Here is a 54,374-nt window from a genome sequence, read left to right as displayed (position 1 = left end):
ACATGGCGAGATGGCGCGACATGATACCCTGCAGGAGGTGCGGATCGATGGAGGGCATCGTCATCTGGAAATTCATGGGTTTCTGACGGATGTGGATTTTGGCGCGCCGATCGCCCAGCGGCTGAGCGCAAAGTTGATCGCCAGCATGCAGATCGACGCAAGCGGCGCCGCGACAGGCATCGCCAGACCTGTCCAGTCGCGCCAGAACCAGGTGAAGATGAACGCCAGCGGAACGTTGGCCGACATCGCCAGCAGATATCTTGCAAAGCCGGGCAGAGCCAAGGGCTGGCGGAACGTGAAAACGCCATGCAGGGCGTAGCCGGTTGCCGCTACAATCCCGAAGGACAACAGGACCGCCAGCCATAAAGGCGATCCAGCACGGTCCGAAAGAATCATCACCGCGTTGTGAAGCGCGAGACACAGCGCCGCCACAACGACGTAAGTGGAAGGCGCACGCATGTTCATGCGATCGCCTTATGTGCCCGAACGAGGAATACGCACCCATTGTCGTCGCGTATCGACGCTGGCGTGATGGCGTCTTCCAGCAGCGCGCGCAGGTTCATGAGCACGGCCAGCAGCGACGCGAAAGCGCCCCCAAAAACAGGGATGCGGCGCAGGAAGAAGGCAAAGCCTGTCAGACGGATCAGCGTGGTCGTGGCCAGCGGGCCGGCGATAGCCTTGACGTCCTCGACAACCAGGCCGCGATCCCCAAGATCGGCAATCAGGCCTGTTCGTGTCCAGCGGCGATGATCTTCCGGGTGAGGATGATACAGCCAGGTGCCATGCGTGGATAACAACAGAACACCGTCATCGCGCAGCAGCCGGCTGATTTCGGCGCAATAAGCGTCGAGGTCGCGTACATGTTCCAGGACCTGGACTGAGAGGACCGCGCCCGCGGCGCCATCGGCAAGCGGCACCCGGCCACGCTCATCGATCCGCAGCGATCCGCCATCGTCGATATCCGCGCCACGATAGTCGATCCGCATCTCCCGCATCATCCGGGCATAGGGCATGTCTCCGCAACCCAGATCGACCATCAGTGTTTCCGGCCTGACATGGGCGCGTGCCTGCTCCTTGAGCAGCCTGGCGAGCCCGCGCAGTATCAGCCAGTCGGTATCCCAGATACGCGGAGAAGCCCTGCTTGCTTTCATGTTGCGAGCTTACCTACGCACAAGCCGGCGAAACTCGGAAAGAAGCGGATCGCCAAGACTATCAAGCAGCAGCTTCAGCACGAAACCGGACAGTGTCATCAGCACGCCGGCCACGCACGCAGTGCTGCTGGTGAATATGAGGTGCACGGACTGCTGCATCGGTTCATCGACAAGCAACCACTGGAGAGCGAGGAGCAGATTTACCGCGAACCCTCCGGCAAAGATCAAGACACCTCCGCCAACCAGCCATTCCAGCGGGCGCCCTCGTTTGAGCCAGGGGACGACGCGTCCTTTCTGAACCGGGTGATAGATGGCGATGGCCACTTTGGCCAACATGCCCAGCAGTGTCGCGGACAGTCCGATGAGCGTTGACATGGACGCAAGCGCGACAAAATGGATGCCGAAATAATGCCCGTTAAACTGAATCGGGCCGGCCGAAAGCAAAGCCAAGCCTACAGTACCCGTCACCAGCAGGGTAAGGCCAGGTATAAGGTATAGCGTGTCCGGTGCATGAGCGATGATGAGCCGCAAATGGCGCCAGCCGTCGCGGAAGGAACGCAGATGCGGCGCGCGGTCGCGCTTGTCGGGATGGAGCTTGATCGGCACTTCTCGAATGTCGAGTCCGGCGCGATGCGCATTGATGATCATTTCCGAGGCGAATTCCATTCCCGTCGAGCGTGCGCCGATTTTCTGAAATGCCTCTCGAGTGAAGCCGCGCATGCCGCAATGGAAGTCGCGGATCGGAGATTTGTGCAGCCAGCGAGCGATGGTGGACAGGACGGGATTGCCCAGGTAGCGATGCAGTAGCGGCATGGCGCCCGGCTCGATACCGCCGGCGAACCGATTGCCCATGACAAAGTCCGCACCCAATTCCAACCCATCGATGAAATCGCCCAATTGGCTCCAGTCGTAGGAATCATCGGCATCGGCCATGATGAGGTATTTGCCTTCGGCCGCTTCAACTGCAGCGCTGATTGCCGCGCCATAGCCCTTTACCGGCTGATGGACGACCCGCGCTCCCAGCTTTTGCGCAATCTCCACCGACTTGTCCGTGGAGCCATTGTCGCCGACGACGACTTCCCCCTTGATACCGCGTCTGGAGAAGGCATCGAGGGCTTTGCGGATGCAGATGCCGATCGTCAATTCTTCGTTCAGGCAAGGAATGATTGCCGAGACGAGGACACGCTCGGTCTCCATGCTGGCCGCGGAAGCAGGCGTGGCGTCGTCGATCCGAATTGTCGTGCTGTGCGCGATGCTCTCCATTGCGTCCTCTATTCAGGCGTTCTGGAAGAACCAGCCCATCCTCACAATTGACCCGCTGGAGTGTTGCGTATCGAAAATTGATTATTTTTGAATTTACGAAATATCAGTCCCCTCTTTCATAAGCGGCACTGGTAAACGCCACACGCTATTTTTTCGCAATGCAGCGCTGTTGCCTGAGTTTACTCTTTCGGGCGAAGCGGTATCGTCTGTGACTTTCATCAAACTCAAGTGTATCAATCATTTCAATGCCTTGGCTTGAGCGGGTGGAGATCCAACGCGACAGATCGTCATTTGGCATTGACCCGAAGGCACCATAAAAGCAAAAAACGCGGTTTCGGCAGTTCAAGGCGAACTGTAGTCACAATCCCAACCCGGAGTTTTGAAAGCATGCTGTTTGCGTTGATTTGCAAGGACAAGCCCGGCAGCCTGCAGGTGCGCGTCGACACGCGGCCCGCCCACGTCGCCTTTCTCGAGGGCCTGAACGCCGACAAGACACTGGCCTTTGCCGGTCCGTTCCTCGATGCCGACGGCAAGCCGAACGGCACCCTCGCCGTGGTCGAGGCGCCGGATCTGGCCGGTGCGCAGGCGCTGTCGGCCGCCGACCCCTATGCCAAGGCCGGGCTGTTTGAAACAGTCGAAATCCGCCAGTGGAACTGGACCTTCAACAAGCCGGCCGCTAGTTAATTCGGGCCACGGTCCACGGAGGAGCAAAGACATGAACTATTGGCTGTTCAAATCCGAACCTTCGGTCTTTTCCTTCGAAGCGCTGAAGGCGAAAGGCAAGGCTGGCACGCAATGGGATGGCGTGCGCAACTATGCGGCGCGCAACAACATGAAGGCGATGCAGATCGGCGATCTCGGCTTCTTCTACCATTCCAATGAGGGGCTGAACGTCGTCGGCATTGCCGAAGTCTGCGCGCTTGCCCATCCCGACTCGACAACCGACGACCCGCGCTGGGAATGTGTCGACATCCGCGCCTTCATGGACGTGCCGAACCCGCCGACGCTGGAACAGGTCAAGGCCAATCCGAAACTCGCCGAGATGGCGCTGGTCAGGCTCGGGCGACTTTCCGTGCAGCCGGTGACTCCGGCCGAATGGAAGGAAGTCTGCCGCATGGGCGGCCTGACGCCCGCTCCGTGACGGTCCTCACGCCGAACAGCGCGAAAAAGTTCATTCTCGACAACACGGCGCTGATGACGCCGCCGCACGTGCCGGAAATTTTTCTGCGCCTTGCCGACGAGGCGCATGACCTCTGGCAGCGAACCGAGGACGAGTTGACCGAAATCGGCTTGCCGCCACCCTTCTGGGCCTTTGCCTGGGCCGGTGGCCAGGGTCTTGCCCGCTATATCCTCGACAACCCGTCTGAAGTGCGCGGCAAACGTGTGCTCGACTTCGCTTCCGGCTCCGGGCTTGTCGCCATCGCCGCCGCCAAGGCCGGTGCTTCACAAGTGATCGCCACCGACATCGACCCGTTCTGCGAAACGGCGATCCGCCTCAATGCCGAGGCCAACGGCGTTGCCATCGAATTTTGCGGCACCGACTGCATCGGCACCGATGCCGGCTGGGATGTGGTGCTGGCCGGCGACGTCTTCTACGACAGATCTTTCGCCGACACGCTGATGCCGTGGTTTTCGACACTGAAGGCGCGCGGCGCCGACATCCTCGTCGGCGATCCCGGCCGCTCCTACATGCCGAAGGCAGGCCTGGAGCCGCTGGCCGTCTACGAAGTGGCGGTGACGCGGGCGCTGGAGGATTCCCTGGTCAAGCGCACCACCGTCTGGCGCTTCGCTTGACGGCGCTGCCGAACAGGCATTCCATCGCGGGATTGATTTGAGAATACGCATGTCGTTATCCCAAGACCGCTCAACACTTTTGGGCGACATGCTTGAGGGAGGACTTTATGGATTTTTCAGCAGTGAACTGGCTGGCGGTCGTTGTCGCGGCCGTGGTGGCGTGGCTGTTCGGCGCCGTCTGGTACATGGCTTTGAGCAAGCCGTGGCTGAAGGCGGCCAAGCTCGATCCGGCGACGATGAGCAAGTCGAAGCTGCCCTTCGTCATCTCCTTCATTGCCGAACTCATCATGGCGCTGGTTGTTGCTCTGGTTGTCGGCGCCATGACCGGCGGCGAGCCGGCCCTTACCGCCGGCCTGGTCTTCGGCTTCGTCCTCTGGCTCGGCTTTGTCGCAACGACGCTGACGGCCAACCACCGCTATGAGAATTTCGGCTGGGACCTGACCCTGATCGACGGCGGCCACTGGCTCGGCGTGCTTTTGATCATCGGCGCGGTGATCGGCTGGTTCGGCGCACCGGTCGTCGCCGGCTGAGACCTTCCAAAGTCGAGGATGACCTATAACTCGTCCCAAGTCCGGCGCGTCGGGTCCGGCTGCGGGTTGTGGACTTCGCCCAGGATCCAGTCCTTGAACGCGATGATCCTGGCATCGTTTGCCGACGCGGCTGGATAAACCAGGAAATAGGCGAACTCGGCCGCGACCTTGAGGCCGAGTTCGAATGGCCGCACCAGCCGTCCCTCCGACAGGTCGTTGGCCACCATGGCGAAATCGGCGAGCGCCACCGCATTGCCGTCGAGCGCCGCCTGCACCGCATCTGACGAAGAGCCGAAAACGATGGTCCGGCTGTCATCAAAATCGTCGATGCCGGCCGCCGCCATCCACATGCGCCAGTTCGGCCAGGTCACGCCCTGGCGCGCCCATACGATATGGGCAAGCGTGTGCCGGAACAGGTCGCGCGGCTCTCGAAGCGGTGGACCGGAGGTCAGCAAAGCCGGGCTGCACACCGGAATGATGATGTTGTCGAACAGACGGTGGCTGACAATGCCCGGATATTTCCCGGTGCCGAAGCGAATGCCGATATCGACGTCGTCGCGATCGAAATCGCGCACTTCATAGGTGATGTCGAAGCGAAGTTCGATCCCGGGTTGATGCTTGCGGAAATCGTCGACACGCCGCATCAGCCATTTGGTCGCAAACTGCGGGTCGAGCGTAATTTTCACGAGCGCCATGCCGCGCGTCATCTTTTGTGCCCGCGACACCGCCCGGTTGAGCAGGTCGAGCGCATCGAGCGAGGCTTCGAACAGCACCGTGCCTGCCTCGGTCAACCGGATGGTCCGGCTGGTGCGGGTAAACAGAACGATGCCGAGCTGATCCTCGATTTCCTTGATCTGGTGGCTGACCGCGGCCGGCGTCAGCCCAAGCTCATCCGCGGCCCGGGTGAAATTGAGGTGTCGGGCCGCCGCTTCCAGCGTCCTCAGTGCGCGGGTTCCGGGCAGCAGGCGGGCCAATTGATCTCCAAATAAAACTTGATGATATGGAGAAAACTACTCGTTTCTCCTTTTTCTTTCAATCCGACATGATGGACGCAATCGAAACACCATCAAACCGGATTTGATATCCGGAGGAATGGATCACACCATGTCCACCGTCGCTTTTCATTCACCGATCGCCCGTCCGTCTTGGTTGCGCGCCGTACTCGACTGGCTTCGTCACGCCAGGGTCGCGATCCACCTCACCCAGCAAAATGTCGTCCACCAGGACGTCGAGGATCTCTCCGACCGCGAGCTGCGCGACATTGGCGGCGAACGCAAGGATGTCGCCCGCGCCATGGACCGGGAGTTGGGCAGGCTGGGACTGCTGGATATCGGCTGGCAGAGGAATAGGCAGTGGTGAATAGGCAGTAGGGAAAAATGAGACGGCACCGACACCCGGCCCTACTGCCTACTGCCTACTGCCTACTGCCTACTGCCTACCTAACCACCCTCACCACCGTCCTGTCCGAAATCAGCGGCAACAGCCGCGCCATCGTCCGCGCGGTTACCGCCACGCAGCCTTGCGTCGGCGTGAAGCCGGGACGCGCCAGGTGGAAGAAGATGGCGCTGCCGCGCCCGCGCCGGCGTGGCGCCATGTTCCAGTCGAGCACCAGGCAGGCGTCATAGAGGCGATCATCGCGCCGCATCCGCTCATGGCTGGCGCCGTAGGGGATTTTCACCGGCCGGTTATAGTTGCGGTCGACCGGCACCTCGCACCAGCCGAGATCTGGGCCGATCGGCGCCATTGCCAGCCGGGTTTTGCGGGCCGCCGGAAAATGATCGCCCCGAAAATATCCCGATAGAATCCGCATCTCGCCAAGCGGCGTCGCGCCATCGCCCTCGCGCTTGTTGGCGGAGATGCCGCCGCGTCCGAGCGCGCACGCGAACACCTTGCTGCCGGCCTGCAAAATCCCCTGGCTTGGGTTGCCGGGCCTCGCCCGTACCACCAGCACCCGCAGCCCTTTAGGCAAAATTGCGCCGGCTGCATTGCGAACGCGTTTTTTCTTGTATGATCGTGTCACGGAACAAATCACTGTGATCGGACTGTTGCGCCGGTCAGCTTCCGCATAAATGGGGGTCGGTCAACTGAAAATTCTTTTCAAAACAACGGATTGATCCATGACATCACGTACCATTCTTATCGTTGACGACGATGACGACCTGCGCGGAACCCTCGTCGAGCAACTCGCCCTTTACGAAGAATTCGACGTCCTGCAGGAAGCGACCGCCGCCAAAGGTGTTGCTGCTGCGCGCGGTGGGCTCATCGACCTGCTCATCATGGATGTCGGCCTGCCCGACATGGATGGCCGCGAGGCAGTGAAGATCCTGCGCAAGGGCGGCTACAAGGCGCCGATCATCATGCTGACCGGCCACGACACCGATTCCGACACGATTCTGGGCCTCGAGGCCGGCGCCAACGACTATGTCACCAAACCGTTCCGCTTCGCCGTGCTGCTTGCCCGTATCCGCGCGCAACTGCGCCAGCACGAGCAGAGCGAGGACGCCACCTTCTCGGTCGGTCCCTATACGTTCAAGCCCAGCCAGAAGCTTCTGATCGACCAACGCGGCGCCAAGGTGCGGCTGACCGAGAAAGAGGCCTCGATCATCAAATATCTCTATCGCGCCGACCAGAAGGTGGTAACGCGCGACGTCTTGCTCGAGGAAGTGTGGGGCTACAATTCCGGCGTCACCACGCACACGCTGGAAACCCACGTCTACCGGCTGCGCCAGAAGATCGAGCGCGATCCTTCCAATGCTGAAATTCTTGTGACAGAAAGCGGCGGCTACAAGCTGGTTCCTTAAACATTTCATTATTCAATAGGCGGTCGGGGCGGGACTGTTTCGGGTACGATCCGGCTGGAGGGGCCTGGATCGACCCGCGCATCGGCCCAAAATCGATTCGGTTTTGGGGAAGAACGCTGCGCAGATTGAAAATGTTGGAGCGTCTTGCGTGACCAGGAGGACGCGTGGCGCTCTAAGGGAGGGATTGGACTGACCGTTCGGGGACGCAGCTAGAGATGGCGCTGGATGACGACATCCGCATCCTGTCTGCCGTGAAGCTCTTTGAGGGTTTCACGCAGGAACAGCTGCGCCTGCTCGCCTTCGGCGCCGAAGCCACGCATCTGCAGGCCGACCACAAGCTTTACCGCGAAGACGACGAGGCCGATTCGGCCTATATCGTGGTCAGCGGCCGCATCGTGCTCTATCGCGAGCAGAATGGCGAACGCGTCCCGATCGGCACCGTCGGCCCCGGCACGATCCTGAGCGAACTGGCATTGATCGCCGACACCAACCGGCTGACCAGCGCATCGGCCGAGACCGATTCGGAAGTGATCCGCCTCAGCCGCAAGATGTTCCGCCGCATCCTCGAGGAGTACCCCGACGTGGCGGTGAAACTGCACCAGCGCATCCTCGACGATTTCCAGGCCATGATCGCCCGCATCGAGAAGCTGGCGCCGCGGTTTGGCGAATAAGTCTAATTACCGTCTCGAACGGGTTTTGGCCTGAACAGGCACCAGAATGGCTTTCCGGGTGCAAGTTCACCTTGGCCGAGGAGTTGAAACCCGCAACGCTCATAGAAAGCCAAATTCTTTCGTTGTGCGGTTTCGAGAAACGTCCCTGCCGAGACAGGATCTCTTTCGGCAAGATCGCAATAGGCCTTGATGAGCGAGCCGCCAGCCCCTTTTCCCTGCATTGAGGGGTGAACGCCCAAGACCCCAAGATAGAAATGCGGTTCCTGCGGCTTGTATTTCTCGCTGATGGCGTCAGCCCTCTCGAAGCGGGAAGCCATCGATGCCTGCCTTTGCTGAAGCAGAGCCCATCTCTCCTGGTGAGCCGGAAGCCATTCATGCCGCTGCGTATCATAGCCCATCACCGCACCCAGGATGCGACCCTCGCTCTTTAGCAACAGCACAGGCATTCCAAGCGCCAAGCGCGCCGCCATCAGGATCGAGAAGAACTCCGTCACCAGGTACTGACGCTGCGGAGGATCGAAGAAAAAACTCATCTGCGGATCATCGGCAAAGGCATCCGCCAGACAGTCGGCCGCCGATGTCACATCCGGCTCTCGCGCTGCCACTATCTCCATTCAACGACCCCTTTGGCTCGCGGACTACTCCAGATCAAACCGCGCAATCACCGGCACATGGTCCGACGGTCGCTCCCAGCCGCGCGCAGCGCGAAGGATCTCGTAGCCGGCAAAATTGGGCACCAGGTTCGGCGACGACCAGATATGGTCGAGCCGCCGGCCACGGTTTGAAGCTTCCCAGTCCTGCGCCCGGTAGCTCCACCAAGTGTAGAGCTTTTCATCAAGCGGCACGTTGAGCCGCATCAGGTCGACCCAGTCGCCGGCCATCCGCATCGCTTCGAAATTTTCCGTCTCGACCGGCGTGTGGCTGACGACGTTGAGCAATTGCTTGTGCGACCAGACATCGTGCTCCAGCGGCGCGATGTTGAGGTCGCCGACCAGGATCGAGGCTGACACCTCATCATGCGCGGCGCGGATGGCGTTCATCTCGGCGACGAAATCCAACTTGTGCCGGAACTTGCGGTTGATCTCGGGATCGGGCTCGTCGCCGCCGGCCGGCACATAGAAATTGTGGATGAGGATCGCCTTGCCGCCGGCCGGCACTTTCACCGACAGATGCCGACTGTCGTCGATCTCGCAGAAGCGCCGCTTTTCGACCACCTCGATCGGCCGCCGCGCCACCGTCGCCACGCCGTGATAGCCCTTCTGGCCATGGAAGGCGATGTGCTCGTAGCCCGCCTTGCGGAAGGCCTTTTCCGGAAACAGCTCGTCGGGAACCTTCGTCTCCTGCAGGCAGAGCACATCAGGCGCCTGCTCCGCCAGCAGCCGCTCGACGATCGGCATGCGCAGGCGCACGGAGTTGATGTTCCAGGTGGCGATGGAAAAGGGCATGCAGGAGTCCGGTCCGAGGCAGCGAAAATCCTGCCGGGACAGCCCGACAGGACATTGTGCCTATGAAATTGGTCCTGGAACTACTGCCAGCCACACGATCTAAAAACAAGCAGGCGTTAACCGCCAACGGCGCAGGAGGAATGCCCGCAGCGGCAGAACACTATCTGGTCTTGGTGTTCAGCTCGCGATTGGCGGTATAGTCGATGGCGAAGGTGTCCGGGGGGAAATTGACGCCTTCCTTGGTGTTGTAGATCATCACCGTGGTGTCCTTGCCCTGCGCGTCGGTGATGGTCCACTGGCGCAGATCATAGGATTTCGGATCGAACATCATGGTGATCTTCGAATTGCCGAACACCGACTTGTCGGCGAGCTGGATGGTGGTGAGGTCGCTCTCTTCCTTGATCGATTTGACGCGCCCGCCGGAGAGGTCGATTTTGGTGTCGAGCAAAAGCTTCAGCGGCGTCTTCGACAGCGGATAGAGATCGGACGTGTTCAGCCGCTTGTTGAGGATGACCACCGACTTGCCGTCGGAAATCACCCGGAAATTCGACTTGCCGTCATAGTTGAAGCGGATCTTGCCCGGCCGCTCGAGGAAGAACTTGCCGCCGGTCTGCTGGTTGTTGGGCCCGAACTGGACGAACTCGCCGCTCATCGATTTGACCGAGGAGAAGTGGTCGGCGATCTTTTGCGCCGTCGGCGGTACCGCCGCCTGCGCAGAGGCCAGAAGCTGGAACCCCGGCATGACATTGACGGCCGCGGCGCCGGCAAGAACCAGGCCAAGGCCGAGCAGCTGGCGGCGGTTTAGAGCGAAATCGCTGAGCGCGGAAGGATCGTTTTTCATGCCGGTCACTCTCGTGTGGTGTGTGTCTCGTTGCAGTCCGTGGACCCCCAGTTAGACTTAAGTTTGGCGGCCGAACGGCACTCTGTCGCTTGAACGCGCCAAAAGGATCAAGGTTGCCGCCGGGCGGTCTTTGCCCCGGCGCTATTGGCCAATCAGAACTTGTCGTCCTCCGTCGGCACCAGGATCTCGCGTTTGCCGGCATGGTTGGCCGGGCCGACAATGCCTTCCTTCTCCATCTTCTCGATGATCGACGCCGCGCGGTTGTAGCCGATGCCGAGCCGGCGCTGGATGTAGCTGGTCGAGGCCTTGCCGTCACGCAGCACCACGGCCACCGCCTGGTCGTAGGGATCGTCGGAATCCTCGAAATTGCCGCCACCACCGCCACCGCCCTTGCCTGACGGCTCGTCGTCATCGTCTTCGCCGTCATCTTCGGTGATGGCGTCGAGATATTCGGGCACGCCCTGCAGCTTCAGATGCGCGACGATCCTCTCGACCTCGTCGTCGGAAACGAACGGGCCGTGCACGCGCTGGATGCGGCCGCCGCCGGCCATGTAGAGCATATCGCCCATGCCGAGCAGCTGCTCGGCGCCCTGCTCGCCCAGAATGGTGCGGCTGTCGATCTTCGACGTCACCTGGAAGGAGATGCGGGTCGGGAAATTGGCCTTGATGGTACCGGTGATGACGTCGACGGACGGGCGCTGGGTGGCCATGATGACATGGATGCCGGCGGCGCGCGCCATCTGCGCCAGGCGCTGCACCGCGCCTTCGATGTCCTTGCCGGCGACCATCATCAAATCGGCCATCTCGTCGATGATAACGACGATATAGGGCATCGGCTCGAGGTCGAGATTCTCGGTTTCGTAGATCGCCTCGCCGGTCTGCCGGTCGAAGCCGGTCTGCACGGTGCGCGAGATCTTTTCGCCCTTCTTCTCGGCCAGTTGCACGCGCGCGTTGAAGCCGTCGATGTTGCGCACGCCGACCTTGGACATCTTGCGGTAGCGGTCTTCCATCTCGCGCACGGTCCACTTCAGCGCCACCACTGCCTTCTTCGGATCGGTGACCACCGGCGTCAGCAGATGCGGGATGCCGTCATAGACCGAGAGTTCGAGCATTTTCGGATCGATCATGATCAGCCGGCAGTCCTGCGGCGTCAGCCGGTAGAGTAGCGACAGGATCATGGTGTTGATGGCGACCGATTTGCCGGAGCCGGTGGTGCCGGCGACCAGCACGTGCGGCATCTTGGCTATGTCGACGATGACCGCCTCGCCATTGATGGTCTTGCCCAGCGCCAGCGCCAGCTTGGCCTTGGTCGTTTCGAAATCGCGGCTGGCCATGATCTCCCTGAGATAGACGGTCTCGCGCTTGGCATTCGGCAGTTCGATGCCGATGGCGTTGCGGCCGGGCACCACGGCGACGCGGCAGGCGATGGCGCTCATCGAACGCGCGATGTCGTCGGACAGGCCGATGACACGCGACGATTTGATGCCGGGGGCCGGTTCCAACTCATAGAGCGTGACCACCGGGCCGGGCCGGACGGCGATGATCTCGCCCTTGACGCCGAAATCCTCCAGCACACCTTCGAGCAGGCGCGCATTCTGCTCCAGCGCGTCCTTGGACAGGCTGGCGTCGCGCACCACATTCTTCGGTTCGGACAGGAAATGCAGCGACGGCATTTCGAACGTTTCCGAGCCAATCAGCGAGGTCTGCGCCTCGCGCTGGACGCGGGCGCCAGGAGCGGGACGCGGCGCAGGTGCTGCAACACGGGTCGCAGCATCGGAGCGGAAGTTCTGCACCTTGGCATTCGGCGCGGCACGGCGTTGGACCGGTTCGTCGTCGAGATCGACCTCTTCGTCACCATTGTCGAACCCGGCATCGAGGACGTCGTCATCGTCCGGATCGACCGAAACGCTGCGGTCATTGACCATGGCGGCGAAGAATTCCGGCTCGACGCGGGCTCGGCCATCCGGGCTCATCCGCGCTTCGGCGAATTCCGCCGATTCGACCCGTTCGGCGGCGCGGCGCCATGCGGTGGAGCGCTGCTCCATCTCCGGTTCGTACTCGTCGCGCTCCTGCTGGCGACGGACGGCGCGGCGGTGCATCCAGGCACGGAACGACAGCCACCAGTGCGTAATTGCGCCGAGCGCCAATATGCCTTCGTCGCCCTCATCCTCGTCTTCGTCGAAGAGCAGGTCGTCCTCTCGGGGATCGGGCTCGGCAGTGCGCTCCATGACGGCAAAGCCGTTCTTGCGCGCAATCAGCGCCGAGCCATAGGCAAACAGCCACAGCGCCGGCGCGATGAGCAGGATCGCAATGATGCTGGCAACGAGGCCGGTCGGGTAGCCGCCAATGAGCAGGCCCGGGACGTTGAGCACCATGTCGCCGAACACGCCGCCGAGGCCGGTCGGCAGCGGCCAGGTCTTGGGCGGCACCACGCAGCCGGCCATCGCCGCTGCAAGCAGCGCGAAGCCGAACCAGGCGAGGCCGCGCTTCGGCAACCTGTCGACGCCACGCGCCGAAAACAAGAGAAAGCCCCAGATCACCGCCGGCACCAGCGCGGCAACGGCGGCGAGGCCGAAGAACTGCATGGCGAGGTCGGAGAACACCGCGCCCGCATAGCCCATGGCGTTGGTGACGATGTTGTCGGTGGCATGCGAGAAGCTTGGATCGGCAACGTTCCAGGTGGCCAGCGCCGCGACCCCAAAGGCGACCAGCACAAACAGGCCGGCGCCCACCAGCCGCCCGACCTGGCGCCGCGCGAATGCCTGGATGCCGTGCCCCGTATCGGTCAGCGCGAGCGGTGCTGAAGCCCCTGAACGCATGCTCTTCCCCGTCTGTTTTTGCCTGGCCGGGCGCATGACGCACTCCGGCAGATTCGAACGCCAGACTATCGGGGGGAAGGTTAAGGCCGCATTAACTATAAGGCCGTGGGCAACGATCTTGCACAGAGCGCGCCACGGCCGTTTCGACTCATGCCTGCTGCGATAAAGGGATGCCAGCGGTGACACGGGACAGTTTTTCACGCTTTGACAGCGTCGGCTTCTCATAGGCTTTTTTCATGGTGAGACGTCCTGTTCGAGTGAGGTCGCGAATCTCGCGATCTTCCACGAGGTGTCACACCGGTCCGGCGCTTGCATCCCCCGCGCGGGGGACGCTGGGGCCATCACTTGCGTCGATCATCAGTTGGCGCCGCCGAGCGCCCGGATGACGGTATTGCAAAAAAAGAGGCCCGGAATGACCCGGGCCTCAAAGCGTGAGCCCTTTTCGGGAGCGTCACGACGGGATGGGAGAATGCGGGGGCGGCCGAGGCCGCCCCCGGAAAGCTTACGAGTGATAGGCCGCTTCGCCATGCGCGGTCAGGTCGAGGCCTTCGCGCTCGGCGTCGGCCGTCGGCCGCAGACCGATGATCAGGTCGACGATCTTGTAGAGGATGGCGCTGCCGATGCCCGACCACAGCAGGGTCACTAGGACGCCCTTGCCTTGCGCCAGAAGCTGTGTGGCCGTGCCGGCATAGCCGGCGGCGAAGTCGGCGGTCGAATAATCGACGATGCCGGCGCCGCCGAGCGCGGGATTGACCAGTATGCCTGTGCCGAGCGCACCGATGATGCCACCGATGCAATGGACACCGAAGACATCGAGGCTGTCGTCGTAGTCGAACGTGTTCTTCACCACCGAGACGAAGAAGTAGCAGACGAAGGTGGCGACGATGCCAAGCACGATGGCACCCATCGGGCCGGCAAAACCGGCCGCCGGCGTGACCGCGACGAGGCCGGTGACCGCGCCCGAAACAGCGCCGAGCATGGAGGCTTTGCCGCGCAGCAGCGATTCAAGCACGATCCAGGTCACTGCCGCCGCCGCCGTGGCGACGAAGGTGTTGATCATGGCCAGCACCGCATAGGCGTTCGCTTCGAGGTTCGAACCGGCGTTGAAGCCGAACCAGCCGACCCACAGCAGCGAGGCGCCGACCATGGTCAGCGTCATCGAGTGCGGCGCCATGATGTCCTTCTTGTAGCCGATGCGCTTGCCGATCATCAGCGCGCCGACGAGGCCGGCAATGCCCGCATTGATGTGAACGACCGTGCCGCCGGCGAAATCGATGGCGCCGAAGCTGAAGATCAGGCCGGACGGGTCGGCATAGGCGCTCGGGCCCCCCCAGAACCAGACCATGTGCGCGATCGGGAAGTAGATGACCGTCACCCAGAGGATAACGAAAAGGATCAAGGCGGAGAATTTGACGCGTTCGGCGAAGGCGCCAACGATCAGGGCCGGCGTGATGCAGGCGAAAGTCATCTGGAAGACGACGAACACCAGTTCAGGAATGGCGACGCCCTTGCTGAAGGTTTCCGACAGCGTCGACACATTGACGCCGGAGAGAAACATCTTGGAGAGGCCGCCGACGAAGGCGTTGCCCGGGGTGAAAGCGAGGCTGTAGCCGTAGAAAACCCAGATGATCATGACCACGCTGGTGATGGTGAAGACCTGCATCAGCACCGACAGCATGTTCTTGGTACGAACCAGGCCGCCGTAGAAAAGCGCAAGGCCGGGAATGGTCATCAACAGCACCAGCACGGTGGAGATCATCATCCACGTGGTGTCGCCCTTGTCGACGGTAAAGGCCGGCGCTGCTGGCGCTGCCGCGGCGACGGCGGGTGCCGCTTCCTGCGCCAAGGCAGCAACCGTGCCCAATGCTCCGAGCGCGAACGAGCCCAGCAGCGCGGAGCGCGCCACTGTCTTCAAGGTGGAAGGAATATTCATTGAACTCTCCATTGGAATACGTGTTCGCCGCTTAGAGCGCGTCGGTGTCTGTTTCGCCGGTACGGATGCGTACCGCCTGATCGATGCCGAAGACGAAGATCTTGCCGTCGCCGATCTGACCGGTCTTGGCCGCCGCAGTGATGGCTTCGACGGCCTTGTCGACCAGGTCGGTGCTGACCGCGACTTCGATCTTGATTTTCGGCAGGAAACTGACCGCGTATTCCGCACCGCGATAGATTTCCGTGTGTCCCTTCTGACGCCCGTAGCCTTTGACTTCGGTGACGGTCAGGCCCTGGATGCCGACGGCGGTGAGCGCTTCGCGCACCTCGTCGAGCTTGAACGGCTTGATGATTGCCATCACGATTTTCATAAGGTTTCACCCTTTGCTGTTGCGGTCCCCCGCGTTTTACACCTTCACCGATCCCAAAGAGCCCGGAGAGTGCCCAACAGGATTCAAGCTCCGTGCCAATTGCCGAAGCAGTGTGTTAACTCATTGTAAACAAACGGATAGCTCGGGCCGCAGCAGAGCGGTGCACATTGTCACCGGATAGTCACTGATTAAAAAATGGGCAATTTTTTGAAAATGCCTATTCGGCAGGCGGACGCTTCAGGCGGATCAGGCCTTCCTGGGCAACCGAGGCGATCAGCGTGCCGTCGCGGGCAAACAGCGAGCCGCGGGTGAAGCCGCGCGACCCTTGCGTCGACGGGCTGTCCTGTGTGTACAAGATCCAGTCGTCGAGCGGATGGCTGCGGTGGAACCACATGGCGTGGTCGAGGCTCGCCGCCTGGATGTCGCGATCGAAAATGGCGCGGCCGTGCGCAAAGGTCGAGGTGTCGAGCAACGTCATGTCGGAGAGGTAGGCAAGCACCGCAGCCTGTATGCCGCGGTCGGCCGGCACCGGGCCGGTGGTGCGGATCCAGATGTTCTGCTGCGGCTCCAGCTTTTCGCGGCTGGTGTAGTGTTTCAGCATCACCGGCTTCATCTCGATCGGCCGGTCGCGCTCCCAGTAGCGCCTGATGCCTTCCGGCACCGCCTCGCCGAATTTCCCTAGCAATTCGCGCTGCGACAACAGGCTGTCGGGCGCCGGCACGTCGCGCGGCATCGGCAGCTGATGCTCCAGTCCCACCTCGTCCTGCTGGAACGAGGCCTCCAGCGAAAAGATCGCCTGGCCATGCTGGATCGCCACCACGCGACGCGTGGTGAAGGAGCCGCCGTCGCGAATGCGGTCGACCTCGTAGACGATCGGCACCTTGGTGTCGCCCGGCCGCATGAAATAGCCGTGCAGCGAATGCACATGGCGCTCGGGCTCGACCGTGCGCTGCGCGGCGACCAGCGCCTGGGCGATGGTCTGGCCGCCGAAGACGCGCTGCCAGTCGAGCTTTGGGCTGCGACCACGGTACAGATTGTGTTCCAGCTGCTCGAGGTCGAGAATGCTGAGAAGCTCGTCCATGGCCGCTGTCATGCTTCGTGACCTCGCCTTAAAGATGCTATGGCGGTTTCGGACAGGAATGGCGGGCAGTCAAGGCCGCAATGTCCCCGTGGGGCAGGACGGTCATGGCTTCGAAAGGAATTGACATGGCAGACCGCAAGACGGACGCAAAAAACTCGCTCGATGTGCTGATCGCCGGCGCCGGCTATGTTGGCCTCGCCGCCGCCGTGTCGCTGAAACAGGCGCGGCCGAACCTGGCCGTTGCCGTCGTCGATGCAGCCCCAGCCGGCGTCTGGCAGAAGGACGGCCGCGCCTCGGCGATCGCCGCCGCCGCTTGCCGCATGCTCGACCAGCTCGGCGTCTGGCAGGAAATCGTCGGCCACTCGCAAGCCATCACCGAAATGATCGTCACCGATTCGCGTACCGCCGATCCGGTGCGCCCGGTGTTCCTCACCTTCGACGGCGAGGTCGCGCCGGGCGAACCGTTCGCCCACATGGTCGCCAACCGGGATCTGAACGGCGCCTTGCGCCGCCGCGCGCAAAAGCTTGGCATCGATATCATCGAAGGTGTCGCGGTCAGCGCCTTCGACACGAACGGCGCCGGCGTCACCGTGCATCTAGCCGACGGCGCGACGCTCAAGGTGCGGCTGCTTGTCGCCGCCGACGGCGTCAATTCGAAATTGCGCGACATGGCTGGCATCAAGACGGTGAAATGGGAATATGGCCAGTCCGGCATCGTCTGCACGGTGGCGCATGAGCGCCCGCACAATGGCCGCGCCGAGGAGCATTTCCTGCCCGCCGGCCCGTTTGCCACTTTGCCGCTGAAGCCGACCGAGGACGGCACCAACCGTTCATCGCTGGTCTGGGTCGAACGCTCCGAGGATGCCGAGAAACTGGTTTCGGGCGACGACCTTGTCTTCGAGCATGAGCTGGAACTGCGCTTCGGCCTCAAGCTCGGCGAGATCCGCGTCACCGACAAGCCGCGCGCCTGGCCGCTCGGCCTGACCATCGCGCGCGCCTTCGTCGCCCCGCGCATCGCGCTTGCCGGCGACGCCGCCCACGGCATCCACCCGATTGCCGGCCAGGGCCTCAATCTCGGCTTCAAGGATGTGGCGGCGCTGGCCGAAGTGATTGTCGAGGCCGATCGCCTTGGGCAGGACATCGGCGCGCTCGACGTGCTCGAGCGCTACCAGCAATGGCGCCGCTTCGACACCGTGCAGATGGGCGTCACCACCGATGTGCTGAACCGGCTGTTTTCCAACGACATCGGCCCGCTGCGCCAGCTCCGCGACATCGGCCTCGGCCTCGTCGAACGCATGCCCCGGCTGAAGGAGTTCTTCATCCGCCAGGCGTCGGGGCTGTCGGGCGACACGCCAAAGCTGCTCAAGGGTGAGGCGATTTAGTCGGCAGCGTTTGAGTGACAAGTTGTCGAAAGTCAGCGCCGCTCCTCATTGCCCTGCCGGGCATTTCTCCCCGTATAGTGACGGGAGAAAGGGCTGTCCGCAGCCTCGGCGCCATTCCTACAACGCTGGTGATTGGCGAAATCATCGATGAGAGCGACCCCTCTCCCCGTCACTATACGGGGAGAGGATGCCGGCAGGCAGGTGAGGGGCAGCGCCAACGATTGCAGGTGGATTGAACCCCCAAGCAACCGACCTGAATATCAGGCACACCCTCAATTGACCTCGAAACCCAGCTTCTGCCGCAGCCGCAGCATGCGCTGGTCGGTGACCTTGAACTTCTGCTCGCCGCCTTGCGCGACGCGGTTCAGCATCTGCAGCAGATCTTCCCGCTCGTGCGGATCGAGGCGCTCGCGCAGGAAAGGCGCCAGCTTGTCGATGACGATGGTCGTGTCGTCGATCTGGGCCGAGGCCCACTTGGCGTAGACGACGGCCTCGTCGGTCTTCTTCTGGTTCTCGGCAATCTGCGAAATCACTTCGCGGATGATGGTTTCGCGCTTCGGCAGGATCGGGCCGTGCTCCGCAGCCATGGCAGTGATCAGCGTTGCCGCCGCCACGACCGGGTCGTCGATCGCCGTCAGCGGCGACAGCGCCGCCTGCTTGCGCAGCTTCTTGCGGCGGATGTTGCCCTGGACGCGCCCGACGACATCGGCGACCTCGCGCGCGGCGTCGTTCATGGCCTTCATGCGGTACCACCAGAACGCCGCCGCTCCCAGCACGCCGAGAAGAGCAATCAGAAAAGGCATGTCGAAATTCCCCCAAAACCCCGGCGACGATAAGAGAACTCCGACGTTGCTTCAACACGCAAGAATTGCGGCTGGTTAAGAAAACAGAGGGTTTCCCCTTGGAGCACCGACACCGGGCCGAACATCTTGTTTTCAGGTCGCCGGCCGCAATCAGACGATGCCCCTTTTGCGATAACGCCATTATCCGGCTCAGCACCCCTCATGCAAGAAATTTCAGCGGATGATTTTTAATGCATGCTTATTGACACGCAAAAAATCCCGGCCTATTCAAGCGTGCCAGAGATTTCACACAATGAAATTTCTTGCAAAGCTGACGCGACGAGGCTTTCATCGTCGGGGAACCCGGAGGAGAGAATGAACAGGATTGGGCTGGCGGGCGTATTGAGCGCCGCCGTGATGACGCTGACCCTGGCGATGCCAGGCGCAGCGTCGGCAGAGAGCAAGTTTCAGTGCAAGCCGGATGAGACCTATGTGATGAACGTCATGGTCTCCGCGCATCCTTATTGGGTGCCGGTCTATCAGGGCTTCAAGCAGGCAGCAGCGGCGATGGGCTGCAAGACCGTGTTTTCGGGCACGCCGGACTATGACATCGCCAAGCAGATCGCTTCCTTCGAACAGGATCTGATCAAGAAGCCGGCCGGCGTGCTACTGCACCCGATGCAGGCCGATCCGTTCATCGAGCCGATCAACCGCGCCATCGAAAACGGCACCACCGTCGTCACCTTCGCCGCCGACTCGCCGAAGTCCAAGCGCGTGTCCTACATCACCTCGGACAATCTGGCGGAAGCCAAGTTTGCCGCCGAGGAGATCGTCAAGCAGGTCGGCGACGATGCCGAATACGGCGTGCTGGAGAACCCCGGCCAGAGCAACCACGATCTGCGCGTCACCGCCTTCATCGACTACCTCGCCAAGAACTATCCGAAGATGAAGCTGGTGGGACGCCAGGCCTCCAACCAGGACGCCAATGTCGCCAACAAGGCGGTTGCCTCGATGCTGCAGGCCAACCCGAACCTGAAGGCGCTGTGGATTCCGGAAGCCGGTTCGGCAGAAGGCGCGGTCGCTGCCGTTCTCGAAGCCAAGGCCAAAGTGCTGATCATGCACGCCGACATCACCCCGGCGACGCTGGAACAGATCAAGGCCGGCAACATCCACATGGCGTTGAGCCCGAACCAGGGCATGCAGGGCTATCTCGGCTTCGTCGCCACCTTCATGGCGGCGCATCCGGAACTGATCGACCCGTTCAACGACTACAAGACGTCGGGCCACAACCCGATGAGCATCCCCTTCGCCGATAACGGCTTTGCCGTCATCACCAAGGAGAATGCCGACTCGTTCGACCTCAACAAATACATGCAAGGCCGCGATCCCAGCTGATCCGTCCTAATTGAGCAGCCGCGCCGCCCGGCGCGGTTGCCTCACCCTTCCCAGGCGAGCGCACAAGTGGAAACTCCGGCCCTTCTGACAATATCCGGCCTCAGCAAATCGTTCGGCCTTGTCCGGGCGTTGCGTGATGTCTCCTTCGAGCTGCGCGCCGGCGAAATCCACGCCATCGCCGGCGAGAACGGCGCCGGCAAGTCGACGCTGATGAAGGTCATCGACGGTATCCTGCCGCCGGACAGCGGCGACATCCAGATCGACGGCCGCTCCGTGTCGATCCCCTCGCCGCTGGCAGCGCAAAAGCTCGGCATCGGCTTCGTGCACCAGGAAATCGCACTGTGCCCCGATGTCTCGGTGGCCGAAAACATCTTCATGTCGATCACCAACGCCAGCGAGGCGCTGCTGATGAACTACCGCGACCTCGAGAAACGCGCAGCGGCAATCCTGGCGCGGCTCGGCAACATCGATCCGACCGCGATGGTGCGCAGCCTGTCGATTTCCCAGCAGCAGCTGGTCGAGATCGCCAAGGCGCTGACGCTCGACTGCCGCATCCTCATCTTCGACGAACCGACCGCAGCGCTGACCGAGCGCGAGGCCCAAAAACTGTTCGAGATCATCCACCAGCTTGCCGGCGAAGGCATCGGCATCATTTACATCTCGCATCGCATGGCCGAGATCTTCGACAATTGCGACCGCGTCACGGTGCTGCGCGACGGCCAGTACATCACCACGCTCGACATCCCAGCGACGACGCCCGAACAGGTGGTGGCGTCCATGGTCGGCCGCGTCATCGACAGCCTCTATCCCGAGAAGCTGCGCGACGACGAAAGGTCCGAAGACATCCTGCTCGAGGTCAGCAACCTCTGCGAGGCTCGCACCTTTCGCGACATCAGCTTCCAGCTGCGCAAGGGCGAAATCCTCGGCATTGGCGGCCTGATCGGCGCTGGCCGCAGCGAGATCGTCAAGGGCATCTGCCGGCTGGAGGGTCAGGTCACCGGCGATGTCAGCCTGCACGGCAAGCCGCTGTCGCTGACCCACTATGGCGACAGCATCGCCGCAGGGATCGTCTACCTCTCGGAGGACCGCAAGGGCGACGGGCTGTTCCTCGACATGTCGATCGCCGCCAACATCTCAGCACTCGCGGTCGACCGCATCGCCACCCGCTTCGGCCTCATCAACGAGCGGCGCGAGAAGCATCGGGCCGAGACGATCGGCAGGCAGCTGTCGCTGAAATGCGGCCATGTCGGCCAGCCGGTTTCGACGCTGTCGGGCGGCAACCAGCAGAAGGTGGCGATCGCCAAGATGCTGTCGGTCGATCCCAAGGTGATCTTCCTCGATGAGCCGACGCGCGGCGTCGATGTCGGCGCCAAGGCCGAAATACACCGCATCCTACGCAAGCTGGCGCGCGACGGCGTCGGCATCGTGGTCATCTCGTCCGAGCTGCCGGAACTGATCGGCGTCTGCGACCGGGTGCTGATCGTGCGCGAGGGCCGTATCACCGGCGAGGTCACCGACGACGCGATGACGGAAGAAAACATCATGGTCCTGGCATCGCTTGCCGATGAAGACCGGGAACGGAGCGCCGCATGAGCATCGTGGGGGAAAGCATGGACAGCTCGACGCGAGCCGCCCGGATGGGGCTCGGCGAAAGGCTTGGCGGCTTGATCCGAATGCGCGAGATCGGCCTGATCCTGATCATCGCCGTGCTGTTTGCCGTCATGTCGTTCGCTTCACCCTATTTCCTGACCTGGGACAATATGCGGGCGATGGCGATGGCCTTCGCGGTCGAAGGCATTGTCGTCGTCGGCATGACCATCCTACTGATTTCCGGCGGCATCGACCTTTCGGTCGGCTCGGTCACCGCACTCGCCATGGTGATCGCCGGCCTGCTGTTCCTCGGCGGTGTCGACCCCTGGCTGGCGTCACTGGCAGCGATTGCAGCCTGCGCCGGCATCGGCACCTTCATGGGGTTCTTCGTCACCAGAGTGGGGCTGCACCACTTCATCGTCTCGCTGGCGGTGATGGTGATTGCGCGCGGGCTCTGCCTGCTCGGCACCGGCGGCCGGCCGCTCGGGCTCTATACGCTGCCGCCCGAGTTCAAATTCATCGGCCAGGGCGCCATTGGCGGCATTCCGGTCGTCATCATCATCTTCATCGTCTTCACCGTCCTGTCCGACTTCATGCTGCGCCGCACGACGATGTTCCGCAAAGTCTTCTACACCGGCAGCAATGAGAAGGCGGCCGCCTATTCCGGCATCCGCACCAAGAAGGTCGTGTTCCTGACGACAACGCTCTGCTCGACGCTGTGCGGCTTTGCCGGGGTCATCTACATGGCCCGCTTCGGCTCGGCCCAGCCGACATTCGGCGCCGGCATGGAGCTGAACGTCATTGCCGCGGCGGTGATCGGCGGCGCCAGCCTGACCGGCGGCTCCGGCACCATTCTCGGCGCCATCCTCGGCACCATCCTGCTCTCCGTCGTTTCAAGCTCGCTAGCCCTGCTCGACGTGTCCGTCTATTGGCAGGACATCATCCGCGGGTCCATTCTGCTGACGGCGGTCACCGCCGATTACTACTTCAACAAGCGGCGGGGCTGAGATGGCGGACGGCAGGGAAGATTTCGAGGCGATCCGGCAGATCCACACGGTGCTGGTGCTGCACTTCGTCGACGGCATGAAGCAGAACGATATTGCGGCGGCGCTCAATCTGTCGGCGTCCAAGGTCAATCGCCTGATTGCCCAGGGGCGCAAGCTCGGCATGCTGAGGATCGCGGTCGAGAGCCCGTTCCAGCGTTTGGTCGATATCGAAAAGCAATTGATCGAAGTCGCCCAATTGGCGGGCGCGATCGTGACGCCAACCGTGGCCGGCAGTCCCGACAGCACGCTGCAGCAGGTGGGACGCGCGGCGGCCAACCAGTTGCTCGAGACCTTGCGCGACGGCGACGTCATTTCGATCACCGGCGGCAAGGCAATCAGCGCCCTGGTCGAGAACCTGCAGCCGGAGCGCGCCTTCGACGTCACCGTCGTGCCGCTGACCGGCGGCGTCCAGGGCAAGCACTATACCGACGTCAACCATCTGGCGACGCGGCTGGCCGAACGACTCGGCGGCACCAGCATGCTCTTACATGCGCCGCTGTTCGCCGAGAGCCGCGAGCAGCGTGACCTTTTGCTGAAGATGGCCTCGGTGCGCGAAATCTTCGACCTGGCGCGCAAGGCCGCGATCGCGCTGGTCGGCGTCGGATCGATCCAGACGCCGGGTTCGAGCTATTACGACCTTCACCCGGGTCTCGACCCCGACCGCGAAAAACTCGCTGCCAGCGGTGCGGTCGGTGAGTTCCTTGCGCATCTCATCCGCGACGACGGTACGCTGGCCGACTACCCACCCAATGACCGCCTTGTGGCGCTGGCGCCTTCGGAGCTCGGCCGCTGCCGGTCGGTGATGGGCGTGGCCAGCGGCGCCGAAAAAGTCTGGCCGATCCGCGCCGCCCTGCGCGGCGCCTATCTGAAATCACTGGTCGTCGACGAAGAGACGGCCAACGCAGTCCTGAGCAATGCGGGGAGCATACGCAATGTCGCCTGAAATGTTGACGCGCACCATTGGCGCGTCGGGAATCTCCGCCTCCGCGATTGGCCTCGGCACCTGGGCCATCGGCGGCTGGATGTGGGGCGGCACCGACGAGGCGCAGTCCATCGACACCATCCGCGCCTCGATCGACGAGGGTGTTTCGCTGATCGATACCGCCCCGGCCTATGGGCAAGGCCTGTCAGAGGAAATCGTCGGCAAGGCGATCAAGGGCCGCCGCGACAAGGTCGTGCTCGCCACCAAACTTGGGCTGGTCTGGCACACGAAGAAGGGCAACCACTTCTTCGACTATGACGGGGCGCCGGTGCATCGCTATCTTGGCACCGACTCTGTCGTCTACGAAGTCGAGCAGAGCCTGCGCCGCCTCGGCACCGACCATATCGACCACTACATCACCCACTGGCAGGATCCGACGACGCCGGTCGCCGAGACGATGGAAGCGCTCGACCGGCTCAAGACCCAGGGCAAGATCCGCTCCATCGGCGCCAGCAATGTCACCGTAGCCGACGTGAGGGCCTATCTCGCGGCTGGCCAGCTCGACGCCGTCCAACAGGAATACAGCATGGTGGTGCGCGACATGGAGCGCGACCTGTTGCCCTTCTGCGCGGCAAATAACGTGTCGGTGCTCAGCTATTCCTCGCTGGCGCTCGGCCTTCTCTCGGGCAAGATCGGTCCGGACCGCGTCTTTACCGGCGACGATCAGCGCAAGGACAATCCGCGCTTCTCGCTGGCCAACCGCCGCAAGGTGGCAGGGCTGATGGAGGCGATCCGGCCGATTGCCGAGGCGCACGGCGCCAGCGAGGCACAGGTGGTCATTGCCTGGACGCTGCAGCAGCCGGGCATCACCTTCTCGCTGTGCGGCGCGCGCAGCCCGCAGCAGGCCAGGGAAAACGCGCAAGCCGGCCGCATTAGATTGTCAGGACAGGAGATCAACCAGATCAGCGAGGCCGCCAGCCGCCATCTGACCAATCTCGCCGCCTGACGCCATCCATAACCGAAACTCAGTTGAGCTGCCGTCCACCGGACGGCAGAACGGCCCAACCTTGCCCGGCAGAGCCATGCCTGATCAGAGAACCGTCATCCTCGACAAGATCCGCCGCAACGGCGCGTTCGATGTGGTCGTCGTTGGCGGCGGCATCAACGGCATCGGCGTTTTCCGCGAACTGGCGCTGCAGGGGCTCAGGGTGCTGCTGGTCGAGCGCAACGATTTCTGCTCCGGCTGCAGCGCGGCTCCCTCGCGCATGATCCATGGCGGCCTGCGCTATCTCGAAAATGGCGAGTTCGGCCTGGTGCAGGAATCATTGCGAGAACGCGACGCGCTGCTGGCCAATGCACCGCATATGGTGCGGCCGCTGCCGACGACAATTCCGATCCGCTCTATCTTCTCCGGCCTGATGAATGGCGCGGCGGGCTTTCTCGGGCTGTCGGAAACGCCCTCCAGCCGCGGCGCGCTGGCGATCAAGGCCGGGCTCGCGCTCTACGACTGGACGACACGCGAGCGCCGGTTACTGCCGCGCCACACTTTTCGCGGCGCCAAGGCGACACTCGCGCAATGGCCGGCGCTCGACCCAAAGCTGCGCTTTTCCGCCACCTATTACGACGCCTGGATCAGCTATCCGGAACGACTCGGCATCGAACTGCTGCGCGACACCGCACGGCTGGCGCCGGACAGCCTCGCGCTCAACCGCGCCGATATCGCGCGGGGCGGGTCGGCTTTCGAACTCACCGACACTGCGGGTGGAGAACGCCTCACCGTGAGTACCAAGGCAATCGTCAACGCGACGGGCGCATGGCTGGATTCGGCGATCGCCCGGCTCGACGCATCGGAAAAGCTGGCGGCACCGCTTGTCGAAGGCACCAAGGGCTCGCATCTGATCCTCGACAACGAGCCGCTCTACCAGGCTCTCGGCGGCCATATGATCTTCTTCGAGAACGCCGATGGCCGGGTCTGCATCATGTTTCCCTATCTCGGCAAGGTGCTGGTCGGCTCAACGGATATCCGCGTCAGCGAGGCCGGGCGCGTGCGCTGCGAACCGGCTGAGACCGACTACATACTGGCGGCGGCGCGGCTGGTGTTTCCGTCCATTCCCGTCCACGCCGACGATGTCGTCTTCACCTATAGCGGCATCCGGCCATTGCCGAAGAGCGACCATGCCTTCACCGGCCGGATCTCGCGTGGCCATTCCGTGCATCGCATCGCCGGCGACATCCCGCAATTCTGCATGATCGGCGGCAAGTGGACGACCTTCCGCGCCTTCGCCGAACAGGCGGCCGACGAGGTGCTGGCCGAGCTTGGCCGCGAACGCCTTTGCGGCACGCTGACCCTGCCGATCGGTGGCGGCCTCGGATTCCCCGCCGACCCGGCGTCGCTGGCTGCCGATCTGGCGGGTGAGTTTGCGATCAGCGGCGAACGCGCCGCCTATCTCGTCGATCGCTATGGCAGCGGCGCGCCCGACATCATCCTGTTCTGTCTCGGACGTCCCGACGATATCAGGCTCGACGACCGGACCGAAACCACGGCGGCCGAGATCGTCTACCTCGTCCGGCATGAATTCGTGACCTGTCTGTCGGACCTTGTCCTGCGCCGCACCTCGCTTGCCATTGCCGGCGACATCTCGATCGTGTCGATCGAGCGCATCGCCGATGCTCTGGCCGCCGAGCGCGGCTGGAACCACCAGCATCGCGACGACGAGATAAAAAACCTGATCGCCGAACTCGACACCTATCACGGCGTCTCGCAAGAGAAGCTCGACCAACGCACGATCTCAGGAGCATAAAATGAAACTCAGCGCCAAAGCCCGGATGAACCGGATGTTCACCAACGGCAATTGCCTCGACGTGGCGCTCGATCACGGCGTCTGCAATGAGCCCGGTTTCCTCGTCGGCCTGGAGGACATGCCCAGGGTCATCGACACGCTGATCGCGGCTGGCCCCGACGCGCTACAGCTCGCTTACGGCCAGGCCGATCTCCTGCAATCACGGCCAGACAAGGACAAGCCAGCGCTGGTCATGCGCATCGACATGGGCAATCCCTACAATGCCCAGCGCCACCGCGTGATGTGGTCGATGCTGCAGAACCATGATGAGCCGATCATCGGCGCGCTGGAGATGGACGCGGCCTGCGTTGTCGTCAACCTGTTCATGCTGCCCGACGAGCCGGAGCTGTTGCGCCAATGCGTCGAAAACATCAGCAAGGTCCGCGCTGCCTGCCACCGCTACGGCATGCCCCTGATGATCGAGCCGCTGGTCATGCTGCCCAACGATATCAGGGGTGGCTACCAGGTCGATGGCGACGCCGAGAAGATCGTGACCCTGGTGCGGCTCGCCGCCGAAATGGGCGCCGACATCATCAAGGCCGACCCGACTGACCGGCCGGAGGATTTCCACCGCGTCGTCGAGGCAGCGCGCGTGCCGGTCCTGGTTCGTGGCGGTGGCAAGGGCGACCTGAAGACGGTGCTGGCAAAATCGTCGGCTCTGCTCAGACAAGGCGCCAAAGGGCTGGTCTATGGCCGCAACATCTATCAGCATGCCAACCCGAAGGCGGTGGTGAATGCGCTGATGGCGATGATCCACAACGACGCCGGCGGCGAAGAGGCCTGGGACATCTACAACAATGGCTGATCAAGCCGCATATCTGCTCGGCCTCGACGCCGGCAACACCATCATCAAGGCGGTGCTGTTCGACCAAACCGGTCGGCAGCTCGCCATGCATGCCGTCGCCGGCCGCTCGCACACGCCGCAACCCGGTTATGTCGAGCGCGACCTCGGCGGCATGTGGGCTGATGCGCGTGACGCCATCCGCGCCTGCATTGCGCAGGCCGGCATCGACGCGCGCGAAATTGCCGCCATCGGCTGCGCCGGCCATGGCAACGGGCTCTACCTCATCGACCGCGCCGGCGCGCCGCTGATCGGCATCCAGTCGCTCGACACACGCGCCGCCGGCACGGCGGCAACGTTGGCTTCGCGCAACGCCGAGGCACTGCACGCCATCTGCCTGCAAAAGCCGTGGCCGGCGCAGACCCCGACCTTGCTGGCCTGGGTCAAACAGCACGCACCGGACCTCTATGCCGCGACCGGCACGGCGATGCTGTGCAAGGATTTCATCACATTTCGCCTGACGGGTGAGCGGGTGAGCGATGTCTCCGACATGTCCGGTTGTGGCCTCGTCCGCATGCCCGAAGGCGTCTACGATGCCGAGCTGCTCGCGCTCTACGGCATCGAGGATGCGCAGGCAAAACTGCCGCGATTGTTGGACAGCGCCGACATTGCCGGTGCGGTGACCGCGAAGGCAGCTGAAGAGACCGGGCTGGCTGAAGGCACGCCGGTCATTGCGGGCTATTTCGACGTTGTCGCCAGCGCCATGGGCGCCGGCGTCGTGCGCCCCGGCGAAGCCTCTGTCATCGCCGGCACCTGGTCGGTCAATCAGGTTTTCTCCACCGAACCGGTGGTCGATCCGAATGTTTTCATGGTGGCACGCTTCGGCCCCGGCCGCTTCGTTAACATCGAATCCAGCGCGACATCGGCCGCCAATCTCGAATGGTATGTGCGCGAATTCATCGAGCGCAGCAATCACCATCACGATCCGTTCGGCCACTGCAACGCCGCGGTCGGCGCGGTAACGCCGGCCTGGGACGATCCGATTTTCCATCCGTTTCTCTACGGCTCGGGGCAAGGCGCGGAATTCCGCGCCGGCTTCTACGGCCTCGCCGGCTGGCACAAAGAAGGCCATTTGCTGCGTGCGCTGTTCGAAGGCGTGATGTTCGAGCACAGGCGCCACATCGACGTGTTGAAGAACGCCGGCGTCGGCTTCGACAAGGCTGTACTGTCGGGCGGCGGCTCGCGCAGCGAACACTGGCCGCAAATCTTCGCCGACGGGCTTGGCGTGCCGATCACCGTACCCGAGGCGCGCGAGACCGGCGCGCTCGGCGCGGCCATCGGCGCCGGCATCGCGGCCGGCCTGTTCGCCGACTATGAGGCCGGCGTCGACGCCATGACCAGGTCAAGCGCCGCCTATCGTCCGGACCCAGCGATGCGGAATCACTACGACAGGCGCTATCGCGCCTATTGCGGCCTCGCCGATACGCTGCGATCGTTCTGGGCCGAACAGGCCGCAGGACCGAGTAGAACACCGCAATGACCCAACGGCTCGATGGCGACTTCAACTACATCATCGTCGGCGCGGGCACCGCCGGCTGCGTGCTGGCCAACCGCCTGAGCGAAAACCCGGCGACACGCGTGCTTTTGCTCGAGGCCGGCGGCAGCGACAACTACCACTGGGTGCATATCCCCGTCGGCTATCTCTATTGCATCGGCAATCCGCGCACCGACTGGATGATGAAGACAGCGCCCGAAGCCGGCCTGAACGGCCGCTCGCTGGTCTATCCCCGAGGCAAGGTGCTGGGCGGCTGCACCTCGGTCAACGGCATGATCTACATGCGCGGCCAGGCGGCCGACTATGATGGCTGGCGGCAGATGGGCAATGTCGGCTGGGGTTGGGACGACGTGCTGCCCTACTTCCTCAAATCCGAGGACCACCATGGCGGCAAGACCAGGCTGCATGGCGCCGGCGGCGAATGGAAAGTGGCGCGGCAACGCCTGTCCTGGCCGATCCTCAACACGGTGCAGGAAGCCGCGAAGGAATTCGGCATCATGCCGCGCGAGGACTTCAACGACGGCGACAATGAGGGCTCCGGCTTCTTCGAAGTGAACCAGAGCAAGGGCGTGCGCTGGAACACGACCAAGGCGTTCCTGCGCCCGGTGCTGCGGCGGCCCAACCTTCGGCTGGTTGTCAACGCCCATGTCGAGAAGGTGCTGTTTGACGGCAAGCGCGCAATCGGCGTCTGCTATCTCGCCGGCGGCGAAGCCATCGAGGCAAAGGCCGGAAGTGAGGTGCTGCTGACGGCAGGCTCGATCAACACGCCGAAACTGCTCGAGCTTTCCGGCGTCGGCCAGCAGGATCGCCTCGCCGCACTCGGCGTCGACGTGGTGCACGCCAGCCCCGATGTAGGCGAAAACCTGCAGGACCACCTGCAGATCCGCACCGTCTACAAAGTGTCGTCGGCGCTGACCCTCAACACCCTTGCCAACAGTCTGACCGGCAAGGCGCGCATCGCGCTGCAATATGCCTTTGCCCGCTCGGGGCCGATGTCGATGGCGCCGAGCCAGTTCGGCATGTTCTCGAAATCCGATCCGTCGATGGCGACGCCGGACCTGGAATACCACGTCCAGCCGCTATCGACGGACCGGTTGGGCGACCCGCTGCACCCGTTCCCGGCGATCACCATGTCGGTCTGCAATCTGCGGCCCGACAGCGTCGGCTCCGTGCACGCCACGACGCGCGAACTGGCCGTGCAGCCGGAAATCCGGTTGAACTATCTGTCCACCGTCCGCGACCGCGAGATCGCGCTGCGCTCGGTACGCCAGGCACGCTCGATCATGACCGCCAAGGCGCTTGAAGCCTTCCATCCGGAAGAAATCCTGCCCGGTCTCGCGCACCAGTCCGACGATGATTTGCTGCACCAGATCGGCTCGATCGCGACGACGATCTTCCATCCGGTCGGGACCTGCCGGATGGGCGTCGACGACCGCGCCGTGGTCAGCCCGGACCTGCGCGTGACCGGCCTCGAAAGCCTGCGCGTCATCGACGCCTCGATCATGCCGCGCATCGTTTCCGGCAACACCGCCTCGCCGGTGGTGATGATCGCCGAAAAGGCCGCCGACATGATCCGCCGACCAGCGTGAGTCTGCCCACGCGCGGCCGACGAAGCGCTCCGTCCTTCTTATGACCCGGGCACGTCGTAGATCGCCCGCACCTCGATGGTACCGATTTCGGCCAGGGGAATCTCGCCGGCGATCTCCAGCGCCGCGTCGAGATTATCGGCCTCGATCATGACGAACCCAAGCAATTGCTCCTTGGTTTCGGCGAAGGGGCCGTCGGTGATCAGCCGCTTGCCCTGGCGCCGCCGGACCGTCTTCGACGTCTTCACCGACTGCAGTGCCTGCGCGATGATCAGCTTGCCTTGCTGATCCAATGACCGATCATAGGCCATCGAATCGGCGTCGAGCTTGGCCAGACGCTGTGGCGTCATGGCATGGAGGTCTTTTTCCTCGCCGTAGACCAGACAGACATATTTCATTTCGAGCTCCCTTGCTCGGACGGACCATAGGCGATCAGCGTGCCGGTTGCAGCCTTGCCGGCGGAGACGTGATCGAGCACGCAGACCGCAAGACCGACGATGGCGATCGCCAAAAGCAGCCGGCCGAAGCCGGAAGGTCGCGAGCAATCGATGTCTTGCGGCCTTCCTCCGGGGCCATTCCAATGGGCAGAAAACAGATTGTTCATGGGTACCTCCATCCGCCACGAGAATCCGTGGCCGCCCGCAGGACGGTCGGCGCAGATGCAAGTCGACATTTTTGCACGCAGATTTTTTCAAAAAGATTCGGCAGGGCTCGGCGGCGCCGCAGTCACGCCAAAACAGCGCGGTGGTCTTCCCCTGCCGCCGCGCTATAGTTGAAGGGAACGCCGCCAGGCCGGCGCTATCGCTGCAATCAAGGAGGATTTTATGGACCGTACCGCAAACGCCGTCTGGAAAGGCAATCTGAAAGAGGGCAACGGCACGCTCGACACGCAGAGCGGCGCCTTAAAGGGCACGCCCTATTCGTTCAAGGCACGTTTCGAGGACGAGAGCGGCAAATCCGGCACCAATCCCGAAGAGTTGATCGCCGCCGCGCACGCCGGCTGCTACGCCATGCAGCTATCGCATTTCCTGGCCGAGAACGGCACGCCGGCCACCGAACTCGACGCTAAGGCGGTGGTGACCCTGGTGCCTGGCACCGGCATCACCGGCAGCGCCATCACTTTGGTCGGCAAGGTGCCCGGCATCGATGCCGCAAAGTTCAAGGAATTGGCCGAGAAGGCCAAGGCAGAGTGCCCGGTGTCGAAGGCGCTCGGCGCCATCAAGGTGTCACTCGACGCGAAATTGGGGTGAAGGGCCGGCAGGGTCTGCACCGTACTTTCGCCGTCAGCGCCGCCCCTCACCTGGCTGCCGCCATCCTCTCCCCGTAAACGGGGCGAGGGATGCTGTTATCGACGGTTTCGCCAACCGCCAACGTTGCAAGAATCGCGGTTGCGGCCGGCCTCCTTCTCCCCGTCACTATACGGGGAGAAGTGCTCGGCAGGGCGATGAGGGGCAGCGCTAACTTCGGAAATCTTACCCGCCCAGCGCTTCGAGCCGGGCGCGCAGCGCGGCAACATCTTCTTCCAGCACCCTCACGCGCTCTTCCAGGTCGGAAGCAGGCATGGCTTGCGCGCTGCGCTGTACCGACAATGCTGCGACGTCCACCGCTCCAGCGAGCAGATGCACGTAGCGGTCCTCGCGCTGGCCCGGACCGCGTGGGATTTCCTGGATCAGCGGCGGCCGGCGACCGATCAGCATGTCGAGTTCGGCGCGCAGATTCTCGATTGAAGAAAAACGCGCCATGCGCTCAGCTCGCGCCAGGAGCTCATGCGCCGTCTGCGGTCCACGCAACAGCAGCAGCCCGAGCAAGGCGGTCTGCGGTGTGGTCAGCGAGAAGCGCTGCGCCATCTGATGCTCATAGCGCTCGACGCGCGAACCGAACATCTGCCGCACCAGCCCCTTCTGCTCGAGCAGCTTTAGCCCGCGGTGCACCTCCGTCTGCTCCAGCGCCATGACAGGCTCGCGCGCCGTCTTCTGATTGGCTGCGGCAAGTGCCGCATTCAGCGTCAGCGGATAGACGTCAGGCGTCAGCTCCTTCTTTTCGATCAGGCAGCCGAGCACGCGAGCTTCGACGGGATTAAGGATGGGAAGGTCTTCGCTCATTGGGTTGCAATCCTTTCTGAGGCTGGCGGGACAGCCCCTCTGTCCTGCCGGACATCTCCCCTACATGGGGGGAAATCGCCAGCTTCGCCGACAGCGCGCCATCCTTCAACCTTGGAGATTGGCGAACGACGGGATGACAGCCAACCTCCCCACCTGTGGGAGAGATGTCCGGCAGGACAGAGGGGCGCGAAGGATCGCTGCGTTCGAGATCGCCGCGAGCGGCCTCGCCGGGCCTAAACCCTTCTCTCCACCATCATCTTCTTGATTTCGGCAATCGCCTTGGCCGGGTTCAACCCCTTCGGACAGGTCTGCGCGCAGTTCATAATGGTGTGGCAGCGATAGAGCCGGAACGGGTCTTCCAGATTGTCGAGCCGCTCGCCCTTGGCTTCGTCGCGGGAATCGATCAGCCAGCGATAGGCCTGCAGCAACGTTGCCGGGCCGAGATAGCGGTCGCCATTCCACCAGTAGCTCGGGCACGAGGTCGAGCAGCAGGCGCACAGGATACATTCGTAGAGCCCGTCGAGCTTCTCGCGGTCCTCATGGCTCTGCAGCCACTCCTTGGCCGGCATCGGCGAAACCGTCTGCAGCCAAGGTTGGATAGAAGCATGCTGGGCGTAGAAATTGGTGAGGTCGGGCACCAGATCCTTGACCACCTGCATATGCGGCAGCGGATAGACTTTGACGGCGCCGGAAATGTCGTCGCAGCCCTTGGTGCAGGCCAGCGTGTTGGAGCCGTCTATGTTCATGGCGCAGGAGCCGCAAATGCCTTCGCGGCAGGAGCGGCGCAAGGCCAGCGTCGGGTCGATCTTGTTCTTGATGTAGAGCAGCGCGTCGAGCACCATCGGTCCGCAATCGTCCATGTCGACGAAATAGGTGTCGATGCGCGGGTTCTCGTCATCGTCAGGCGACCAGCGGTAGATCCGATATTCCCGCAGGTTGGTGGCGCCCTCCGGCTTCCGCCAGGTCTTGCCCGGCTGCACCTTCGAGTTCTTGGGAAGCGTGAGTTCGACCATTACCGCAGGTCCTTTCGGATGACGAGCTTCAGCCCGGACCAGATTTCGTTGACGGCAGCGACCTTGACGTCGACCAGGTCGCGCTTCAGCGCTTCAGCGCGAACGACGCTTTCGGTGACATCGGTCGGCACTTTCGATGCCTTTTTCGGCCAGGACACCCAGACCATGCCATCGCGCTTGATCGCCGCTTCGACATCGCCGAGACGATCCTCGATCTCGGTGCGCTGCCGGGTGAAGGCGTGGACGGCATCGTATTTCAGGGACGTTCCCGAAATCGCCGACCAGTCGCCCAGCCGGTCGACCAGGGCGAAATCGGCGGCCTCCGTGAGATCGCTGAGATCGTCGGGCAGCGCGATGAACGCCGCGACCATCCCGTCCTTCAGGCCAAGCTTGGCCTGAAGCGGCGTGCTCGAATATCCCGAGGCCGCCAGCGCCATGGTCAGTACACCCTGGCCTTGGGCGCGATCTTGGCGAGACTGATGCCGCCGTCCTTTTCCGCCTGCAGCGGCTCGGTGTGCACGGGGCGGTAGCTTAGGCTTACCTTGCCGTCCTCATTGAGCCGCGCCAGCGTGTGCTTGCGCCAGACCTTGTCGTCGCGGGCCGAGAAATCCTCTCGCGCATGCGCGCCACGGCTCTCCTTGCGGGCTTCGGCGCCGTAGACCGTGGTGATGGCATTGGCCATCAGGTTTTCCAGCTCCAGCGTCTCGACCAGGTCCGAGTTCCAGATCATCGAACGGTCGAAGACCTTGATGTCCTTGAGCTCGGTCCAGATCTCCGAAATGCGCTTGCAGCCGTTCTCCAGCGATTCCTGGGTGCGGAACACGGCGGCATCTTCCTGCATCGCCTTTTGCATCTTTTCGCGCAGCACGGCCGTCGGCGTCGAGCCGTTGGCATGACGCAGCCGGTCGAAGCGGTCCATGATCCTTTCGACCGAGGCTTCGTTGGGCGCGGGGATCGCCGAGTTGCGGTCGATGACCTGGCCGGCGCGGATCGCCGCGGCGCGGCCGAACACCACCAGATCGATCAGCGAGTTCGAACCCAGCCGGTTGGCGCCATGCACGGAGGCGCAGCCGGCCTCGCCCACCGCCATCAGCCCAGGCGACACCTGGTCGGGATTCTCGGCCGTCGGGTTGAGCACCTCGCCCCAGTAATTGGTCGGCACGCCGCCCATATTGTAGTGCACCGTCGGCAGCACCGGGATCGGCTCCTTGGTCAGGTCGACGCCGGCAAAGATCTTGGCCGATTCCGAAATGCCGGGCAGCCGCTCATGCAGCACCGCCGGATCGAGATGGTCGAGATGCAGGAAGATATGATCCTTCTTCTTGCCGACGCCGCGGCCTTCGCGGATCTCCAGCGTCATGCAGCGCGAGACGACGTCGCGCGAGGCAAGGTCCTTGGCCGACGGCGCGTAGCGCTCCATGAAGCGCTCGCCCTCGGAATTGACGAGATAGCCGCCCTCGCCGCGCGCGCCTTCGGTGATCAGGCAGCCGGCGCCGTAGATGCCGGTCGGGTGGAACTGCACGAATTCCATGTCCTGCAGCGGGAAGCCCGCGCGTGCGGCCATACCGCCACCATCGCCAGTGCAGGTGTGCGCCGAGGTCGCGGAAAAATAGGCGCGTCCGTAGCCGCCGGTCGCCAGCACCACCATCTTGGCCGAGAAGCGGTGAATGGTGCCGTCGTCGAGGTTCCAGGCGACGACGCCGGTGCAGGTGCCATCCGGCTCCATGATCAGGTCGAGCGCGAAATACTCGATGAAGAACTGCGCATTGTTCTTCAGCGACTGGCCGTAGAGCGTGTGCAGGATGGCATGCCCGGTACGGTCGGCTGCCGCGCAGGTGCGCTGCACCGGCGGGCCATCGCCATAGTTCATCATGTGGCCGCCGAACGGCCGCTGGTAGATCTTGCCCTCTTCGGTGCGCGAGAACGGCACGCCATAGTGCTCAAGTTCGTAGACTGCGGCCGGTGCTTCGCGCACCATATATTCCATGGCGTCGACATCGCCCAGCCAGTCCGATCCCTTGACGGTGTCATACATGTGCCACTGCCAGGAATCCGGACCCATATTGGACAGCGAGGCGGCAATGCCGCCTTGCGCCGCCACCGTGTGCGAGCGGGTCGGGAACACCTTGGTGATGCAGGCGGTGCGCAGGCCTTGCTCGGCCATGCCGAGCGTGGCGCGCAAGCCGGCGCCGCCGGCGCCGACGATCACGACATCGAATTTGTGGTCGACATAGGTGTAAGCCGGGTTGGCTGATTTTGCGTCCTTGGCCAACTCAGCCTCCGAATGCGAGCTTGAGCAGGGCGAAGATCGAGGCGACGCCGACCGCTATGGTGAAAAATGTGCTGAGCGCGATCGTCAGCAGCTTCAGGCCTTCGCTGATCACATAGTCCTCGATGATCACCTGCATGCCGAGCCGCATATGGTAAAGCCCGGAAATCAGGAAAAGGATCATAACCAGCGCCACGAACGGATTGGCGAGCGCTGCCCGCACCTCGGTATAGCCGGCGCCGTTGAGTGCGATGAGGAAGCCGACGAAGAACAGTGTCAGTGGAATGTTGGCGAGCGCCGTCAGCCGCTGGCGCCAGAAATGCTGTGTCCCCTCGTGGGACGAGCCGAGACCACGGACTTTCGCCAGCGGCGTGCGCATGTCGTTGTTGCTGCCGCTCATCACAGGGATCCCCGCGCCATATAGCCGGCGACCCAGATCAGCAGCGTGAGCGCAACCGAGCCGGCGAGCGTCGCCCAGGCGATCTTCGATGCCGTGTGTTTCTCGAGCCCGGCGCCGGTGTCCCAGACGAGGTGGCGCACGCCGCCCAGCATATGGTGCATCAGCGCCCAGGTGTAGCCGAACAGGATGAGGCGGCCGAGCCAGGTGCCGAAGGCCCAATTGACCCAATCGAAAGTCGCTTGCGAACCCGCCGCCGCCATCAGCCAGGCCGCGACCAGGAGCGTGCCGAAATACAGCGCGCCGCCGGTGATGCGATGGACGATCGACATCGTCATGGTGATCGGCGGGCGATAGATCGTCAGATGCGGCGAGAGCGGCCGTTCACGTCTGGCGGTTCGGGTGGCTGGTGATTTGCTCATGGCTGCCCCAGTTCGAAGTCCGGAGCCGCAATGGAATGCGGCGTTTGCCGCCTTCATGTGTGACTTCAGACAGCCGGTTTCTAATGCTCTTTTTGCACCGCGTCAAAGCCAGAAAATCGTTTTGGAAACGTCATTTAGTCTGACAAAAAGGCTGGCGATTGCTTCAATCGATTAGGGGCCGGCCCGAAGCCGGCGCAACGTTCGCTGCAGTGCGGAATAATCGTTCCGCGACGGCGGTTCTGGATGAACATGCAGGCGAGCTAGGACCTCGCCGTCGAGAGCAAGGCCAGGAAGGCCGAGATCGACAGAGCAGCTCCAAGCGGCCTGACCAGGCCGACACCGGGGAGAAGGCGGCCGCCGGATGGGGACCGCCTTCGGGGGCTCAATCAGCGCACAACATACATGATGCGCCGAGTCTGCGGGTCGACCAGCGCAGGCTGGCCGTTCACATAGACATAGCGGTAGCGGTAATCGGGGATTTCGCGCAGTTCGACGGTGTCAGGCAAGGTCGCGCCTGTCACCACCTCGCCGTCGAGATAGACCGGGTCGAGCCGGTGCGTGCTGACATAGGTGCCGACTTCCGCCGGCGGCCTGTCGATGGCGTCGATGGGGCCGTCGTCGGAAAGGATCGCGCCGGTATAGGTGTCGGGATAATCATCCTGCGGCGGTGCAACGACGGTGATGGCGGCGTCGGCAGGGCGGCGCGTCAGCACGACCCGGCTGCCGCCGAAATCGGCCGTCACGTAGTCGGAATAGACCCAGCCCTGGCCGCCGGCTTCGGCGATGGTGCACCATTTGCTGTTTTCGATGCAGCCATTGAGCGTCGCCGACTGGCCGGCGGCAAGCACGCCGATCACCGGATATTGCGGGCCGGGGCCGGCACGCACGTTAAGATCGGTGACGGCCGAGACGGCAGTATCGGCGAGTGCCGCACCCGACATGGCGACAAGCGCCCCGGCGACGGCCGGAAACAGTATGCGTCTCATGATTTCGCTCCGTTTTCGTTGGTCCCTCGCGAGCCGAAACGAAACCGGGCCTTATGCGTTCCGGCTAAAATGCCTGTGCCGGCTCACGATTTATTCCGGTTTCTTTCGGCAAACCCGTCAGAAGCTCATGTACGAAGGCGAGTTTCTGCGCCGTCACGTCCGAAATGACGAAGGGATAGAGGTCGGGCAGGCCCATGCAGCGGTTGATCGAGTTGGAGGCTTCCGACAGCACCAGCCAGCGGGCGAGGATCTTTTCGAACGGCTCGGGCACGGCGTGAGGCTCGGCTGGGGCGGGCTGCAGGCGGCCACCGGTGTCGCCCTGCGGCAACACATTGGCCTCCATCGTCTCCAGCTGGCCGAGCGGAAAGTTCAACGCGTGCACCATCTCGAGCGTGTCGGTGATGTGCAGATGGTGCGCCCAGGTCTCCGCCCAGTCCTCCCACGGATGCGATGTCGCATAGGCAGAGATGTGGTTCTGCTGCCAGTCGGGCGCCGCACCATTGGCGTAGTAGGTCTGCAGCGCCTGTTCGTAATCGGCGCGCTCGTCGCCGAACAGCGCCCGGAAGGCGTCAAGCCGTTGCGGGTCGTCGCGGATCAGCCGGTCCCAATAATAGTGGCCGAGCTCGTGGCGGAAATGGCCGAGCAGTGTGCGGTAGTTCTCGCCCATCTCAACGCGCCGTCGCTCGCGTTCGGCCGAGTCCGCCTCGGCGACATTGAGCGTGATCAGGCCGTTGTCATGACCGGTCAGGATGCGTTCGCCGCCGGGGCCACCGCCGATCGGGTCGGCCAGGAAGTCGAAGGCAAGGCCGATCTCGTCGCCGGGGTTCTGCTTGGGCGCCACCGGCAGGCCGAAGGCGAGCAGCGAATAGATGGCGCGCTTCTTGGCCGCCTCGACGCGGATCCAGCGGCGGCGGTTGCCGTCGACGGAGAGGTCGGGGATCAGCTGATTCAGCGCGCAGGCGCGGCAGAAGGGGTGGTCCGGCTCGGCCATCCAGTTGCAGGCGCATTCATCGGCGTTGGTGCAGTGGAAGATGCCGTCGATATCAGACAGGGCGAAGCGCGCATGCTCGGGGTCGTAGAGCACGAGGTTCGAGCAGCTCAGGCACTGCGCGTTCTCGAAATAGAGCCGGTGGCCGCAATGCGGACAGTCGAACAGTTTCATCTCGGCCTCAAATCGTCACGGCAGTTATATGGTACGCGCGGCGCGCGGCCCAAAACGCCAGTGACCGGCGGGCGTTCCGCTTTTCCGACGCTATTTCACGGCCAACCGTGCGGCGACCTGCCGCGCCACGTTCTCGCCCGACAGGCGCGCGCCGCCGCAGGTCTGGATCAGCGGTCCGGCCAGATGCTCGCCGGCGAAGAATATCTTGTCCGCCACCGGCTGCATCAGCGTCGCGCGGGCCTCCGAGCGTCCGGGACGGGCCGCGGCATAGGCGCCGCGCACAAAGCGCTCGCCACCCCAGTTGGTCATCATGGCGCGCGCCACATGCTTTCTGGTGTCGCTGCCGAAAATGCCGCACAGCCGGTCGACGACGAAGTCGATGCCGGCCGCCTCGCCCGCCGCCGACATTTCCCAGGCGAAGTCGCCGCCGACGAAACCGACCATCAGGTCGAGGTCGAAGGGGAAGCACAGGAAATAGATGTCGTGCCGGGCCATGCGTTCGATCAACAGATCGTCGAATGGCTCCAGGCCGAGCCTGGTGCCGCGGATCTCCACCGGCAGCTTCGTCAGCATGCCCATAGGCAGGTCGAAGAAGGCGCCAAAATGCGCGTCGGGAAGTGCAGGCGAGAACTCGATCTCCTCAAAGGCGAGCACGGCCGGCGAGGCGGTGACGATCACCGCCTTGGCGCGCACGGTGCCGCGATCGGTGACGCAGGCGACGCCCGGCACATCCCACAGGATCTTGCGCACCGGCGTTGACAGTTCGACCGGCAGGTCGGCGCCGAAGCGGGCGACCAGCGCGCCGAAGCCTTCTTTGCTGAAATAGTTCGGGTCGAGATCGGCGGCGGCCTGGAAGTCGCGGATCGAGATCTCGTCCTCGTCGGCGCCGAAATCCATCGGTCCGGCGAACGTGGCGGCGGCGCGCGGCGCCTGGCCCTTGGCCAGAAGCGTCGACAGCCGGTCGTCGTCGCCCTCTTCGACCTGATGCGTGGCCAGCAGCTCGAACAGCCGCGCATCGGCGGCCTTCATCTCAGCCTCCTCCTGCTCGCTCGCCTTGCGCTGGCGGTAATAGAGATGGTCGACATTCATGTCATGGTGATGCAGCGTCCAGCCGGCAGCCTGCGCTTCGGGAAAATAGGGATTGCGGTCGGCGGCGTGCAGCCAGGCGCAGCCGATGTCGAACGGGATGCCGAAATGCTGGTCGCTGGTCCAGGCGCGGCCGCCGATGCGGCCCATGGCTTCGAGCAGCTTGAAGGAAAGGCCTGCGGCACGAATGGTCCTGGCGGCAGCTAAGCCAGCTGAGCCGGCGCCGATGATGACGACATCAACGTCTTCCATGGTTTCCCCGCCACAATAAGCACTTGATCGTAGGCAAATTCCGCTGCATTGGCCAGCGTGGCGCCGAGGCTACGGTGACAATGGCGCGTTTCACTGGCAAGTTCACAACCGGGACGTGATTCAGGCAATCAGGAGAGAAGCATGGCATTGTTTGCCAAGGGAAAGATTTTTGCGGCCACGGTGGTGGCGGTGCTTGCGCTGGCGACGGGCGCGCAGGCGGCGGCCAGTTGCGGCAAGACCGGCGCCGGTTTCGAGGCGTGGAAGCCTGAGTTCGCTGCAGAGGCCAAGGCCGAAGGTGTTGGCCCCAAGGGCCTGGCCGCTCTGGCCGGCGCCAGCTACGCGACCAAGACGATCTCCGTCGACCGCGCCATCCACAAGGCGTTCAGCGGCTCGGTGGATGCTTTCATGAAGCGCCGTGGCGGGGCTGCGATCATTTCCAAGGGCCGTGCGCTGAAGAAGTCGAACGCGGCAATGTTCGAGAGGATCGAGAGCAATTACGGCGTTTCGCCGGGCGTGCTGCTCGCCATCTGGGGCATGGAGACGGGCTTCGGTGCCTCCCTGGGCAACCAGAACACGGTCTCCGCCATCCTGACGCTGGCCTATGATTGCCGCCGTCCGGGGTTCTTCTACCCGCACGCCATTGCGGCGCTGAAGCTGGTCGATCGCGGCGCGCTGAGCGCCTCGTCGGTCGGCGCCGCGCATGGCGAGATCGGCCATACCCAATTCCTGCCCGGAAACGTCCTGAAGTACGGCGTCGGCAACGGAAATCTGCGCGACAAGGCAACCGCGCTGGCGTCCACCGCCAACTTCCTCAAGGCTCATGGCTGGCGGGCGGGCGCGAGCGCGAGCGCGAATATAGGCGCAATTGCCGGCTGGAATTCCGCCAGCGTCTACCAGCAGGCCATCGCCCAGATCGCCGATGCAATCGACGGCAACTGATAGAAATCTCTATTCGATGGAGAGGCCCGGCCATGCGCCGGGCTTCTATTTTACGTCCAACGTGTAGGAGCAGCCGGCAAGCGTCTTGCGGGATGTAACTCGACGGTCGAGCCAAGCCGGAGAGGAAACCGATTTCGAAACTGGCCCGGCGCTCAGGAATATCTCTCTCAATTATAGCCGCCGCCCAAGGGGCATTTCTCGGAAGCGGGAACCTCGAAGGAGCCGCCGTAGAGATCCGCCTTTGGCCTGCCCTTCATCTCGATTTTGGTCGGTTGGTCGGCCTGCGCGTAGCCGCTCAACGGGCATTTCTGGGAAGCGGGAAGCTGGAAGGTGCCGGTAATACCTTTGCAGCTGCGGAAGTTGGGGTTCGGCGGCGGCGGCGTGGCCATAGCAGCCGCTTTTGACTTACCCTTGATGACCAGCCAGATTTCGGTCGATTGGTCGAGCTGCAGCCGGTTCAAGTCGGAGTAGCTGATTCGCCCGCTGCGTATCCCTTCGCCAAGGCGCTGGCAGAACAGGGCCGGCATGCGCTCTTGTGAAACGCCCATGAAAGAGGCGATTTCGTGCTTGAACGTGATGCTCCATAAATGGACAGCGGAGATGCACCGTCTGGATTCTGCTCGCGTTTCGCGGCTGCCTGCGAGGACTGGCATCCGGTGAAGACGACGGCCGCCGCAAGCAAGAGAAAAATGGCGTTTTTCACGATCAGAACCCCTCCGTCCCGCGAGGGAATTTAGATGAAGCTTTTAGAAGGTCAACAGGAGTCGCCTGGCTGGTTTGACTTTCTTATATTAGAGATGCCAAATAAAAACCCGGCGTCTCCGCCGGTCTGTGCCTGTAATAGTAGTTGGGCTCAACCCTTGCGGTTGCGTGCTGCAAGTGTCCTCAGCCGCAGCGCGTTGAGGCGGATGAAACCGGCGGCGTCCTTCTGGTCGTAGGCGCCGCGGTCGTCCTCGAAGGTGACCAATGCGTCGGAATAGAGCGTCTTCTTCGACTTGCGGCCGGTGACCATGACATTGCCCTTGTAGAGCTTCAGGCGCACCGTGCCTTCCACATCTTCCTGGCTCTTGTCGATCATAGCCTGCAGCATCAGCCGCTCGGGCGAGAACCAGAAGCCGTTGTAAATCAGCTCGGCATAGCGGGGCATGAACTCGTCCTTGAGGTGGCCTGCACCCCTGTCGAGCGTGATCGACTCGATCGCGCGGTGGGCCACGATCAGGATCGTGCCGCCGGGTGTTTCGTAGACGCCGCGCGACTTCATGCCGACGAAGCGGTTCTCGACCAGGTCGAGCCGGCCAATGCCGTTGTCGCGACCGAGATCGTTAAGGGCCGTCAGCATCTCGGCCGGCGACAGCTTCTTGCCGTTGAGCGCAATCGGATCGCCCTTCAAAAATTCGATTTCGATCTCGGTGACCTTGTCGGGCGCATCCATCGGCGAGACGGTGCGCTGGTGGACGAATTCCGGCGGTTCGCTCCACGGGTCTTCCAGCACCTTGCCCTCGGAAGAGGAGTGCAAGAGGTTGGCGTCGACCGAGAAGGGCGCCTCGCCTCTTTTGTCCTTCGCCACCGGGATCTGGTGCTGCTCGGCGAAGTTGATCAGGTCGGTGCGCGACTTGAACGACCAATCGCGCCACGGCGCGATGACCTTGATGTCGGGGTTCAGCGCATAGGCCGAAAGCTCGAAACGGACCTGGTCATTGCCCTTGCCGGTGGCGCCGTGGGCAATCGCATCGGCGCCGGTCTCCCTGGCGATCTCGACCAGGTGTTTCGAGATCAGCGGACGGGCGATCGAGGTGCCGAGCAGGTAGGTGCCTTCATAGACGGCGTTGGCGCGAAACATCGGGAAGACGAAGTCTGAGACGAACTCCTCGCGCACGTCGACGACACGGATATCCTTGATGCCCATCATCTCGGCCTTCTTGCGCGCCGGTTCCAGCTCGCCGCCCTGGCCGAGATCGGCGGTGAAGGTGACGACTTCGGCGCCGAGTTCGGTCTGCAGCCATTTCAGGATGATGGAGGTGTCGAGGCCGCCGGAATAGGCGAGCACGACCTTCTTGACGTCTTTGGTCTTCGACATTGTTGGCGGTTCCGCGACAAGGGTTCTTCGCGGGCGAGGTATCACGGGCTTTCCGGCCAGCGCAAGGGACGAACGCCGATCAAGGCTGGACCAGATGCTGCGGTCGTCAGCGGCTGGAACGGGCCAAGCGCCTGCGCTATAGGCTGCGCTTCCTTTTGTTTAAGCATCGGATTCTCCCAAAACCGGCTTCCACTTTTGGGTCCGACGCTCTGCCAGGGGCCGCCAATGTCTTTCATTCCCGACACCACGACGCTGATCCAGTTCGCCGTCGCCACCATGATCCTGGCGATAACGCCGGGGCCAGACATGACGCTGTTCGTCTCACGCACGCTGAGCCAGGGCCGCGCTACCGGCTTGGCCTCGCTGGCCGGGGCGCTGTGCGGCACGCTGATCCACACCACTTTGGTGGCGGTCGGCATCTCGGCGCTGATCGTCGCCTCGCCAATGGCCTTCCTCGTGCTGAAGATCTTCGGCGCCGCCTATCTCGTCTTCCTGGCCTGGCAGGCGCTCACCAAGGGCTCGGCATTCTCGCCGCAGAAGAAGAGCGGCCCTGAGATTTCGCTGTTCCGCAGTTGGGTCGCCGGACTTGGCGTCAATCTGCTCAACCCGAAGATCATCCTGTTTTTCATGACGTTTCTGCCGCAGTTCGTCTCGGCACATGACCCGAACGCACCGGGAAAACTGTTCTTCCTCGGCGTCATGTTCATCGTGCTGTCGATCCCGGTGACGGCGCCGATGGTGTTTGCCGCGGAAAAGTTCTCGGCGGCGATGAAGGCCAGCCCGCGCGTCACGCGGGTGGTCGACTATCTCTTTGCCGGGGTGTTTTCGGCCTTCGCGCTCAAGATCCTGACCGCTCAGGCGAAGTAGCGGCCTGCCACCAGCTTCCGGCCCAGCGGCCGGCGCTTAGCCAGTAGAAGATGCCGCCGACCATGCCGCAGCCGATCACGGCGGCGATGGCGCGCGGATCGGTGACGTCGAAATTGATGTCGGCATTCTGGTGGACGAAGCCGAGGAACACCGCGGCCACGATGCCGCCCGCAAGGGCATAGAACAGCCAGTCTCTGCGGCTGAGTATCTCCGAGATCAAGATGACGATGGCCGCCGGCATGAAGGCGAAATAAGCGATGAACAGCGCCACGAAGGGGATCGAAAAATACAGCGATGCGGTCGCCGTCGGGTGGGCATGTTCCGGCGCGTAGCCGAGCGAGGCCAGGAACAGGACGTTGAGAAAGGCGCTCGCCGCCAGCGAGGCGACGATATAGCCGAACAGGATGACGGCGAAGCGGACGAGATAGGCGATGACGCGGCTCACGCCTCGCCGTGTCCCGCAATCATCATGGCTTCCAGTGCCAGTCGGTCGGCCTTGCGCATGCGTTCGGAGTCCGACTTGAGCTGGCCGCAGGCGGCGAGGATGTCGCGGCCGCGCGGGGTGCGGATCGGCGAAGCATAGCCGGCATTGTTTATATAGTCGGCAAACTTCTCGATCGTCTCCCAGTCCGAGCACTGGTAGTTGGTGCCCGGCCACGGGTTGAACGGGATCAGGTTGATCTTGGCCGGAATGCCCTTGAGCAGTTTGATCAGCCCCTTGGCGTCCTCGATGGAATCGTTGACATCCTTCAGCATCACATATTCGAAGGTGATGCGCTTGGCGTTGGACAGGCCCGGATAGGCGCGGCACGCCGCGATCAGTTCCTTCAGCGGATACTTCTTGTTGATCGGCACCAGGAGGTCGCGCAGATCGTCATTGGTGGCGTGCAGCGAGATCGCCAGCATGACGCCGATCTCCTCGCCTGTGCGGAAGATCTCGGGCACCACGCCGGACGTCGAGAGCGTGATGCGACGCTTGGACAGGGAAAGCCCGTCGCCGTCGGAGGCGATCAGCAGCGCCTTCTTCACCGCCTCGAAATTGTAGAGCGGCTCGCCCATGCCCATCATGACGATGTTGGAGACTTTGCGGCCCTCGGCCGGCACGATGGCGCCGTCGGGCGTGTCGCGGTCAGGGAAATCGCCGAGCCGGTCGCGGGCGGTGAGCAATTGCGCCAGGATTTCCTCGGCAGTCAGGTTGCGCACCAGCTTCTGCGTGCCGGTGTGGCAGAACGAGCAAGTCAGCGTGCAGCCTACCTGCGAGGAGATGCACAGCGTGCCGCGGCCTTCCTCGGGGATGTAGACGGTCTCGATCTCGACCGGACGGCCGGCGCCGCGCGGCGGAAAGCGAAACAGCCATTTGCGCGTGCCGTCGGAGGAAATCTGTTCCTCGACGATCTCGGGCCGGGCGACGGTGAAATGCTTGTCGAGCTCGGCGCGCAGATCCTTGGAGATGTTGAACATGCCGGCGAAGTCGGACACGCCGCGCACATACATCCAGTGCCACAGCTGCTGGGCGCGCATTTTTGCCTGGCGCTCGGGCACGATGCCGGCGCCGATGAGGGCTTCGCCGAGCTCGGCCCGGGTCAGGCCGATCAGCGACGGCTTCTCGGCCGATGTGGCACGGGCGCGCAACGCATCGCGTGCGCCTTCAGTGGTGAGATCGAAGGAAAGGGTCATATCAGCGCCAATATAAGCGAATTGCGGCCGATTTCATCCATCGTGCCAAAGAAGCGCGGCGCATAGCACAGGTTGGAGTGAGAGTCATGCGGGGCGACTTTTCGGTAGTGTCTCAGTTTGAAATCACAGAAGCGTCGGACCAAGAAATTCTAGTGCAACCGAACCCAAGATGCCGACACCGGCCAACAGCCCCATTCCCCAAGCGGGCCTCGTTGTAACGAATGGTGTGAGTATCGCTATGGCCAAGATGGCCATCCGAGCAATGTCGGATCGCAAGTAGACGGTCTGGCTCCGATAGTTCCAAGCCATACCAACCGGGCCTTCGGACACGCCCCAGACGCTGCACCAAGACGACGCTGGCGTAATATCGCAGCGAACGCTTGCTGCATCGATAAAGTCGAGTAGGAGAAGAAATGCCAAGCCAGCTAAAGCGATTTGGCATGTTGCTTCAAGGAAGGTCGGTCGCCTTATGAGCATCTGTATCCGCTGAAGGAGGTCGCGTTACGTTAGCCTATTTGCACTTGGCGATCGACGACAGCGCGGCCGAGATGCCTTTCAGCGAGAACACATAGGTTGTGGTGTTGCCGCGGCCGGACTTGGCCGACACCTTCATGTCGGTGCCGGTCTTCATGGCGGCGATCAGCACCGGCTCTTCGGCGGCGTTCTCCACCCAGGCCGACTTGCCGCGGGTGAACATCGAGAACGACTTCTTGTCGATGGTGACGGTGGCCTTGGAGCCTTCCTGGAAGGTGTAGCCGGCGATGAATTGCGGCTCGTAGGACACCTGCTGGCCCGGCCGCTGGCTGACGAAGAAGAACATGTCACCATGGTCGAGCGTCGGCGGCTGCTTGTCGGTCGGCACGGTCAGGACGTAGCAGACCTTGCCGCCCTGCGCCTGATAGCTGTAGGTGCCCCAGGCGTTGTGCTGGCCGATCTTGGTCGCCTGCTGCGCCAGCGCCGGCGCTGCAGAGGCCACCAGGACCAGGCTCGAGACTAGTGCAATCAATCCGCGCATCGCTTTTCCCGTATTCCAAATGGTGCGGGGGCAGGCCGGCTTGGCGTCCTGCCCGTCGCTTCATTTTGATTTAATCTGGGTTACCAAACGGTGAATTTCCCTTGGAAAAGGACATTCACGTATGGAAACCACCGCCATTTCCGCGCCGCTTGTTGAAAAAACGGCTTTCGCAATGTCCCTGCGGCGACTTGGAGGCCACGAAAGCGGCAAGAGTTTGACTTTTTCAACGGCCACAGCGGAACCCGAAGCCAAGCCGCTATCGCCCTGTTTGAACGCAGGATTTCTGGAAAACAAGTTCGTTGATGGGACGGCCGCCGGTTCAGCTCTTGTCGGCGATCGCTTCCTTGGCGGCCTTGCGGTGGGCAGGCGTGATATGGGCGCTGACGGCAGTGATCGCTGCGGTCAGCACAGCGATGTCGTCGGTGAAGCCGAGGCCGAGGACGAAATCGGGGATGACGTCGACCGGCAGTACGAAATAGCCGAGCGCGGCGAGCAATATGCCCTTGGCACGCAAAGGCGTCTTCTTGTCGAGCGCGCAGTAATAGGCGGCGACCACCTCTTCCATGAAGGGTATCTGCCGCGCCGCCTTCTTGGCCGTGCGCCAGAATTTGGCGCGCACTTCGCTTTCATCGCCCAGCTTGCTGCCGAAGCCGAAGAAGTCAAAACCCGGTTGCTCCGCCATCAATGTCTCCTCTTCTGGCCGTCGCGCACCGTGTTGCGCGCGGCGGCACGGGAAAATGTGGTGAAAGCCGAACCCCGCTGCAAGAGGATGGTGCCGATTTGCCGTTGCCGGCGCGTCGTGGCGCCGGACGTTCAGCCGCCGAAATAACCGTTCATCTTCTTGGCCAGCGCGATGTCGAGCCCAGTGACGCCGCCGGCATCATGGGTGTTCAGCGTCACGTCCACCGTCTTGTAGACATTCGACCAGTCGGGGTGATGGTCCATCTTCTCCGCAGCCAGAGCGACGCGGGTCATGAAGGCGAAGGCTTCGGAAAAATTCTTGAAGACGAAGCTGCGTTTGATGGAAGCGCCGTCCGCGGCCAGCGACCAGCCGCCCAGTTCGGCCAGTGCAGCTGTAATGGCGTCCTTGCTGAGTTTCTCTCTCGTCATGATGATGTCCTGTGCTATCCCGATCTTGACCCTCACCATAGTGCAAGTCGCCCAAACGTGCCTTGCGTTTTGGCGTCCCAAATGCACAAACGGCGCATATCGAATGAGCATAAAGCCGATAAATTCCATTCTGTTCGTCTGCCTCGGCAACATCTGCCGCTCGCCACTCGCCGAAGGCGTGTTTCGCGCCGTGCTGGCCGAGCGGGGCCGCGACATGATGCTGGACTCAGCCGCGACCGGCGGCTGGAATCTCGGCGAAGCACCCGACCCGCGCTCGGTCGCGGTCGCTGCCCGCCACGGCATCGACATTTCCGGGCAGCGGGCGCGCAAGGTTCGGCCGGAGGATTTTGCCCGCTTCGACCTGATCCTCGGTATGGACCGGCAGAATGTCCGAGACCTGAAGGTGATGGCGCCGGCCGGTGCCGGCGAACGCATCCATCTGCTTGCGGAGTTCGCGCAGGGAAAAGCCCGCGACGTGCCGGATCCCTATTACGACGGGGCGGAAGCCTTCGCTTCAGTCTACCGCATGATCCGCGAAGCGTCGGAGGCGCTGGCAAAGCTGCTCGAGGAGCGCGCATCGGCGCCGGACAGCGGCCAGGCTTCCTCGACGATGTAGGGGCCGCCGCCGACCGAATCGCGCGACGACATCAAGACGAAGCGGCCGACGCGAAACGGTAGTGTCGAGAAATTGCCGCGCGCCGACAGATATTGCGCGACGTCGAGCGGGCTCGAATTGCGCAGCCGCGCCAGCGTCACATGCGGTGTGAATTTGCGCGGGTCTGCCGGCAGACCGAGCCGCTGGCAGATACGGTCGATCTCGCCTTGCAGTGCGGAAAGGTCGGGCGAGGCGAAAACGCCGGCCCAGACGGCGTGCGGCTTTTTCTGGCCGAAGGCGCCGACCCCGGACAGCGTCAGCGAGAAGGATGGGCGGTGAACCCGGTCGAGCGCGTTGGCGATCTCGTCAGCGACATGGCCTTCGACATCGCCGATGAAGCGCAGCGTCATGTGATAGTTTTCGACATCGATCCAGCGGGCCCCGGGCAGGCCACCCCGCAAAAGGGACAGCGAAAGCGCGGCATCACGCGGTATTTCGAGGGCGGTGAAAAGACGCGGCATGGTGAGCCTCCCTTCCTCGAATCGAACTATGCCCCTACCGAATCATCGATATCCAAGCAGGGCAAGTGGTTTGTTGGTCGCAGGCTTTCCCTAATGTTTCCCTTACGGAAGGCCGCGCCAGGAGCGAATGTCCGGCCTCAGGCGCCGCCCTCGACCGCTGCAATTGCCTTTTCCACGGTGGGCAGGATGCGCTCGACCATCGCATCGACGCCTTTCGGGTTGGGGTGCAAGCCGTCCTCCAGCTGCAGGCCGGACTGTCCGGCAACGCCGTCGAGAAAGAACGGATAGAGCGGCACATCGTATTTCGCGGCCAGCTTCGGATAGATCGCATCGAAGGCGGTCTGGTAGTCGGCGCCGAGATTGGGGGCGGCGCGCATGCCGGCCAAAAGCACCGCGATCTTGCGCGCTTTCAACTTCGCCAGCATGTCGTCCAGGTTCTTTTCAGTAATGCTGGGCGAGACGCCGCGCAGCATGTCGTTCGCGCCGAGTTCCAGGATGACAAGCTTGGTGCCGTCCGGCACCGACCAGTCGAGCCGCGACAGGCCGCCGCTCGACGTATCGCCGGAAACACCGGCATTGGCGACGCTCACATCAAGGCCCTTGGCGCGAAGGGCTGCCTGCAATTTGTCGGTGAAGCCTTCGCCGGGCCCGAGGCCAAAGCCCGCCATCAGGCTGTCGCCGAAGCCCACGACGGTGAATGTCTCGGCCCGCGCCGACGAAATGGCGCCGCAAAGGGTGAGGAAAAGGATGAGCCCTGCGGCAATCGAGCGTTTGAAAGACATGCGGCAGGCCCCATATGACCAAGAATTCTTCCGGCGACGGCTTCCGGCAGGCAGAGCCTTCATCTCCATATAGGACGCTTTAATTGTGACAGAAGCCGTCATCGAGCTGAAAGACATATCCCTGACCCTCGGCCAAGGCGCGTCGTCCGTGCATGTCCTGAAAGGCGTCAGCCTCGACGTGACGCGCGGCGAGGCGACCGGCATTGTCGGTCCCTCAGGATCCGGCAAGTCGACCTTGCTGATGGTTCTGGCCGGACTGGAGCGGGTCGATTCGGGCACGGTGCGCATCGCCGGCGAATCGCTTAACGGCAAAAGCGAGGACCAGATCGCATCGTTTCGGGGCCGAAACATCGGCATCGTCTTCCAGTCCTTCCATCTCATTCCCAATATGACGGCGCTGGAAAATGTCGCGGTGCCGCTGGAACTGGCCGGCCATGCCGATCCGTTCGGCGTGGCCGCGCGTGAACTGGCAGCCGTAGGCCTCAGCGACCGCGTCACCCACTATCCCGGCGAACTTTCCGGCGGCGAACAGCAGCGCGTGGCGATTGCTCGGGCGCTGGCACCCGCGCCGCGCATTCTCATCGCCGACGAACCGACCGGCAATCTCGACCAGGCGACGGGGCGGCAGGTCGCTGACCTTTTGTTCGCCAAGGCGGCCGAGCGCGGCATGACGCTGGTGCTGGTCACTCATGATCCGGCCCTTGCGGCGCGCTGCTCGCGCCAGGTGTCGATGCGCTCGGGCCGCATCGAGGATGCGCCTCTGCTCAAAGTGACGGCGTAGCCGTGGTGGAAAAGACCCCCTGGCTCCGCACCCTGAAACTCGCGTTCCGCTTTTCGCTGCGCGAGATGCGCGGTGGGCTGTCCGGCTTCATGATTTTCCTGGCCTGTATCGCACTTGGCGTCGCGGCGATCGGCGGCGTCAATTCGGTGGCGCAGGCGATCACCGCCGGTGTTGCCGACCAGGGCCAGACGCTGCTCGGCGGCGATCTGCGCTTCCAGATCAACCAGCGCGATACGACGCCGGCCGAAAGCGCCTTCCTCGATGGCCTGGGTGCTGTGTCGCACAGCGCCAACATGCGCTCGATGGCGCGGCTCGAGGACGGCTCCGACCAGGCGCTGGTCGAGGCCAAGGCAGTCGACGACGCCTATCCGCTCTATGGCGCGCTGGAGACCGAGCCGCAGCTTGGCAGACAGGATCTGTTCGGTGAGAAATCCGGAATCTTCGGCGCCGCGGCGCCCGACCTGCTGTTCGATCGGCTCAATGTGAAGATCGGCGATCGGTTGAAACTCGGCAGCGCGACATTCGAATTGCGCGCCAGGCTGGTGAGCGAGCCGGACGCGGTGTCGGATGGATTCGGCTTCGCGCCCCGGCTGATGGTCTCGACCGCGGGGCTTGCCGCGTCGGGGCTGATCCAGCCGGGCAGCCTGGTCGAGAATGCCTACAAGGTTCGCCTACCGGCCGGCGCTAGCGAGGCCGATCTCAAAAGCATCCAGAAACGGGCCGCGAGCGATTTCCCCGAAGCCGGCTGGTCGATCCGCACGCGCTCCAACGCCGCACCCGCACTGTCCTCCAACATCGAACGCTTCTCGCAGTTCCTGACGCTGGTCGGGCTGACGGCGCTGGTGGTCGGCGGCGTCGGCGTCGCCAATGCGGTGCGCGCCTATCTCGACGGCAAGCGCGGCGTCATCGCCACCTTCAAGAGCCTCGGCGCTTCGGGCGGTTTCGTCTTCACCGTCTATCTCGTACAGATCCTGATGATTGCCGGCCTCGGCATCGTGCTTGGTCTTATCCTCGGCGCCGCCATGCCGTTCGCGGCGAGTGCGGCCCTGAAATCGGTCATTCCGGTGCCGGCGGAAGGCGGCTTCTATCCCGGTGCACTCGCCATGGCGGCGCTCTTCGGGCTGCTGGTGACGCTGGCTTTCGCGCTGCTGCCGCTCGGCCGCGCCCGCGACGTGCCGGCAACGGCGCTATTTCGCGAAATGGGGTTTGAGGGCCGCGGTTTTCCGCGCCTGCCCTACCTTGCGGCGGCGGTCGGCATCGCGCTCGCTTTGGCCGCCTTGGCGATCCTGTTTTCCGGTGACCAGCGTATCGCCTCGATCTTCGTCGGCGCGACAATCTTTGCGTTTCTGGTACTGCGCCTGGTCGGCGCGCTGGTGCAGTGGGTGGCGCGCAAAAGCCCGCGCGTGTGCTCGGTCGCGCTCAGACTCGCCATCGGCAACATCCACCGGCCCGGCGCGCTGACGCCTTCCGTCGTGCTGTCGCTGGGGCTCGGGCTGACGCTCTTGGTGACGTTGGCGCTGATCGACGGCAATCTCAGGCAGCAGATCTCAGGCAGCCTGCTGGAGCGGGCGCCGAATTTCTTCTTCGTCGACATCCAGAACGGCGATGTCGACGCCTTCTCGGCGCTGGTCGGCAAAGAGGCGCCCAAGGGCACGCTGGTCAAGGTGCCGATGCTGCGCGGCCGGGTGATGGCGCTGAACGGCGTCGATGTAGACAAGGCCAATGTGCCGGCTGAAGGCGCTTGGGTGCTGCGCGGCGATCGCGGCCTGACTTATGACGCCAAGCAGCCCGCCAATGCGACATTGACCGAAGGCAGTTGGTGGCCGGACAGCTATACCGGCGAGCCGTTGGTTTCGTTTTCCAACGATGAAGGCAAGGCGCTCGGGCTGAAACTCGGTGACACCGTCACCGTCAATGTGCTGGGCCGCAACGTGACGGCCAGGATCGCCAATTTCCGCGAGGTGCAATGGGAGACAATGGGCATCAATTTCGTCATGGTGTTCTCACCCAACGCTTTTGCTGGCGCCCCGCATGGCTGGCTGGCGACGCTGACCGAGAAGGACGCGTCGGTAGCGGATGATGCGCGCCTGCTCAACGCCATCACCCGTGCCTTTCCGGCGGTGACGACGGTCCGTGTCAAGGACGCGCTCGATATCGTCAACCGACTGGTCGGTCAGCTCGGCACGGCGATCCGGGCTGCGGCCGGCGTGGCGCTGATCGCTTCGGTGCTGGTGCTGGCCGGCGCGCTCGCCGCCGGCAACCGCGCCCGCATCCACGATGCCGTGGTGCTGAAGACGCTGGGGGCCACGAGGCGGACGCTGATCACGGCGTTTTCGCTCGAATATATGCTGATCGGGTTGGCCACCGCGGTGTTCGCGCTTGCCGCCGGCGGCATCGCGGCCTGGTACATCGTCGCCCGCATCATGACGCTGCCATCGCATTTCATGCCGGAGGTGGCGGTGGCGACTTTGGTGTTTGCGCTGGCGATCACCGTCGGCATCGGCCTTGCCGGCACCTGGCGGGTGCTCGGCCACAAGGCGGCGCCGGTGCTGCGCGACCTCTAGGTCTCAACCGGCAAAGCCGGCCGAATCCGGCCATTTCCGATTAAATCTTGGTAATGCAGCGGCCGCGAAAGCCCGGAACACCGGCTTCCGGCGATTCACCACGCGTTGCAGCCCGTAACGGTCTTGTTCTTGACGTCAAGAACCATCATATTTCGCCACAGGCATGCTGGAGCCCCGCCAGCGGCGCCCAGGTCCGGAAAGGCCTGACACCGTACGGGGCAGAAGCAACAGAGGATTCCAATGGCTGAGCCCATTCGCAATTACCAGACTTCGGCCGTGCCGGGCGCACGCGCCGACATTGACCAGGGCCTGCGCAGCTACATGCTGAAGGTCTACAATCTGATGGGGCTTGGTCTCCTCATCACCGGCATCGCCGCCTGGGGCGCTTTCCAGCTCGCCGTCACCGGCGACGGACAGCTGACCGCTTTCGGCACGCTGATCTACGCCAGCGCCTTCCGCTGGGTGGTCATCCTGGCCCCGCTCGCCGCAGTTTTCTTCCTGTCGTTCAGGATCCAGTCGATGAGCGTGGCCGCGGCGCAGACAACCTTCTGGGTCTATTCGGGCCTGGTCGGCCTGTCGCTGTCGACCATCTTCCTGGTCTACACCGGTGCCTCGATCACCCAGACCTTCTTCGCCACGGCGGCCGCCTTCGGCGGACTGTCGCTCTATGGCTACACGACCAAGCGTGATCTTTCGGCGTTCGGCTCGTTCCTGGTCATGGGCGTCGTCGGCCTGGTGATCGCCATGTTGATCAACATCTTCCTGCAGTCGTCGGCGCTCGGCTTCGCCATCTCGGCGATCGGCGTGCTGATCTTCGCCGGCCTCACCGCCTATGACACGCAGACCATCAAGGAAATGTACTACGAAGGCGACCAGGCCGACGTCGCCGGTCGCAAGGCGATCATGGGCGCGTTGAGGCTCTATCTCGACTTCATCAACCTGTTCATGTTCCTGCTGCAGTTCATGGGCGATCGCCGCTAAGCGGTCTCCATCCAGGCAACTGGACCAGCTGATATCGAAAGGGCGGCCTAACGGCCGCCCTCAGACCGCTGACAAACCCCGTCGATTTTCGGCGGGGTTTTGTTTTGCGATTGATTTGGCTCAGCAAATTGATGTCAGGAGGAAATGTCAGGAGACAGCCGACGGCGATGGGCCTCACGCGAGACTTGGTTTGAGCCT

General features: G+C 63.1%; 59 protein-coding genes (1 of these 59 running past the window's edge). 25 read left to right on the top strand and 34 right to left on the bottom strand.

All coding sequences use genetic code 11. The features are described from left to right. The 4 genes in view from JQK88_RS25110 to JQK88_RS25095 are tightly spaced (at most 9 nt apart) and all read right to left on the bottom strand, a layout consistent with a single transcriptional unit that may run on beyond the window. Nucleotides 1-76 carry the 5' end (the start) of a methyltransferase domain-containing protein gene (locus JQK88_RS25110; protein ID WP_203279736.1) on the bottom strand. The gene continues 593 nt to the left of window position 1, outside the view, so 76 of the gene's 669 nt are visible here — the first part of the coding sequence; its start codon is at nt 74-76; its stop codon lies beyond the left edge, outside the window. Next, nucleotides 73-465, bottom strand: coding sequence for a GtrA family protein (locus JQK88_RS25105; protein WP_142867275.1), 393 nt, complete (start codon nt 463-465; stop codon nt 73-75). Before JQK88_RS25105 ends, JQK88_RS25110 begins: the two co-directional genes overlap by 4 nt. Beyond that, nucleotides 462-1,151, bottom strand: coding sequence for a class I SAM-dependent methyltransferase (locus tag JQK88_RS25100; RefSeq protein WP_376740451.1), 690 nt, complete (start codon nt 1,149-1,151; stop codon nt 462-464). Before JQK88_RS25100 ends, JQK88_RS25105 begins: the two co-directional genes overlap by 4 nt. Nucleotides 1,152-1,160: 9 nt before the next feature. After that, nucleotides 1,161-2,414 carry a glycosyltransferase family 2 protein gene (locus JQK88_RS25095; RefSeq protein WP_246750030.1) on the bottom strand — a complete coding sequence of 418 codons (1,254 nt, stop codon included), beginning with the start codon at nt 2,412-2,414 and terminating at the stop codon, nt 1,161-1,163. A gap of 387 nt (nt 2,415-2,801) precedes the next feature. Between JQK88_RS25095 and JQK88_RS25090 the strand changes: the two genes are divergently transcribed. The 4 genes from JQK88_RS25090 (at nt 2,802) to JQK88_RS25075 (ending at nt 4,738) form a co-directional block, all read left to right on the top strand. Then, on the top strand, nt 2,802-3,098 hold the full coding sequence (locus JQK88_RS25090; RefSeq protein ID WP_192254767.1) for a YciI-like protein: 297 nt from the start codon (nt 2,802-2,804) through the stop codon (nt 3,096-3,098). Between the two features lie 31 nt (nt 3,099-3,129). Then, nucleotides 3,130-3,555, top strand: a complete 426-nt coding sequence (locus tag JQK88_RS25085) for an EVE domain-containing protein (RefSeq protein ID WP_203279734.1) — start codon at nt 3,130-3,132, stop codon at nt 3,553-3,555. Continuing rightward, nucleotides 3,510-4,208, top strand: a complete 699-nt coding sequence (locus JQK88_RS25080) for a class I SAM-dependent methyltransferase (RefSeq protein ID WP_192254765.1) — start codon at nt 3,510-3,512, stop codon at nt 4,206-4,208. Before JQK88_RS25085 ends, JQK88_RS25080 begins: the two co-directional genes overlap by 46 nt. A 107-nt stretch (nt 4,209-4,315) precedes the next feature. Then, nucleotides 4,316-4,738, top strand: a complete 423-nt coding sequence (locus JQK88_RS25075) for a DUF1761 domain-containing protein (protein WP_112561236.1) — start codon at nt 4,316-4,318, stop codon at nt 4,736-4,738. A 23-nt stretch (nt 4,739-4,761) separates the two neighbouring features. Here JQK88_RS25075 and gcvA read toward each other — a convergent pair whose 3' ends face one another. Beyond that, nucleotides 4,762-5,712, bottom strand: coding sequence for a transcriptional regulator GcvA (gene gcvA, locus JQK88_RS25070; RefSeq protein ID WP_203279730.1), 951 nt, complete (start codon nt 5,710-5,712; stop codon nt 4,762-4,764). A 130-nt stretch (nt 5,713-5,842) separates the two neighbouring features. Between gcvA and JQK88_RS25065 the strand changes: the two genes are divergently transcribed. Beyond that, the gene (locus JQK88_RS25065) at nt 5,843-6,097 is read left to right on the top strand and encodes a hypothetical protein (RefSeq protein ID WP_112561234.1); all 255 of its coding nucleotides are present in this window, start codon (nt 5,843-5,845) and stop codon (nt 6,095-6,097) included. A 76-nt stretch (nt 6,098-6,173) separates the two neighbouring features. Here JQK88_RS25065 and JQK88_RS25060 read toward each other — a convergent pair whose 3' ends face one another. Next, nucleotides 6,174-6,710: a L,D-transpeptidase family protein gene (locus JQK88_RS25060; RefSeq protein ID WP_312037322.1), complete on the bottom strand. Its 537-nt coding sequence runs from the start codon at nt 6,708-6,710 to the stop codon at nt 6,174-6,176. Between the two features lie 145 nt (nt 6,711-6,855). On the opposite strand from JQK88_RS25060, the gene JQK88_RS25055 reads away from it, so the two are divergent. Further along, nucleotides 6,856-7,539, top strand: coding sequence for a response regulator transcription factor (locus tag JQK88_RS25055; RefSeq protein ID WP_112561232.1), 684 nt, complete (start codon nt 6,856-6,858; stop codon nt 7,537-7,539). Nucleotides 7,540-7,754: 215 nt separating this feature from the next. Continuing rightward, nucleotides 7,755-8,210, top strand: a complete 456-nt coding sequence (locus JQK88_RS25050) for a cyclic nucleotide-binding domain-containing protein (protein WP_192254757.1) — start codon at nt 7,755-7,757, stop codon at nt 8,208-8,210. 2 nt (nt 8,211-8,212) lie between these two features. On the opposite strand, the gene JQK88_RS25045 is transcribed toward JQK88_RS25050, so the two are convergent. The 7 genes from JQK88_RS25045 to tesB form a co-directional block, all read right to left on the bottom strand. Continuing rightward, a complete protein-coding gene (locus tag JQK88_RS25045) occupies nt 8,213-8,824 on the bottom strand; it encodes a GNAT family N-acetyltransferase (protein ID WP_192254755.1) in 612 nt (203 codons plus the stop codon). Nucleotides 8,825-8,848: 24 nt separating this feature from the next. Continuing rightward, entirely contained in the window at nt 8,849-9,655 is an 807-nt protein-coding gene (locus JQK88_RS25040) for an exodeoxyribonuclease III (RefSeq protein WP_203279729.1), read from the bottom strand. 160 nt (nt 9,656-9,815) lie between these two features. Then, complete coding sequence (locus tag JQK88_RS25035) at nt 9,816-10,496, bottom strand: outer-membrane lipoprotein carrier protein LolA (RefSeq protein WP_192254751.1); 681 nt, start codon at nt 10,494-10,496, stop codon at nt 9,816-9,818. A 152-nt stretch (nt 10,497-10,648) separates the two neighbouring features. Then, entirely contained in the window at nt 10,649-13,315 is a 2,667-nt protein-coding gene (locus tag JQK88_RS25030) for a DNA translocase FtsK (protein ID WP_192254749.1), read from the bottom strand. A 502-nt stretch (nt 13,316-13,817) separates the two neighbouring features. Next, the gene (locus tag JQK88_RS25025) at nt 13,818-15,266 is read right to left on the bottom strand and encodes an ammonium transporter (RefSeq protein ID WP_376740452.1); all 1,449 of its coding nucleotides are present in this window, start codon (nt 15,264-15,266) and stop codon (nt 13,818-13,820) included. Nucleotides 15,267-15,279: 13 nt separating this feature from the next. Then, nucleotides 15,280-15,618, bottom strand: a complete 339-nt coding sequence (locus JQK88_RS25020; RefSeq protein ID WP_023670499.1) for a P-II family nitrogen regulator — start codon at nt 15,616-15,618, stop codon at nt 15,280-15,282. A gap of 217 nt (nt 15,619-15,835) precedes the next feature. Then, nucleotides 15,836-16,711: an acyl-CoA thioesterase II gene (gene tesB / locus JQK88_RS25015; RefSeq protein ID WP_192254745.1), complete on the bottom strand. Its 876-nt coding sequence runs from the start codon at nt 16,709-16,711 to the stop codon at nt 15,836-15,838. A 113-nt stretch (nt 16,712-16,824) separates the two neighbouring features. On the opposite strand from tesB, the gene JQK88_RS25010 reads away from it, so the two are divergent. Next, a complete protein-coding gene (locus JQK88_RS25010; RefSeq protein ID WP_192254743.1) occupies nt 16,825-18,081 on the top strand; it encodes a ubiquinone biosynthesis hydroxylase in 1,257 nt (418 codons plus the stop codon). Nucleotides 18,082-18,353: 272 nt separating this feature from the next. Here the strand turns inward: JQK88_RS25010 and JQK88_RS25005 are convergent, their stop codons facing one another. Further along, entirely contained in the window at nt 18,354-18,884 is a 531-nt protein-coding gene (locus tag JQK88_RS25005) for a hypothetical protein (protein ID WP_192254741.1), read from the bottom strand. Between the two features lie 354 nt (nt 18,885-19,238). On the opposite strand from JQK88_RS25005, the gene JQK88_RS25000 reads away from it, so the two are divergent. From JQK88_RS25000 to JQK88_RS24960, 9 genes are all read left to right on the top strand, one after another. Then, nucleotides 19,239-20,258 carry a substrate-binding domain-containing protein gene (locus tag JQK88_RS25000; protein ID WP_192254739.1) on the top strand — a complete coding sequence of 340 codons (1,020 nt, stop codon included), beginning with the start codon at nt 19,239-19,241 and terminating at the stop codon, nt 20,256-20,258. A gap of 66 nt (nt 20,259-20,324) precedes the next feature. Then, nucleotides 20,325-21,851 carry a sugar ABC transporter ATP-binding protein gene (locus JQK88_RS24995; RefSeq protein ID WP_192254737.1) on the top strand — a complete coding sequence of 509 codons (1,527 nt, stop codon included), beginning with the start codon at nt 20,325-20,327 and terminating at the stop codon, nt 21,849-21,851. Between the two features lie 17 nt (nt 21,852-21,868). Beyond that, complete coding sequence (locus tag JQK88_RS24990) at nt 21,869-22,855, top strand: ABC transporter permease (RefSeq protein WP_192254980.1); 987 nt, start codon at nt 21,869-21,871, stop codon at nt 22,853-22,855. Between the two features lies 1 nt (nt 22,856). Continuing rightward, complete coding sequence (locus tag JQK88_RS24985) at nt 22,857-23,837, top strand: sugar-binding transcriptional regulator (RefSeq protein ID WP_192254735.1); 981 nt, start codon at nt 22,857-22,859, stop codon at nt 23,835-23,837. Next, on the top strand, nt 23,827-24,822 hold the full coding sequence (locus tag JQK88_RS24980) for an aldo/keto reductase (protein WP_203279728.1): 996 nt from the start codon (nt 23,827-23,829) through the stop codon (nt 24,820-24,822). Before JQK88_RS24985 ends, JQK88_RS24980 begins: the two co-directional genes overlap by 11 nt. A gap of 76 nt (nt 24,823-24,898) precedes the next feature. Beyond that, on the top strand, nt 24,899-26,617 hold the full coding sequence (locus JQK88_RS24975; RefSeq protein WP_203279727.1) for a glycerol-3-phosphate dehydrogenase/oxidase: 1,719 nt from the start codon (nt 24,899-24,901) through the stop codon (nt 26,615-26,617). 1 nt (nt 26,618) lies between these two features. Beyond that, complete coding sequence (locus tag JQK88_RS24970; protein ID WP_192254729.1) at nt 26,619-27,461, top strand: class I fructose-bisphosphate aldolase; 843 nt, start codon at nt 26,619-26,621, stop codon at nt 27,459-27,461. Then, on the top strand, nt 27,454-28,977 hold the full coding sequence (locus JQK88_RS24965; protein WP_192254727.1) for an FGGY-family carbohydrate kinase: 1,524 nt from the start codon (nt 27,454-27,456) through the stop codon (nt 28,975-28,977). Before JQK88_RS24970 ends, JQK88_RS24965 begins: the two co-directional genes overlap by 8 nt. Beyond that, the gene (locus tag JQK88_RS24960; protein WP_203279726.1) at nt 28,974-30,581 is read left to right on the top strand and encodes a GMC family oxidoreductase; all 1,608 of its coding nucleotides are present in this window, start codon (nt 28,974-28,976) and stop codon (nt 30,579-30,581) included. Before JQK88_RS24965 ends, JQK88_RS24960 begins: the two co-directional genes overlap by 4 nt. 38 nt (nt 30,582-30,619) lie before the next feature. Here the strand turns inward: JQK88_RS24960 and JQK88_RS24955 are convergent, their stop codons facing one another. Both JQK88_RS24955 and JQK88_RS24950 read right to left on the bottom strand, forming a co-directional pair. Continuing rightward, on the bottom strand, nt 30,620-30,976 hold the full coding sequence (locus JQK88_RS24955) for a YciI family protein (protein ID WP_192254723.1): 357 nt from the start codon (nt 30,974-30,976) through the stop codon (nt 30,620-30,622). Then, complete coding sequence (locus tag JQK88_RS24950; protein WP_192254721.1) at nt 30,973-31,182, bottom strand: hypothetical protein; 210 nt, start codon at nt 31,180-31,182, stop codon at nt 30,973-30,975. Before JQK88_RS24950 ends, JQK88_RS24955 begins: the two co-directional genes overlap by 4 nt. A 220-nt stretch (nt 31,183-31,402) precedes the next feature. On the opposite strand from JQK88_RS24950, the gene JQK88_RS24945 reads away from it, so the two are divergent. Further along, nucleotides 31,403-31,828: an OsmC family protein gene (locus tag JQK88_RS24945; RefSeq protein WP_112560053.1), complete on the top strand. Its 426-nt coding sequence runs from the start codon at nt 31,403-31,405 to the stop codon at nt 31,826-31,828. A gap of 222 nt (nt 31,829-32,050) precedes the next feature. Here JQK88_RS24945 and JQK88_RS24940 read toward each other — a convergent pair whose 3' ends face one another. The 6 genes from JQK88_RS24940 to sdhC all read right to left on the bottom strand — a co-directional run bounded on the left by JQK88_RS24940 (nt 32,051) and on the right by sdhC (nt 36,781). Next, entirely contained in the window at nt 32,051-32,680 is a 630-nt protein-coding gene (locus JQK88_RS24940; RefSeq protein ID WP_192254717.1) for a YceH family protein, read from the bottom strand. A 233-nt stretch (nt 32,681-32,913) separates the two neighbouring features. Beyond that, nucleotides 32,914-33,693, bottom strand: a complete 780-nt coding sequence (locus JQK88_RS24935; RefSeq protein WP_203279725.1) for a succinate dehydrogenase iron-sulfur subunit — start codon at nt 33,691-33,693, stop codon at nt 32,914-32,916. Further along, the gene (locus JQK88_RS24930; RefSeq protein ID WP_192254715.1) at nt 33,693-34,130 is read right to left on the bottom strand and encodes a DUF3052 family protein; all 438 of its coding nucleotides are present in this window, start codon (nt 34,128-34,130) and stop codon (nt 33,693-33,695) included. The genes JQK88_RS24935 and JQK88_RS24930 overlap by 1 nt, the downstream gene beginning before the upstream one ends. Nucleotides 34,131-34,132: 2 nt before the next feature. Continuing rightward, the gene (sdhA, locus tag JQK88_RS24925; protein ID WP_203279723.1) at nt 34,133-35,965 is read right to left on the bottom strand and encodes a succinate dehydrogenase flavoprotein subunit; all 1,833 of its coding nucleotides are present in this window, start codon (nt 35,963-35,965) and stop codon (nt 34,133-34,135) included. Nucleotide 35,966: 1 nt separating this feature from the next. Beyond that, nucleotides 35,967-36,362 carry a succinate dehydrogenase, hydrophobic membrane anchor protein gene (gene sdhD, locus JQK88_RS24920; protein WP_192254711.1) on the bottom strand — a complete coding sequence of 132 codons (396 nt, stop codon included), beginning with the start codon at nt 36,360-36,362 and terminating at the stop codon, nt 35,967-35,969. Continuing rightward, the gene (gene sdhC / locus JQK88_RS24915) at nt 36,362-36,781 is read right to left on the bottom strand and encodes a succinate dehydrogenase, cytochrome b556 subunit (protein WP_192254709.1); all 420 of its coding nucleotides are present in this window, start codon (nt 36,779-36,781) and stop codon (nt 36,362-36,364) included. Before sdhC ends, sdhD begins: the two co-directional genes overlap by 1 nt. Here sdhC and JQK88_RS24910 point away from each other — a divergent pair. After that, nucleotides 36,780-36,956, top strand: coding sequence for a hypothetical protein (locus tag JQK88_RS24910; protein ID WP_203279722.1), 177 nt, complete (start codon nt 36,780-36,782; stop codon nt 36,954-36,956). The genes sdhC and JQK88_RS24910 overlap by 2 nt on opposite strands. A 211-nt stretch (nt 36,957-37,167) precedes the next feature. On the opposite strand, the gene JQK88_RS24905 is transcribed toward JQK88_RS24910, so the two are convergent. The 3 genes from JQK88_RS24905 to JQK88_RS24895 all read right to left on the bottom strand — a co-directional run bounded on the left by JQK88_RS24905 (nt 37,168) and on the right by JQK88_RS24895 (nt 40,267). Beyond that, the gene (locus tag JQK88_RS24905) at nt 37,168-37,767 is read right to left on the bottom strand and encodes a DUF1236 domain-containing protein (RefSeq protein WP_112560060.1); all 600 of its coding nucleotides are present in this window, start codon (nt 37,765-37,767) and stop codon (nt 37,168-37,170) included. 64 nt (nt 37,768-37,831) lie between these two features. Beyond that, nucleotides 37,832-38,929 (bottom strand): zinc-binding metallopeptidase family protein, encoded by a 1,098-nt coding sequence (locus JQK88_RS24900; protein ID WP_203279721.1) that lies wholly within the window; start codon nt 38,927-38,929, stop codon nt 37,832-37,834. 90 nt (nt 38,930-39,019) lie between these two features. Next, entirely contained in the window at nt 39,020-40,267 is a 1,248-nt protein-coding gene (locus tag JQK88_RS24895) for a flavin monoamine oxidase family protein (protein ID WP_192254706.1), read from the bottom strand. Nucleotides 40,268-40,408: 141 nt separating this feature from the next. On the opposite strand from JQK88_RS24895, the gene JQK88_RS24890 reads away from it, so the two are divergent. Beyond that, a complete protein-coding gene (locus tag JQK88_RS24890; RefSeq protein WP_203279720.1) occupies nt 40,409-41,206 on the top strand; it encodes a lytic murein transglycosylase in 798 nt (265 codons plus the stop codon). A 167-nt stretch (nt 41,207-41,373) separates the two neighbouring features. On the opposite strand, the gene JQK88_RS36435 is transcribed toward JQK88_RS24890, so the two are convergent. Beyond that, nucleotides 41,374-41,733, bottom strand: coding sequence for a hypothetical protein (locus JQK88_RS36435; RefSeq protein ID WP_246750028.1), 360 nt, complete (start codon nt 41,731-41,733; stop codon nt 41,374-41,376). 326 nt (nt 41,734-42,059) lie between these two features. Beyond that, complete coding sequence (locus JQK88_RS24880) at nt 42,060-43,283, bottom strand: argininosuccinate synthase (RefSeq protein WP_192254702.1); 1,224 nt, start codon at nt 43,281-43,283, stop codon at nt 42,060-42,062. Nucleotides 43,284-43,508: 225 nt separating this feature from the next. On the opposite strand from JQK88_RS24880, the gene JQK88_RS24875 reads away from it, so the two are divergent. Further along, nucleotides 43,509-44,150, top strand: coding sequence for a LysE family translocator (locus tag JQK88_RS24875; protein ID WP_192254700.1), 642 nt, complete (start codon nt 43,509-43,511; stop codon nt 44,148-44,150). On the opposite strand, the gene JQK88_RS24870 is transcribed toward JQK88_RS24875, so the two are convergent. From JQK88_RS24870 to JQK88_RS24850, 5 genes are all read right to left on the bottom strand, one after another. Continuing rightward, the gene (locus JQK88_RS24870) at nt 44,122-44,595 is read right to left on the bottom strand and encodes a hypothetical protein (protein WP_192254698.1); all 474 of its coding nucleotides are present in this window, start codon (nt 44,593-44,595) and stop codon (nt 44,122-44,124) included. The two genes, JQK88_RS24875 and JQK88_RS24870, sit on opposite strands and share 29 nt — an antisense overlap. Next, nucleotides 44,592-45,827, bottom strand: coding sequence for a dual-specificity RNA methyltransferase RlmN (gene rlmN / locus JQK88_RS24865; RefSeq protein WP_192254697.1), 1,236 nt, complete (start codon nt 45,825-45,827; stop codon nt 44,592-44,594). Before rlmN ends, JQK88_RS24870 begins: the two co-directional genes overlap by 4 nt. Nucleotides 45,828-46,338: 511 nt before the next feature. Continuing rightward, nucleotides 46,339-46,842 (bottom strand): invasion associated locus B family protein, encoded by a 504-nt coding sequence (locus JQK88_RS24860; protein WP_112560070.1) that lies wholly within the window; start codon nt 46,840-46,842, stop codon nt 46,339-46,341. Between the two features lie 319 nt (nt 46,843-47,161). Then, complete coding sequence (locus JQK88_RS24855; RefSeq protein WP_192254695.1) at nt 47,162-47,524, bottom strand: YkvA family protein; 363 nt, start codon at nt 47,522-47,524, stop codon at nt 47,162-47,164. Nucleotides 47,525-47,655: 131 nt separating this feature from the next. Beyond that, entirely contained in the window at nt 47,656-47,952 is a 297-nt protein-coding gene (locus JQK88_RS24850) for a 4a-hydroxytetrahydrobiopterin dehydratase (RefSeq protein ID WP_192254693.1), read from the bottom strand. 103 nt (nt 47,953-48,055) lie between these two features. On the opposite strand from JQK88_RS24850, the gene JQK88_RS24845 reads away from it, so the two are divergent. Further along, nucleotides 48,056-48,568 (top strand): low molecular weight protein-tyrosine-phosphatase, encoded by a 513-nt coding sequence (locus JQK88_RS24845; protein ID WP_192254691.1) that lies wholly within the window; start codon nt 48,056-48,058, stop codon nt 48,566-48,568. Here the strand turns inward: JQK88_RS24845 and thpR are convergent. Both thpR and JQK88_RS24835 read right to left on the bottom strand, forming a co-directional pair. Beyond that, complete coding sequence (gene thpR, locus JQK88_RS24840; RefSeq protein ID WP_112560072.1) at nt 48,472-49,068, bottom strand: RNA 2',3'-cyclic phosphodiesterase; 597 nt, start codon at nt 49,066-49,068, stop codon at nt 48,472-48,474. The two genes, JQK88_RS24845 and thpR, sit on opposite strands and share 97 nt — an antisense overlap. A gap of 137 nt (nt 49,069-49,205) precedes the next feature. After that, nucleotides 49,206-49,850, bottom strand: coding sequence for an arylesterase (locus JQK88_RS24835; protein WP_192254689.1), 645 nt, complete (start codon nt 49,848-49,850; stop codon nt 49,206-49,208). Nucleotides 49,851-49,935: 85 nt separating this feature from the next. Between JQK88_RS24835 and JQK88_RS24830 the strand changes: the two genes are divergently transcribed. The 3 genes from JQK88_RS24830 to JQK88_RS24820 all read left to right on the top strand — a co-directional run bounded on the left by JQK88_RS24830 (nt 49,936) and on the right by JQK88_RS24820 (nt 54,176). Further along, nucleotides 49,936-50,631: an ABC transporter ATP-binding protein gene (locus tag JQK88_RS24830; protein ID WP_192254687.1), complete on the top strand. Its 696-nt coding sequence runs from the start codon at nt 49,936-49,938 to the stop codon at nt 50,629-50,631. Between the two features lie 65 nt (nt 50,632-50,696). Further along, on the top strand, nt 50,697-53,195 hold the full coding sequence (locus tag JQK88_RS24825) for an ABC transporter permease (protein ID WP_203279805.1): 2,499 nt from the start codon (nt 50,697-50,699) through the stop codon (nt 53,193-53,195). 240 nt (nt 53,196-53,435) lie between these two features. Beyond that, the gene (locus tag JQK88_RS24820; RefSeq protein ID WP_112560076.1) at nt 53,436-54,176 is read left to right on the top strand and encodes a Bax inhibitor-1/YccA family protein; all 741 of its coding nucleotides are present in this window, start codon (nt 53,436-53,438) and stop codon (nt 54,174-54,176) included. Nucleotides 54,177-54,374: the final 198 nt, after the last annotated feature.

The sequence above is a fragment of the Mesorhizobium caraganae genome (genome assembly GCF_016836705.1).
GTDB lineage: Bacteria > Pseudomonadota > Alphaproteobacteria > Rhizobiales > Rhizobiaceae > Mesorhizobium > Mesorhizobium caraganae.
This window is presented reverse-complemented; position numbering and strand designations above follow the sequence as displayed.

What these genes read in the sequence shown, in the direction of transcription:
- JQK88_RS25020 (WP_023670499.1), bottom strand. Translation starts at nt 15,618, where the DNA reads ATGAAAATCGTGATGGCAATCATCAAGCCGTTCAAGCTCGACGAGGTG.
- JQK88_RS24970 (WP_192254729.1), top strand. Translation starts at nt 26,619, where the DNA reads ATGAAACTCAGCGCCAAAGCCCGGATGAACCGGATGTTCACCAACGGC.
- JQK88_RS24945 (WP_112560053.1), top strand. Translation starts at nt 31,403, where the DNA reads ATGGACCGTACCGCAAACGCCGTCTGGAAAGGCAATCTGAAAGAGGGC.
- JQK88_RS24905 (WP_112560060.1), bottom strand. Translation starts at nt 37,767, where the DNA reads ATGAGACGCATACTGTTTCCGGCCGTCGCCGGGGCGCTTGTCGCCATG.
- JQK88_RS24890 (WP_203279720.1), top strand. Translation starts at nt 40,409, where the DNA reads ATGGCATTGTTTGCCAAGGGAAAGATTTTTGCGGCCACGGTGGTGGCG.
- JQK88_RS24910 (WP_203279722.1), top strand. Translation starts at nt 36,780, where the DNA reads ATGGCTGCCCCAGTTCGAAGTCCGGAGCCGCAATGGAATGCGGCGTTT.
- JQK88_RS25030 (WP_192254749.1), bottom strand. Translation starts at nt 13,315, where the DNA reads ATGCGTTCAGGGGCTTCAGCACCGCTCGCGCTGACCGATACGGGGCAC.
- JQK88_RS25045 (WP_192254755.1), bottom strand. Translation starts at nt 8,824, where the DNA reads ATGGAGATAGTGGCAGCGCGAGAGCCGGATGTGACATCGGCGGCCGAC.
- JQK88_RS24880 (WP_192254702.1), bottom strand. Translation starts at nt 43,283, where the DNA reads ATGTCGAAGACCAAAGACGTCAAGAAGGTCGTGCTCGCCTATTCCGGC.
- JQK88_RS24850 (WP_192254693.1), bottom strand. Translation starts at nt 47,952, where the DNA reads ATGACGAGAGAGAAACTCAGCAAGGACGCCATTACAGCTGCACTGGCC.
- JQK88_RS25055 (WP_112561232.1), top strand. Translation starts at nt 6,856, where the DNA reads ATGACATCACGTACCATTCTTATCGTTGACGACGATGACGACCTGCGC.
- JQK88_RS24965 (WP_192254727.1), top strand. Translation starts at nt 27,454, where the DNA reads ATGGCTGATCAAGCCGCATATCTGCTCGGCCTCGACGCCGGCAACACC.
- JQK88_RS24940 (WP_192254717.1), bottom strand. Translation starts at nt 32,680, where the DNA reads ATGAGCGAAGACCTTCCCATCCTTAATCCCGTCGAAGCTCGCGTGCTC.
- JQK88_RS25000 (WP_192254739.1), top strand. Translation starts at nt 19,239, where the DNA reads ATGAACAGGATTGGGCTGGCGGGCGTATTGAGCGCCGCCGTGATGACG.
- sdhD (WP_192254711.1), bottom strand. Translation starts at nt 36,362, where the DNA reads ATGAGCGGCAGCAACAACGACATGCGCACGCCGCTGGCGAAAGTCCGT.
- JQK88_RS24975 (WP_203279727.1), top strand. Translation starts at nt 24,899, where the DNA reads ATGCCTGATCAGAGAACCGTCATCCTCGACAAGATCCGCCGCAACGGC.
- JQK88_RS24950 (WP_192254721.1), bottom strand. Translation starts at nt 31,182, where the DNA reads ATGAACAATCTGTTTTCTGCCCATTGGAATGGCCCCGGAGGAAGGCCG.
- JQK88_RS25105 (WP_142867275.1), bottom strand. Translation starts at nt 465, where the DNA reads ATGAACATGCGTGCGCCTTCCACTTACGTCGTTGTGGCGGCGCTGTGT.
- rlmN (WP_192254697.1), bottom strand. Translation starts at nt 45,827, where the DNA reads ATGACCCTTTCCTTCGATCTCACCACTGAAGGCGCACGCGATGCGTTG.
- JQK88_RS24900 (WP_203279721.1), bottom strand. Translation starts at nt 38,929, where the DNA reads ATGAAACTGTTCGACTGTCCGCATTGCGGCCACCGGCTCTATTTCGAG.
- JQK88_RS24875 (WP_192254700.1), top strand. Translation starts at nt 43,509, where the DNA reads ATGTCTTTCATTCCCGACACCACGACGCTGATCCAGTTCGCCGTCGCC.
- JQK88_RS24820 (WP_112560076.1), top strand. Translation starts at nt 53,436, where the DNA reads ATGGCTGAGCCCATTCGCAATTACCAGACTTCGGCCGTGCCGGGCGCA.
- sdhC (WP_192254709.1), bottom strand. Translation starts at nt 36,781, where the DNA reads ATGAGCAAATCACCAGCCACCCGAACCGCCAGACGTGAACGGCCGCTC.
- JQK88_RS25090 (WP_192254767.1), top strand. Translation starts at nt 2,802, where the DNA reads ATGCTGTTTGCGTTGATTTGCAAGGACAAGCCCGGCAGCCTGCAGGTG.
- JQK88_RS24845 (WP_192254691.1), top strand. Translation starts at nt 48,056, where the DNA reads ATGAGCATAAAGCCGATAAATTCCATTCTGTTCGTCTGCCTCGGCAAC.
- thpR (WP_112560072.1), bottom strand. Translation starts at nt 49,068, where the DNA reads ATGCCGCGTCTTTTCACCGCCCTCGAAATACCGCGTGATGCCGCGCTT.
- JQK88_RS24980 (WP_203279728.1), top strand. Translation starts at nt 23,827, where the DNA reads ATGTCGCCTGAAATGTTGACGCGCACCATTGGCGCGTCGGGAATCTCC.
- JQK88_RS25040 (WP_203279729.1), bottom strand. Translation starts at nt 9,655, where the DNA reads ATGCCCTTTTCCATCGCCACCTGGAACATCAACTCCGTGCGCCTGCGC.
- JQK88_RS25095 (WP_246750030.1), bottom strand. Translation starts at nt 2,414, where the DNA reads ATGGAGAGCATCGCGCACAGCACGACAATTCGGATCGACGACGCCACG.
- JQK88_RS25035 (WP_192254751.1), bottom strand. Translation starts at nt 10,496, where the DNA reads ATGAAAAACGATCCTTCCGCGCTCAGCGATTTCGCTCTAAACCGCCGC.
- JQK88_RS36435 (WP_246750028.1), bottom strand. Translation starts at nt 41,733, where the DNA reads ATGCCGGCCCTGTTCTGCCAGCGCCTTGGCGAAGGGATACGCAGCGGG.
- JQK88_RS24955 (WP_192254723.1), bottom strand. Translation starts at nt 30,976, where the DNA reads ATGAAATATGTCTGTCTGGTCTACGGCGAGGAAAAAGACCTCCATGCC.
- JQK88_RS25010 (WP_192254743.1), top strand. Translation starts at nt 16,825, where the DNA reads ATGGCAGACCGCAAGACGGACGCAAAAAACTCGCTCGATGTGCTGATC.
- JQK88_RS25080 (WP_192254765.1), top strand. Translation starts at nt 3,510, where the DNA reads ATGGAAGGAAGTCTGCCGCATGGGCGGCCTGACGCCCGCTCCGTGACG.
- JQK88_RS24985 (WP_192254735.1), top strand. Translation starts at nt 22,857, where the DNA reads ATGGCGGACGGCAGGGAAGATTTCGAGGCGATCCGGCAGATCCACACG.
- JQK88_RS25050 (WP_192254757.1), top strand. Translation starts at nt 7,755, where the DNA reads ATGGCGCTGGATGACGACATCCGCATCCTGTCTGCCGTGAAGCTCTTT.
- JQK88_RS24825 (WP_203279805.1), top strand. Translation starts at nt 50,697, where the DNA reads ATGCGCGGTGGGCTGTCCGGCTTCATGATTTTCCTGGCCTGTATCGCA.
- JQK88_RS24935 (WP_203279725.1), bottom strand. Translation starts at nt 33,693, where the DNA reads ATGGTCGAACTCACGCTTCCCAAGAACTCGAAGGTGCAGCCGGGCAAG.
- JQK88_RS25065 (WP_112561234.1), top strand. Translation starts at nt 5,843, where the DNA reads ATGTCCACCGTCGCTTTTCATTCACCGATCGCCCGTCCGTCTTGGTTG.
- JQK88_RS24860 (WP_112560070.1), bottom strand. Translation starts at nt 46,842, where the DNA reads ATGCGCGGATTGATTGCACTAGTCTCGAGCCTGGTCCTGGTGGCCTCT.
- JQK88_RS24855 (WP_192254695.1), bottom strand. Translation starts at nt 47,524, where the DNA reads ATGGCGGAGCAACCGGGTTTTGACTTCTTCGGCTTCGGCAGCAAGCTG.
- JQK88_RS25005 (WP_192254741.1), bottom strand. Translation starts at nt 18,884, where the DNA reads ATGCCTTTTCTGATTGCTCTTCTCGGCGTGCTGGGAGCGGCGGCGTTC.
- JQK88_RS24990 (WP_192254980.1), top strand. Translation starts at nt 21,869, where the DNA reads ATGGACAGCTCGACGCGAGCCGCCCGGATGGGGCTCGGCGAAAGGCTT.
- JQK88_RS24895 (WP_192254706.1), bottom strand. Translation starts at nt 40,267, where the DNA reads ATGGAAGACGTTGATGTCGTCATCATCGGCGCCGGCTCAGCTGGCTTA.
- JQK88_RS25075 (WP_112561236.1), top strand. Translation starts at nt 4,316, where the DNA reads ATGGATTTTTCAGCAGTGAACTGGCTGGCGGTCGTTGTCGCGGCCGTG.
- JQK88_RS25085 (WP_203279734.1), top strand. Translation starts at nt 3,130, where the DNA reads ATGAACTATTGGCTGTTCAAATCCGAACCTTCGGTCTTTTCCTTCGAA.
- JQK88_RS25100 (WP_376740451.1), bottom strand. Translation starts at nt 1,151, where the DNA reads ATGAAAGCAAGCAGGGCTTCTCCGCGTATCTGGGATACCGACTGGCTG.
- JQK88_RS24960 (WP_203279726.1), top strand. Translation starts at nt 28,974, where the DNA reads ATGACCCAACGGCTCGATGGCGACTTCAACTACATCATCGTCGGCGCG.
- tesB (WP_192254745.1), bottom strand. Translation starts at nt 16,711, where the DNA reads ATGACAGCGGCCATGGACGAGCTTCTCAGCATTCTCGACCTCGAGCAG.
- JQK88_RS24835 (WP_192254689.1), bottom strand. Translation starts at nt 49,850, where the DNA reads ATGTCTTTCAAACGCTCGATTGCCGCAGGGCTCATCCTTTTCCTCACC.
- JQK88_RS24930 (WP_192254715.1), bottom strand. Translation starts at nt 34,130, where the DNA reads ATGGCGCTGGCGGCCTCGGGATATTCGAGCACGCCGCTTCAGGCCAAG.